General features: G+C 62.2%; 53 protein-coding genes and 1 tRNA gene (2 of these 54 cut by a window edge). 28 read left to right on the top strand and 26 right to left on the bottom strand.

The annotated features are described in order from the left end of the window. The 3 genes from LHL23_RS00790 to LHL23_RS00780 form a co-directional block, all read right to left on the bottom strand. A protein-coding gene (locus LHL23_RS00790; RefSeq protein WP_222475701.1) for an ABC transporter ATP-binding protein crosses the window boundary here: on the bottom strand, window positions 1-310 show its beginning. 521 nt of this gene lie to the left of the window's left edge; the window shows 310 of its 831 coding nt (coding positions 1-310); it begins with the start codon at window positions 308-310; its stop codon lies beyond the left edge, outside the window. Continuing rightward, on the bottom strand, window positions 307-1095 hold the full coding sequence (locus LHL23_RS00785) for an ABC transporter ATP-binding protein (protein WP_027237606.1): 789 nt from the start codon (window positions 1093-1095) through the stop codon (window positions 307-309). The genes LHL23_RS00790 and LHL23_RS00785 overlap by 4 nt, the downstream gene beginning before the upstream one ends. Window positions 1096-1193: 98 nt before the next feature. Beyond that, window positions 1194-2387, bottom strand: coding sequence for an ABC transporter substrate-binding protein (locus tag LHL23_RS00780; RefSeq protein ID WP_174146976.1), 1194 nt, complete (start codon window positions 2385-2387; stop codon window positions 1194-1196). Between the two features lie 186 nt (window positions 2388-2573). Between LHL23_RS00780 and LHL23_RS00775 the strand changes: the two genes are divergently transcribed. After that, on the top strand, window positions 2574-3677 hold the full coding sequence (locus LHL23_RS00775) for a PQQ-dependent sugar dehydrogenase (RefSeq protein ID WP_413229460.1): 1104 nt from the start codon (window positions 2574-2576) through the stop codon (window positions 3675-3677). A 21-nt stretch (window positions 3678-3698) separates the two neighbouring features. On the opposite strand, the gene LHL23_RS00770 is transcribed toward LHL23_RS00775, so the two are convergent. After that, complete coding sequence (locus tag LHL23_RS00770) at window positions 3699-4703, bottom strand: GlxA family transcriptional regulator (protein ID WP_222475703.1); 1005 nt, start codon at window positions 4701-4703, stop codon at window positions 3699-3701. 183 nt (window positions 4704-4886) lie between these two features. Between LHL23_RS00770 and LHL23_RS00765 the strand changes: the two genes are divergently transcribed. After that, window positions 4887-6257 (top strand): class II 3-deoxy-7-phosphoheptulonate synthase, encoded by a 1371-nt coding sequence (locus LHL23_RS00765; RefSeq protein WP_226428443.1) that lies wholly within the window; start codon window positions 4887-4889, stop codon window positions 6255-6257. Between the two features lie 166 nt (window positions 6258-6423). Here the strand turns inward: LHL23_RS00765 and LHL23_RS00760 are convergent, their stop codons facing one another. After that, a complete protein-coding gene (locus LHL23_RS00760) occupies window positions 6424-7248 on the bottom strand; it encodes a PAS domain-containing protein (protein ID WP_226428442.1) in 825 nt (274 codons plus the stop codon). A 240-nt stretch (window positions 7249-7488) separates the two neighbouring features. Here LHL23_RS00760 and LHL23_RS00755 point away from each other — a divergent pair, with 240 nt between their 5' ends. The 10 genes from LHL23_RS00755 (at window position 7489) to phoB (ending at window position 17123) form a co-directional block, all read left to right on the top strand. Further along, window positions 7489-8385 carry a YicC/YloC family endoribonuclease gene (locus LHL23_RS00755; protein ID WP_222476284.1) on the top strand — a complete coding sequence of 299 codons (897 nt, stop codon included), beginning with the start codon at window positions 7489-7491 and terminating at the stop codon, window positions 8383-8385. Between the two features lie 16 nt (window positions 8386-8401). After that, on the top strand, window positions 8402-9043 hold the full coding sequence (gmk, locus tag LHL23_RS00750; RefSeq protein ID WP_226428441.1) for a guanylate kinase: 642 nt from the start codon (window positions 8402-8404) through the stop codon (window positions 9041-9043). Next, window positions 9040-9561 carry a gamma carbonic anhydrase family protein gene (locus LHL23_RS00745; RefSeq protein WP_226428440.1) on the top strand — a complete coding sequence of 174 codons (522 nt, stop codon included), beginning with the start codon at window positions 9040-9042 and terminating at the stop codon, window positions 9559-9561. Before gmk ends, LHL23_RS00745 begins: the two co-directional genes overlap by 4 nt. Before the next feature lie 95 nt (window positions 9562-9656). After that, window positions 9657-10697, top strand: a complete 1041-nt coding sequence (locus LHL23_RS00740; protein ID WP_226428439.1) for a sensor histidine kinase — start codon at window positions 9657-9659, stop codon at window positions 10695-10697. 205 nt (window positions 10698-10902) lie between these two features. Then, on the top strand, window positions 10903-11943 hold the full coding sequence (locus tag LHL23_RS00735; protein ID WP_226428438.1) for a substrate-binding domain-containing protein: 1041 nt from the start codon (window positions 10903-10905) through the stop codon (window positions 11941-11943). A gap of 112 nt (window positions 11944-12055) precedes the next feature. Further along, window positions 12056-13528 (top strand): phosphate ABC transporter permease subunit PstC, encoded by a 1473-nt coding sequence (gene pstC, locus LHL23_RS00730; RefSeq protein ID WP_226428437.1) that lies wholly within the window; start codon window positions 12056-12058, stop codon window positions 13526-13528. Beyond that, a complete protein-coding gene (pstA, locus tag LHL23_RS00725; protein WP_226428436.1) occupies window positions 13528-14892 on the top strand; it encodes a phosphate ABC transporter permease PstA in 1365 nt (454 codons plus the stop codon). The genes pstC and pstA overlap by 1 nt, the downstream gene beginning before the upstream one ends. 13 nt (window positions 14893-14905) lie before the next feature. Further along, window positions 14906-15703: a phosphate ABC transporter ATP-binding protein PstB gene (gene pstB, locus LHL23_RS00720; RefSeq protein ID WP_222475717.1), complete on the top strand. Its 798-nt coding sequence runs from the start codon at window positions 14906-14908 to the stop codon at window positions 15701-15703. A 16-nt stretch (window positions 15704-15719) separates the two neighbouring features. Beyond that, complete coding sequence (gene phoU / locus LHL23_RS00715) at window positions 15720-16430, top strand: phosphate signaling complex protein PhoU (RefSeq protein ID WP_226428435.1); 711 nt, start codon at window positions 15720-15722, stop codon at window positions 16428-16430. A gap of 3 nt (window positions 16431-16433) precedes the next feature. Continuing rightward, on the top strand, window positions 16434-17123 hold the full coding sequence (gene phoB / locus LHL23_RS00710; protein ID WP_222475721.1) for a phosphate regulon transcriptional regulator PhoB: 690 nt from the start codon (window positions 16434-16436) through the stop codon (window positions 17121-17123). 61 nt (window positions 17124-17184) lie between these two features. Here phoB and LHL23_RS00705 read toward each other — a convergent pair whose 3' ends face one another. Continuing rightward, window positions 17185-18096 carry a LysR family transcriptional regulator gene (locus LHL23_RS00705; RefSeq protein ID WP_226428434.1) on the bottom strand — a complete coding sequence of 304 codons (912 nt, stop codon included), beginning with the start codon at window positions 18094-18096 and terminating at the stop codon, window positions 17185-17187. Between the two features lie 99 nt (window positions 18097-18195). Here LHL23_RS00705 and LHL23_RS00700 point away from each other — a divergent pair, with 99 nt between their 5' ends. Continuing rightward, on the top strand, window positions 18196-19416 hold the full coding sequence (locus tag LHL23_RS00700; protein WP_226428433.1) for an acyl-CoA dehydrogenase: 1221 nt from the start codon (window positions 18196-18198) through the stop codon (window positions 19414-19416). A 625-nt stretch (window positions 19417-20041) separates the two neighbouring features. On the opposite strand, the gene LHL23_RS00695 is transcribed toward LHL23_RS00700, so the two are convergent. Further along, the gene (locus LHL23_RS00695; protein ID WP_222475729.1) at window positions 20042-21592 is read right to left on the bottom strand and encodes a trimethylamine methyltransferase family protein; all 1551 of its coding nucleotides are present in this window, start codon (window positions 21590-21592) and stop codon (window positions 20042-20044) included. A 628-nt stretch (window positions 21593-22220) separates the two neighbouring features. Here LHL23_RS00695 and LHL23_RS00690 point away from each other — a divergent pair. The 5 genes from LHL23_RS00690 (at window position 22221) to LHL23_RS00670 (ending at window position 27444) form a co-directional block, all read left to right on the top strand. Then, window positions 22221-22538 carry a hypothetical protein gene (locus LHL23_RS00690; RefSeq protein ID WP_226428432.1) on the top strand — a complete coding sequence of 106 codons (318 nt, stop codon included), beginning with the start codon at window positions 22221-22223 and terminating at the stop codon, window positions 22536-22538. A 246-nt stretch (window positions 22539-22784) separates the two neighbouring features. Then, window positions 22785-23360, top strand: a complete 576-nt coding sequence (locus tag LHL23_RS00685) for an outer membrane protein (RefSeq protein WP_226428431.1) — start codon at window positions 22785-22787, stop codon at window positions 23358-23360. A 301-nt stretch (window positions 23361-23661) separates the two neighbouring features. After that, on the top strand, window positions 23662-25044 hold the full coding sequence (cysS, locus tag LHL23_RS00680; protein ID WP_226428430.1) for a cysteine--tRNA ligase: 1383 nt from the start codon (window positions 23662-23664) through the stop codon (window positions 25042-25044). Beyond that, window positions 25044-26678, top strand: a complete 1635-nt coding sequence (gene cimA, locus LHL23_RS00675; protein WP_226428429.1) for a citramalate synthase — start codon at window positions 25044-25046, stop codon at window positions 26676-26678. Before cysS ends, cimA begins: the two co-directional genes overlap by 1 nt. Continuing rightward, window positions 26668-27444 (top strand): squalene/phytoene synthase family protein, encoded by a 777-nt coding sequence (locus tag LHL23_RS00670; protein ID WP_226428428.1) that lies wholly within the window; start codon window positions 26668-26670, stop codon window positions 27442-27444. Before cimA ends, LHL23_RS00670 begins: the two co-directional genes overlap by 11 nt. A gap of 69 nt (window positions 27445-27513) precedes the next feature. On the opposite strand, the gene LHL23_RS00665 is transcribed toward LHL23_RS00670, so the two are convergent. Further along, window positions 27514-28731, bottom strand: a complete 1218-nt coding sequence (locus LHL23_RS00665) for an MFS transporter (protein ID WP_222475738.1) — start codon at window positions 28729-28731, stop codon at window positions 27514-27516. On the opposite strand from LHL23_RS00665, the gene LHL23_RS00660 reads away from it, so the two are divergent. Both LHL23_RS00660 and LHL23_RS00655 read left to right on the top strand, forming a co-directional pair. Beyond that, the gene (locus tag LHL23_RS00660) at window positions 28732-29478 is read left to right on the top strand and encodes a DNA-3-methyladenine glycosylase family protein (RefSeq protein WP_226428427.1); all 747 of its coding nucleotides are present in this window, start codon (window positions 28732-28734) and stop codon (window positions 29476-29478) included. It begins immediately after the preceding gene. Next, window positions 29475-30140, top strand: a complete 666-nt coding sequence (locus LHL23_RS00655; protein WP_222475740.1) for an alpha/beta hydrolase — start codon at window positions 29475-29477, stop codon at window positions 30138-30140. The genes LHL23_RS00660 and LHL23_RS00655 overlap by 4 nt, the downstream gene beginning before the upstream one ends. A 32-nt stretch (window positions 30141-30172) precedes the next feature. On the opposite strand, the gene LHL23_RS00650 is transcribed toward LHL23_RS00655, so the two are convergent. Together LHL23_RS00650 and LHL23_RS00645 are read right to left on the bottom strand one after the other, a co-directional pair. Further along, on the bottom strand, window positions 30173-30595 hold the full coding sequence (locus LHL23_RS00650; protein WP_226428426.1) for a VOC family protein: 423 nt from the start codon (window positions 30593-30595) through the stop codon (window positions 30173-30175). Between the two features lie 12 nt (window positions 30596-30607). Then, complete coding sequence (locus LHL23_RS00645) at window positions 30608-31261, bottom strand: pseudouridine synthase (RefSeq protein WP_226428425.1); 654 nt, start codon at window positions 31259-31261, stop codon at window positions 30608-30610. Window positions 31262-31491: 230 nt separating this feature from the next. Between LHL23_RS00645 and LHL23_RS00640 the strand changes: the two genes are divergently transcribed. Then, window positions 31492-32076 (top strand): HNH endonuclease, encoded by a 585-nt coding sequence (locus LHL23_RS00640; protein ID WP_019297838.1) that lies wholly within the window; start codon window positions 31492-31494, stop codon window positions 32074-32076. A gap of 178 nt (window positions 32077-32254) precedes the next feature. On the opposite strand, the gene LHL23_RS00635 is transcribed toward LHL23_RS00640, so the two are convergent. The 8 genes from LHL23_RS00635 to rocF all read right to left on the bottom strand — a co-directional run bounded on the left by LHL23_RS00635 (window position 32255) and on the right by rocF (window position 38325). Beyond that, window positions 32255-32620, bottom strand: a complete 366-nt coding sequence (locus LHL23_RS00635) for a hypothetical protein (RefSeq protein WP_226428424.1) — start codon at window positions 32618-32620, stop codon at window positions 32255-32257. Between the two features lie 338 nt (window positions 32621-32958). Then, window positions 32959-33990: an AI-2E family transporter gene (locus LHL23_RS00630; protein WP_226428423.1), complete on the bottom strand. Its 1032-nt coding sequence runs from the start codon at window positions 33988-33990 to the stop codon at window positions 32959-32961. After that, on the bottom strand, window positions 33990-34277 hold the full coding sequence (locus LHL23_RS00625; protein ID WP_226428422.1) for a hypothetical protein: 288 nt from the start codon (window positions 34275-34277) through the stop codon (window positions 33990-33992). Before LHL23_RS00625 ends, LHL23_RS00630 begins: the two co-directional genes overlap by 1 nt. Window positions 34278-34638: 361 nt before the next feature. Next, a complete protein-coding gene (locus tag LHL23_RS00620) occupies window positions 34639-34974 on the bottom strand; it encodes a hypothetical protein (RefSeq protein WP_226428421.1) in 336 nt (111 codons plus the stop codon). Then, complete coding sequence (locus LHL23_RS00615) at window positions 34971-35132, bottom strand: DUF1328 domain-containing protein (protein ID WP_226428420.1); 162 nt, start codon at window positions 35130-35132, stop codon at window positions 34971-34973. Before LHL23_RS00615 ends, LHL23_RS00620 begins: the two co-directional genes overlap by 4 nt. 297 nt (window positions 35133-35429) lie before the next feature. Continuing rightward, complete coding sequence (locus LHL23_RS00610; RefSeq protein WP_222475753.1) at window positions 35430-36476, bottom strand: ornithine cyclodeaminase; 1047 nt, start codon at window positions 36474-36476, stop codon at window positions 35430-35432. Further along, window positions 36473-37402, bottom strand: coding sequence for a citrulline utilization hydrolase CtlX (gene ctlX / locus LHL23_RS00605; protein ID WP_226428419.1), 930 nt, complete (start codon window positions 37400-37402; stop codon window positions 36473-36475). Before ctlX ends, LHL23_RS00610 begins: the two co-directional genes overlap by 4 nt. Continuing rightward, a complete protein-coding gene (rocF, locus tag LHL23_RS00600) occupies window positions 37399-38325 on the bottom strand; it encodes an arginase (protein ID WP_222475755.1) in 927 nt (308 codons plus the stop codon). The genes ctlX and rocF overlap by 4 nt, the downstream gene beginning before the upstream one ends. A gap of 111 nt (window positions 38326-38436) precedes the next feature. Here rocF and LHL23_RS00595 point away from each other — a divergent pair, with 111 nt between their 5' ends. Further along, window positions 38437-38862: an Lrp/AsnC family transcriptional regulator gene (locus LHL23_RS00595; RefSeq protein WP_065267363.1), complete on the top strand. Its 426-nt coding sequence runs from the start codon at window positions 38437-38439 to the stop codon at window positions 38860-38862. Window positions 38863-38923: 61 nt separating this feature from the next. Here the strand turns inward: LHL23_RS00595 and LHL23_RS00590 are convergent, their stop codons facing one another. Both LHL23_RS00590 and LHL23_RS00585 read right to left on the bottom strand, forming a co-directional pair. Continuing rightward, entirely contained in the window at window positions 38924-39391 is a 468-nt protein-coding gene (locus LHL23_RS00590; protein ID WP_226428418.1) for a disulfide bond formation protein B, read from the bottom strand. A gap of 2 nt (window positions 39392-39393) precedes the next feature. Further along, window positions 39394-39972 carry a YqaA family protein gene (locus LHL23_RS00585; protein WP_226428795.1) on the bottom strand — a complete coding sequence of 193 codons (579 nt, stop codon included), beginning with the start codon at window positions 39970-39972 and terminating at the stop codon, window positions 39394-39396. A 164-nt stretch (window positions 39973-40136) separates the two neighbouring features. On the opposite strand from LHL23_RS00585, the gene LHL23_RS00580 reads away from it, so the two are divergent. After that, window positions 40137-40222: transfer RNA gene (locus tag LHL23_RS00580), tRNA-Leu, on the top strand. A gap of 55 nt (window positions 40223-40277) precedes the next feature. Here the strand turns inward: LHL23_RS00580 and LHL23_RS00575 are convergent. From LHL23_RS00575 to ypfJ, 4 genes are all read right to left on the bottom strand, one after another. Next, a complete protein-coding gene (locus LHL23_RS00575) occupies window positions 40278-41324 on the bottom strand; it encodes a dipeptidase (protein ID WP_226428417.1) in 1047 nt (348 codons plus the stop codon). Between the two features lie 28 nt (window positions 41325-41352). After that, window positions 41353-42018 (bottom strand): class II aldolase/adducin family protein, encoded by a 666-nt coding sequence (locus LHL23_RS00570; protein ID WP_226428416.1) that lies wholly within the window; start codon window positions 42016-42018, stop codon window positions 41353-41355. 16 nt (window positions 42019-42034) lie between these two features. After that, window positions 42035-43141 carry an S-methyl-5-thioribose-1-phosphate isomerase gene (mtnA, locus tag LHL23_RS00565; protein WP_226428415.1) on the bottom strand — a complete coding sequence of 369 codons (1107 nt, stop codon included), beginning with the start codon at window positions 43139-43141 and terminating at the stop codon, window positions 42035-42037. A gap of 139 nt (window positions 43142-43280) precedes the next feature. Beyond that, on the bottom strand, window positions 43281-44126 hold the full coding sequence (ypfJ, locus tag LHL23_RS00560) for a KPN_02809 family neutral zinc metallopeptidase (protein ID WP_226428414.1): 846 nt from the start codon (window positions 44124-44126) through the stop codon (window positions 43281-43283). Window positions 44127-44434: 308 nt separating this feature from the next. On the opposite strand from ypfJ, the gene LHL23_RS00555 reads away from it, so the two are divergent. The 5 genes from LHL23_RS00555 (at window position 44435) to LHL23_RS00535 (ending at window position 53743) form a co-directional block, all read left to right on the top strand. Further along, the gene (locus LHL23_RS00555) at window positions 44435-45586 is read left to right on the top strand and encodes an efflux RND transporter periplasmic adaptor subunit (protein WP_226428413.1); all 1152 of its coding nucleotides are present in this window, start codon (window positions 44435-44437) and stop codon (window positions 45584-45586) included. A 3-nt stretch (window positions 45587-45589) separates the two neighbouring features. Continuing rightward, window positions 45590-48715, top strand: a complete 3126-nt coding sequence (locus tag LHL23_RS00550) for an efflux RND transporter permease subunit (protein ID WP_226428412.1) — start codon at window positions 45590-45592, stop codon at window positions 48713-48715. A 796-nt stretch (window positions 48716-49511) separates the two neighbouring features. Next, window positions 49512-50477, top strand: a complete 966-nt coding sequence (locus LHL23_RS00545) for a TAXI family TRAP transporter solute-binding subunit (RefSeq protein ID WP_222475765.1) — start codon at window positions 49512-49514, stop codon at window positions 50475-50477. Window positions 50478-50591: 114 nt separating this feature from the next. After that, window positions 50592-53315, top strand: coding sequence for a TRAP transporter permease (locus tag LHL23_RS00540; RefSeq protein ID WP_226428411.1), 2724 nt, complete (start codon window positions 50592-50594; stop codon window positions 53313-53315). Next, window positions 53312-53743: a universal stress protein gene (locus LHL23_RS00535; RefSeq protein WP_226428410.1), complete on the top strand. Its 432-nt coding sequence runs from the start codon at window positions 53312-53314 to the stop codon at window positions 53741-53743. Before LHL23_RS00540 ends, LHL23_RS00535 begins: the two co-directional genes overlap by 4 nt. 27 nt (window positions 53744-53770) lie before the next feature. Here the strand turns inward: LHL23_RS00535 and LHL23_RS00530 are convergent, their stop codons facing one another. Together LHL23_RS00530 and LHL23_RS00525 are read right to left on the bottom strand one after the other, a co-directional pair. Next, the gene (locus LHL23_RS00530; RefSeq protein ID WP_226428409.1) at window positions 53771-54820 is read right to left on the bottom strand and encodes a lipocalin-like domain-containing protein; all 1050 of its coding nucleotides are present in this window, start codon (window positions 54818-54820) and stop codon (window positions 53771-53773) included. Continuing rightward, on the bottom strand, window positions 54810-56558 hold the 3' portion of the coding sequence (locus LHL23_RS00525; RefSeq protein ID WP_226428408.1) for an ABC transporter permease. 669 nt of this gene lie beyond the right edge of the window; only the last 1749 of its 2418 coding nucleotides appear in the window; its start codon lies beyond the right edge, outside the window; it ends in the stop codon at window positions 54810-54812. Before LHL23_RS00525 ends, LHL23_RS00530 begins: the two co-directional genes overlap by 11 nt.

Raw genomic sequence — 56558 nt, 5'->3', positions numbered from 1 at the left:
GGCGGACGGCGCCGGAGCGCACGTTCAGCATCCCGAACACCGCCTTCATCGCGGTCGATTTGCCCGCGCCGTTGGGGCCGACGATGACCGCGATCTCGCCCTTGTCGACGGCGATGGTGCAGTCATGCAGGATGTCCGGACCCTTGCCGTAGCCGCCGGTCATGGTGTCGCCGATCAGGAACGGGCCGCCCTCGACCTTGTGCGTGGGGCCGCTTTTCAGATGGGCCGGCTGCATCGTGCCGATGCCTTTCACATTGGTGATCGAGGCATCCTTGTTGCCGTGATCGTCCTGGTAGGGGTTGTCGCTCATGCGTCCGCCTCCAGCTTGTCTTTGTTTTTCAGACCGGTGCCCAGGTAGGCCTCGATCACATGCTCGTTTGCCTTGATCTCGTCCAGGGTGCCTTCGGCCAGCTTCTTGCCTTCGGCCATGCAGATCACCGGGTCGCACAGGCGGCCGATGAATTCCATGTCGTGCTCGATCACGACGAAGGTGTAACCGCGCTCCTCATTGAGGCGCTTGATCGCGTCGGCGATGGTATAGAGCAGGGTACGGTTCACGCCGGCGCCAACCTCGTCAAGGAAGACGATCTTGGCGTCCACCATCATGGTGCGGCCCAGCTCCAGCAGTTTCTTCTGGCCGCCGGAGACCTGGCCTGCCTTCAGGTCCGCGATGTGGCTGATGGTCAGGAACTCCAGCACTTCATCAGCCTTGGCCCGCAGCGCGCGTTCCTCGTCGGCGATCCGCTTGCGGCCGAACCAGGTGTTCCACAGCGTCTCGCCCGATTGCGCGCCCGGCACCATCATCAGGTTTTCCCGGCACGTCATCGAGGAGAACTCATGCGCGATCTGGAAGGTGCGCAGCAGCCCCTTGTGGAACAGCTCATGCGGCGGCAGGCCGGTGATGTCCTCACCGTCCATGGTGACCCGGCCTGAGGTCGGTTCAAGCACGCCTGCGATAACGTTGAAAAGAGTGGTTTTCCCGGCACCGTTCGGGCCGATCAAACCGGTTATGGACCCCTTGGCGATTTCCAGCGAGGCGCCGTCAACCGCGTGGAACCCGCCGAAGTGCTTGTGCAAGTCCTCGACGACGATCATGTCATTTCATCCCCTGCCGCGTTTTCGCGGCGTTTTTAATTTAGAACAGCCCGGGCGGAACCCGGGCTGACCTATCTTGGTTGCTTTTCAGATGCTTATCAGCGGAAGCGAAGGGTTTCGTTCTTGCCGTCCTTCACTTCGATCTCGCGGTAGGAGCCTGCGCTCTCACCCGGGCCGATCAGCTCAACGCCGGTTGCGCCCTGATAGTCGATGTCACCGCCAGCGGCGAGGATTTCCAGCGCCTTGCCCAGCTCACCGGGGTTGATCGGCTCGCCCGGGGCGTTTGCCACCTCCAGGATCTTGCCGACATAATCCGCCGGGTTGGTGGAGTTGGCGGCCTGCATGGCCAGCAGGAACAGCGCCGCTGCGTCATAGGATTCGGACGCGTAGGCCGAGGTGCCGTCAAAGCCGCGCTCTTTTGCCATTTCAGCAAAGATTTCCGCGCCCTTGCTGTCGGAGCCCGCGATCTGGCCGAACGAGCCGTCCAGGTCTGCGCCAACGTTTGCGGGCAGGCTGTCGCCGATCATGCCGCCGGGCAGGCCGAAGGTTTCAAACGCACCGGAATCCAGCGCGCCCTGGATGATGCCCAGGCCGCCCTGGTCCAGGTAGCCCGCCACAACCAGCACATCGCCGCCGGCCGATGCCAGCGCGCCGACTTCTGCGGAGTAGTCGCCCTTGCCGTCTTCATGCGCGGTCACGATGGTGACTTCGCCGCCGACTTCCTCGAACGAGGACTGGATCGCGTCCGCCAGGCCCTTGCCATAGTCGTTGTTGGTGTAGGTCAGGGCGATCGAGTTGATGCCGCGCTCTTTCAGGATCTCGGCCATCACCTGGCCTTCGCGTGCGTCCGACGGCGAGGTGCGGAAGAACAGGCCGTTGTCTTCCATGGTCGACAGGCCGGGCGAGGTTGCGGACGGAGAGATCATCACCATGCCGTTCGGGATCGCCACGTTCTGCAGGATGGCGCCGGTCACGCCGGAGCAGTCGCCGCCGATGATGCCGTTCACGCCTTCAGCCACCAGCTTTTCGCCGTTTGCGACAGCCAGGCCGTTATCGATGCAGCCGGTGTCGGCGCGGACCGGGGTCACGGTGGCGCTGTCCAGCAGCTTGCCGGATTTGGTGACTTCTTCCATGGCCAGCTCGGCGCCGTCGCCCATGGCAGGGGCCAGCGATTCAATCGGGCCGGTGAAGCCGAACAGCACGCCCAGTTTCACTTCCTTGGCATGGCCGCCGGCATATGCGGTGCCAGCAGTCAGCGCAGCGGCCGCGGTGGCCATCAGCAGTTTCTTCATTTGAGAACTCCCATTGTTGGAACAAAAATGTTCACATCGGACCCTAGGCAAGCCGTCTGGAAAAGAAAAGTCCTGTTGAGGCGTGAGATAGCAAAGAGTCCGTCCCGTTTTTCTCCGCTATTATCAGGTTATGAGCTGCGGAGCTGAGTTTAATTTAAGCTTAAAGTAACAAAAGGGGAAGCGGAAATGTTGCATCGGTTACTCATTTTGACGGCTGCGCTTCTGCTGCTGCCGTTTTCGAAGACAGTTCAGGCGGATACCATGAACAGCAGCCTTGGCCGGCTGCATGTCACCAAGATGGCCGGCGGGTTTGACGTTCCCTGGGGCTTTGCCTTTCTGCCCGGCGGCGGTTTCCTGGTGACAGAGCGTGACGGCGTGCTTTTTTACGTAAGAGACGGGAAAAAGAATCAGGTCCGCGGCACGCCCGCCGTGGCGGCGGAGGGGCAGGGCGGGCTGCTGGATGTCATGGTGCCGCGGGACTTTCAAACCAGCCGCGAGGTCTTCCTGACTTTCGCCAAGCGCCAGGGGCGCGGCGCAGGCACCGCCTTGGCCGCCGGCCGCCTCAGCCGGGACAATGCCTCGCTGACGGATCTGCGTATGCTGTTCGAGGCCGCGCCCGGATCCAGGGGCGGGCGGCATTTCGGCTCCCGCGTGGTCGAGGCGCGTGACGGAACCCTGTTTGTTTCGCTGGGGGAACGCGGCGACCGGCCCAGCGCCCAGGACCTGCGGCTGCACCAAGGGTCCGTGGTAAGGGTTAACAGAGACGGTACAGTGCCGGCCGGCAATCCCTTTGCCGGCCACAAGGACACGCAGCCGGAGATCTGGTCCTATGGCCACCGCAATCCGCAAGGCATGGCATTGGATCTGCAGGGCAACCTGTGGGTGGCGGAACATGGCGCCAAGGGCGGCGATGAGGTGAACCGGGTCCGCAAGGGGGCCAATTACGGCTGGCCGGTGATCTCCTACGGCCGCCATTACTCCGGTGCCAAAATCGGTGCGGGCACCGCGCTGCCCGGGATGGAACAGCCAGAATGGTACTGGGACCCCTCCATGGCGCCGTCCGGCATGATGATCTATTCCGGCCGGATGTGGCCTGAGTGGCGCGGCGATATCTTTGTCGGCTCGCTCAAGTTCGACTATATCTCCCGGCTTTCCGGGGCGCCGCTGAAGGAGGCCGAGCAACTGCGCGGCAAAGCAACCGGGCGCATCCGCGATGTGCAGGAGGCGCCCGATGGCAGCATCTGGTTCGCCTCGGAGGGCGAAGGGGCGGTTTTCAGGATTTCCCGCTAGCCAGGGCGAGGGCCGCGGCCGTCACGTCTTATACGCCGCCGCCTTGCTGCCGCGCTCGCGGTAGGGGGTGGTGTCGTAATGGGCGCGGTAGCATTTGGAGAAATGCGACGGCGAGGCAAAGCCGCAGGCCAGCGCCACGTTGATCACGCTCATGTCCGTCTGCATCAGCAGGTTGCGCGCCTTCTGGAGCCGCAGCTCCATGTAATAGCGCTTGGGCGAGCGGTTCAGGTAGCGGCGGAACAGGCGCTCCAGCTGGCGGGTGGACATGCCCACATCCTGCGCCAGTATCGACGGGCTGATCGGCTCTTCGATATTGGCTTCCATCATCTGGATCACCATCGACAGTTTGGGATGGCGCACCCCGATGCGGGTCGGGATCGACAGCCGCTGGGTGTCCTGGTCGGTGCGGATCGAGGAATAGATCAGCTGGTCCGCCACTGAATTTGCCAGATCCTCGCCGTGGTCGTTTGCAATCAGCTTGAGCATCAGGTCGATCGAGGAGGTGCCGCCGGCCGTCGACAGCCGGTTGCCGTCGATGACAAACACCGATTTCGCCAGCTCAACCTCGTCGAACTCCTCGCCGAAGCTGTCGGCGTTTTCCCAGTGGATCGTCGCACGCTTGCCATCCAGCAGGCCTGCCTTGGCCAAAGTGTAGGACGCGGTGCACAGACCGCCGACCATCAGCCCCTTGCGGGCCTCGCGGCGCAGCCAGGACAGAACTTTCTTGGTGGAGGCGTCCTGCACATCAATGCCGCCGCAGACCATGATCGAGTCGTCGCGCTGCAGCTCGCCCAGATCGGAGTCCAGCTGGAACACAGTGCCGGCGGAGCAGCTTACGGTTTCGCCGCCTTCACCGACCACGGTCCAGGTGTAAAGCTCGCGCCCCGCCATCCGGTTTGCGATCCGCAGCGATTCCATAGCGGCCGAAAAGCAAAGCAGGGTGAATTTGTCCAAGAGTACAAAAACGTACCTCTTCGGCTGGCCGGTGGCTATTCCAGAAACAGCAGGCTTGCGTGGCGTCTGCATGTGGCACGTCCTTCAAGAAACAGTCGTCAGGCCGCGAAAGCACGCTCCGCAGCAAGTCGGAAAACCGTGCTCACAGCTTGGACCCGGGGTCAAGTGGCCGCAATTCTAAACTGGCCTCCCCCCAGCGGATTTTGTATAGAGCACACAACATATTCTAAAGACCTCTGATGCGGAGATAAAGTCATGAGCGAATGGCAAAAATCGGACTGGCGCAACAAGCCGCGGGTTCAGATGCCGGACTACACGGATGCGGCAGCGCTGAACGCTGTCGAGGCTCAGCTTTCCAAATACCCTCCGCTGGTCTTTGCCGGCGAAGCGCGCAGGCTGAAACAGCACCTGGGGGCAGCCGGGCGCGGCGAGGCGTTCCTGCTGCAGGGCGGCGACTGCGCCGAAAGCTTTGACCAGTTCAGCGCCGATGCGATCCGCGACACCTTCAAGGTGATGCTGCAGATGGCGATGGTGCTGACCTACGGCGCCAAGGTGCCGGTTGTGAAGGTGGGCCGCATGGCCGGCCAGTTCGCCAAGCCGCGCAGCGCGCCGACCGAGACCGTTGATGGGGTGGAACTGCCCAGCTACCGCGGCGACATCATCAATGAACTGGCGTTCACACCCGATGCCCGCATCCCGAACCCGCAGAAAATGCTGCAGGCCTATACCCAGGCCGCCGCAACCCTGAACCTGCTGCGCGCCTTCTCCACCGGCGGCTTTGCCGACATGAGCCGGGTGCACTCCTGGACCCTGGGCTTCACCGACGAGCAGGAAGTCCAGAAATACAGCGAGATCGCGACCCGCATTCAGGACACCATCGACTTCATGGCGGCCGCCGGGATCAACGCCGACACCACCCATGAATTCTCCACCGTGGAATTCTACACCAGCCACGAAAGCCTGCTGCTGGAGTATGAAGAGGCGCTGACACGCCTCGACTCCACTTCCGGCAAATGGCTGGCCGGTTCCGGCCATATGATCTGGATCGGCGACCGCACCCGGCAGCCGGACGGCGCCCATGTGGAATTCTGCAGCGGCGTGCTGAACCCGATCGGCCTCAAATGCGGCCCGACCACCACCGCCGAGGACCTGAAGGTGCTGATGGCGCGCCTGAACCCGGAAAACGAAGAGGGCAAACTGACCCTGATCGCCCGCTTCGGCGCCGGCAAGGCGGGCGAGCATCTGCCGCGCCTGATCAAGGCGGTCAAGGAAGAGGGCGCCAATGTCACCTGGGTCTGCGACCCGATGCACGGCAACACCATCAAATCCTCCACCGGCTACAAGACCCGCCCCTTCGAAAGCGTTCTGCGCGAAGTGCGCGACTTCTTCGGCGTGCACAAGGCCGAGGGCACCATCCCGGGCGGCGTGCACTTCGAGATGACCGGCCAGGACGTGACCGAATGCACCGGCGGCGTGCGCGCGGTTACCGAAGAAGACCTGAGCGACCGCTACCACACCGCCTGCGACCCGCGCCTGAATGCCAGCCAGTCGCTGGAGCTGGCCTTCCTGGTGGCTGAGGAACTGTCCGCCCTGCGTGCAAGCCAGTCCGCCCGTCAGGCCGGCTGATCCGGGGCAGGCCGCGCACCGCCTGGGCGCGCGGCCTCTTGCAGAATGAATCGCTGAAAAAAGAAGCGCCCCGGGGTTCTCCCTCGGGGCGCAGTCAATTCAAGTGCTATGACCTTGTACTTGAATGCAAAATCGTATGCGGCAGCCGGGCTGCCGCCAGCAGCGGTCAGTCGCGGCTGATCACCAGCCGCAGATGCGGTGCGCCGCTTCGTTTGGCGGAGGAAGGTTCGTCTGCCTGCAGCTTCTCATCCGCGCGCTCCGCACGGCTGCGGTCCAGCAATGCCCTGGCTTCCTCCAGCAGCGACCGCTCCGGCTTGAACCGCGCCTGTGTCTCTGCAAAACCCGGGTTCGGCTGGTTGACGCCGGTCTGCTCCGGCTCCGCCTCTTCCCGCGGCTTGGCCTTGAAGGCGGCAGACCCTGCGGAACTGCCCACTGCGCGCATCTCGATCGAGGTGATTGAGAACCGCTGCGAAGTGGCTGCTGTTCCCTCATCCGCCACCAGGATGCCGAGCACCCGGCTGATATCTCCCAGGTCGCTGCGCAGCGGCAGCAGCAGCATGCGTGCTGCGCGCGGCGCCTTCTGGCGCGGTGCTTCGATCTGAAGCCCCAGTTCCACAACCGCCGGGGTTTCGAACATATGCTCCATCGCATTGCTCAGCTGCTTGCGGGCGTCAGCGGTGAAGAAGGCGGTTACCGGCATTCCGCGCACTTCCATTCCGGCCATCTCGTTGACCAGCGAACCGGCCAGGCGGAACCGGGCGATCCCGGGTGCGATGCGCTCCAGAATGAAGGTGTTGCTCAGGATGTTTTCCAGCCCGCGCGGATCGATCTGCGACCGGCTCGGAACATCATCGCCGCGGCGCAGCGCAGTCCAATAGGCCTCAGCCTGGCGGAGCGGCGACAGCGCGCCGCCTTTGCGGAAGCGGCTTATCGATACGACGTTTTCCTGCCCGCCGGGCAGGCCACGGCCACTGCGGCTGCCAAAAATCATCTCATTATCCCCTGCAAAGCCGGCCATCCCGAAGATCCTGTGCAGCTCCTTGCTGCCTTAAGACTTAGGGCCGGTTTGGTTACCCTGAAGTTAAGATGACACAATCTAATTCAAATTTGGACTAAATCTTAAAGCAATGGTTAACGCCCTTGCGCGGGGGTGTTTTTGCAAATGCGCTTGCACCCTGTACTTTCCAGACAGTAGAGCAGACCAATCACCAGCGAAAAGAGGGCCATCCGCATGACCATCCGCAGCATGACCGCCTTTGCCTCGGCGCAGGGCAGTTCCGATCAGCACAGCTGGAGCTGGGAACTCCGCTCGGTCAACGCCAAGGGGCTGGATCTGCGGCTCCGGGTGCCGGACTGGCTGGAAGGGCTTGAAAACAACACACGCGCTGCTCTGGCCAAGGCGCTGGCGCGGGGCAATGTATCGCTGACCCTGCGGATCACCCGCACCGAAGACAGCGCCGGCCAGGTGCAGGTCAACACCGCTGTTCTGCAATCGGTGGTCAAGGCGCTGGGAGAGGCGCAGTCCATGGCCAAGCAGAACCGGGTGGAGGTGCGTGCGGCCTCGGCGGCTGAGCTTCTGTCCTTCAAGGGCGTGCTGGAACAGTCCGCGGGCGACGATGATCCGGCGCCGCTGGTTGCTGCGCTCGGCAAGGAACTGGAAACCCTTGTGGCGGAATTCGTGCAGATGCGCGAGGCCGAGGGGGCTGCGCTTGCCGTAATCCTTAACGGCCAGCTGGAGCAGGTCGCGGCCCTGACCGCCCTGGCGGCAGAGCGCGCGGACGAGCGCAAGGCGAAGATGGCCGAAACGCTGAAGGCCAACCTGGCCCGCGTCATGGACAACGCCGACGGTGCCGATCCGGACCGTGTGGCGCAGGAGCTGGCATTGATTGCGGTCAAGGCGGATGTGACTGAAGAACTTGACCGTCTTGGCGCCCACGTCGCCGCCGCGCGCGATCTGCTGGTCAAGGGCGGCGCGGTGGGCCGCAAGCTCGACTTCCTGATGCAGGAATTCAACCGCGAGGCCAACACGCTCTGCTCAAAAGCCCAGAACAGCGGCTTGACGGCGGTAGGGCTTGAGCTGAAAACCGTGATCGACCAGATGCGCGAGCAGGTGCAGAACATAGAATAAGAAAAGGAGTGCCCAGATGGCGGACCGCCGCGGCCTTTTGATCATCCTCTCATCGCCTTCGGGCGCAGGCAAATCCACCCTGGCCCGCCGCCTGATGGCCTGGGACCCGGGCCTGAAGTTCTCGGTTTCTGCCACCACGCGCGCGCCGCGCCCGGGAGAGGAGCACGGACGCGAATACTACTTCATGTCCGAAGAAGCCTTCAAACAGCAGGTCGCCGAAGGGCAGATGCTGGAGCATGCCCACGTCTTCGGCAATTTCTATGGCTCGCCCGCCGGCCCGGTGAAGGACACTATCGAGGCCGGCCAGGATGTGCTGTTCGATGTGGACTGGCAGGGCGAGATCCAGATCCGCAACTCCGATCTGGGCAAGCACGCGCTGTCGATCTTCATCCTGCCGCCCTCGATCACGGAACTGCGCCGCCGCCTGGAAACCCGGGCTCAGGACAGCGCCGAGGTGATCTCCAAGCGGATGATGAAAAGCTGGGATGAGATCAGCCACTGGGGCTATTATGATTACGTTCTGGTCAACGATGATCTGGACGAGACCGAGGCCAAGCTGAAGACCATCGTCGAGGCCGAGCGCATGCGCCGCATCCAGCAGCCCAAGCTGCAGGAGCATGTGCGCGCCCTGCAAACCCAGTTCGAGGAACAGTCATGACCCTTTACGCTCTTGGCGGGCACCAGCCGCAGATCCACGAAGACACATGGGTGGCCCCCGATGCCAACCTGATCGGCAAGGTGGTGATGGAGGCGGGATCCTCTGTCTGGTTCGGCGTCACCATCCGCGCCGACCACGAGGAAATCCGCATCTGCGAAGGCACCAATGTGCAGGAAAACGTGGTGATGCACATCGATGCGGGCTATCCGCTGACCATCGGCAGGAACTGCACCATCGGCCACAAGGCAATGCTGCACGGCTGCACCATTGGCGAAAACACCCTGGTCGGCATGGGCGCCACCATCCTGAACGGTGCGAAGATCGGCAAGAACTGCCTGATCGGGGCCGGGGCCTTGATCACCGAGAACAAGGAAATCCCCGACAACTCCCTGGTGATGGGCAGCCCCGGCAAGGTGGTGCGCGAGGTGGATGCGGCGCTGGCTGAAAAACTCACCCAAAGCGCGCTGCTCTACCAGGACAACATGCGCCGCTTCCGGGCAGAGCTGAAGCCGCTGTAGCCTGGGCCTTGGGCGGCGGACGGCTGCGCTGGCCTTGCCATATTAGATTTACACGGCGGCGGTACTCAGGCCGGACTCTCAACTGCGGGGACCAGATGACGACGGAGCTGATTGACGGATTCCTGGCAGCCATCCCGCTGCCCGCCGTGCTGGTGGACCAGACAGAGCGTTTCATCGCCGTGAACAGCGGCGCCGCTGCGCTATTGGGGCAGGGGGTCAAGGGCCGTCATTTCGCGACCATCCTGCGCCAGCCCAGCGTTGCCACTGCCATCGAGGGCTGCCTGCGCGACCGCGAGGCCCGCACCGCGCGGCATCTGTCCAATGACGGCGCCCAGGACACCACCTTCACCGTCACCCTGCGCTATGTGCCGGGTATCGGTGCCGTCGGCGGCGGCGCCGTGCTGGCCTGTTTTGATGACATTACGGAACGCGAGCAGGCCAGCCAGATGCGCCGCGACTTTGTCGGCAATGTCAGCCATGAGCTGCGCACGCCGCTGACCGCTCTCATCGGTTTCATCGAAACCCTGCGCGGACCGGCCAGGGACGACGCAAAAGCGCGCGACCGGTTTCTGACCATCATGGAGGGCGAAGCCAGCCGGATGAACCGCCTGGTCGGGGATCTCTTGTCCCTCAACCGCGTGGAAAGCGAGGAGCGGGTGCGCCCCAAGGAGAAGGTGGACCTGTCCGGGCATCTGGCCTCCACGCTCAAGACACTGGCGCCGGTGGCTGAGGCCCGCGGCGCCACGATGACGCTGGAGGCGCCGGACGACCCCGTGTTTGTCACCGGCGACCCCGACCAGCTGCAGCAGGTCTTCACCAATCTGGTGGAAAACGCGGTGAAATACGGCGGCGACCAGGTTCGTGTGGTGCTCAGCTTCACCGGCCGCGACCTGGCGGTGCGCGCGCCCGCTGCCCGCGTCCAGGTGATCGACAACGGCCCGGGAATCGACCCTGTCCACCTGCCGCGGCTGACAGAGCGCTTCTACCGCGCCGACAGCCACCGCTCGCGCGAGATGGGCGGCACCGGGCTGGGGCTGGCGATTGTAAAACACATCGTCAACCGCCACCGCGGACGGCTCCGGGTTGAAAGCGAGCTGGGGCAAGGATCTGTTTTCACAGTGATATTGCCGGAATAACCAGCCCCTGGTTTCTGGACGAGACACTGCCGCCGCCGGATTTTCCCGCGGCGGCAGTGCCGTTTTGTGTCAGTATTTTTTCCGCAGAAACCCGGTTTGTCATGCAGCTGTTACACTCATGTCACAAAAGCCTCATCAGCAGCTTCTAGGAGAGGCGGCAAGATCATCACGGGGTGATCGAACTTTGAAACTCTTGGAGACACAAATGTCCTTTGTGAAACTGACCGCTTCCGCCCTGGCGATTTCCGCCGTTTCCGCCACCGCAGCCGCCGCGCGCGATCAGGTGCAGGTTGCCGGTTCGTCCACCGTTCTGCCCTACGCCTCCATCGTGGCAGAAGCCTTTGGCGAGAACTTCGACTTCCCGACCCCGGTTGTGGAATCCGGCGGCTCCTCCGCCGGTCTCAAGCGTTTCTGCGAGGGCGTCGGTGAAAACACCATCGACATCGCCAACGCCTCGCGCAAGATCAAGGACAAGGAAATCGCCGCTTGCGCCGAAAACGGCGTGACCGACATCATCGAAGTCCGCATCGGTTATGACGGCATCGTCTTTGCCTCCGACATCAATGCCAACGCTTTCGAATTCACCCCGGCCGACTGGTTCCTGGCGCTGTCCGACAAGGTGCTGGTTGACGGCGCGCTGGCCGACAACCCGAACACCACCTGGGCCGACGTGAACGCCGATTTCCCGGCCGTGGACATCCAGGCCTTCATTCCGGGCACCAAGCACGGCACCCGTGAAGTGTTCGAAGACAAGGTGATCCTGGCTGGCTGCGAGGAAACCGGCGCCTTTGAAGCCTTCAAGGAAGCCAACGGCGGCGACGAGAAAGCTGCCGAGAAAGCCTGCATCGCCCTGCGCACCGACGGCAAGTCGGTCGACATCGACGGCGACTACACCGAGACCCTGGCCCGTATCGAAAGCAACAAGGACGGCATCGGCGTCTTTGGCCTGGCTTTCTACGAGAACAACACCGACAAGCTGCAGGTTGCCACCATGTCCGGCGTTGTGCCCTCCACCGAAAGCATCGCAACCGGCGAATACCCGGTGTCCCGCCCGCTGTTCTTCTACATCAAGAAGGCCCACATCGGTGTGATCCCGGGCCTCAAGGAATACGCTGAATTCTTCGTCGCGGATGAGGTTGCCGGTGAAGACGGCCCGCTGGCCGAATACGGCCTGGTGGCTGACCCGGAACTGGCAGACACCCAGGAAGCGGTTGCCAGCGAAGCTGTGATGGGCGGCAACTCCTGATCGCCCCGCGCGTGATCTGAACCTCGCCGGGGCGGAACAATCCGCCCCGGCTCTTATTTTCCGCGGCAGGGCTGCCGCAGCCGAAACACCACCGCCAAAACCGGAGCTTTTCATGCCCACTTTCTGGCTTGTTGCCCTCCTGCTTGCGCTTTCCGCTGCCGGCTATTTCGGCGGCCGCCGCCGCGCGATTGCCTCCGCTGCGGGCAACGTCAAAGACCTTCACTCACTGCCTTCTTATTATGGCTACCACGTTGCCCTGGCCGCCTTTGTTCCGGCCATCGCGGCACTGGCCATCTGGCTGCTGGCCCAGCCGATGTTCATCGAGACCCGCGTCTCCGGCATGATCCCAGCAGAGGCGGTTCCGGAAAATTCCACCATTGGCCTTGTGATGAGCGACGTGCGCCGGGTGGCCGAAGGGCTGGACCTGGCGGTGGAGCAGGGGCTTCTGACGGCCCGCGAGGCCCGCAATGTGGCTGGCGGCGAGCAGGACATCCGCGCCCTGATGGGCGAGGTGGGCGTGGCCCTGGGCGACGATGTGCGCCCGGAAGTGCTGAATGCCGCCCAGGCCTACCGCAACCTGTCGAACACCGGCCGGGCCGCGATGACCGCCGTGGTGGCCCTGCTGTCGCTTGGCGGCTTTGCCTGGGCCTACAGCCGCATCCACAAGGATTTCCGCGCCCGCAACGTGGTGGAGCGCGCGGTGCTGGCGCTCTTGATCATGGCGGCCTCGCTGGCGATCCTGACCACCATCGGCATCGTCCTGTCGATGCTGTTTGAAACCGAGAACTTCTTCGGCCTGCACTCCTGGACCGATTTCTTCTTCGGCTCCACCTGGGCGCCAAATTTCCGCGGCGGCAGCGAACTGTCGATCCTGCCGCTCTTGTGGGGCACGCTCTACATCTCCTTCATTGCTCTGCTGGTTGCGGTTCCCGTCGGCCTGTTTGCCGCCGTTTACCTGTCGGAATACGCCAGCGGCGCGGTGCGCTCCTTTGCCAAGCCGCTGCTGGAGATCCTCGCGGGCATTCCCACCATCGTCTACGGCCTGTTTGCGCTGCTGACCGTTGGCCCGGCGCTGGCCAGCCTCTTTGCCAAAGGCGGGTTCCTGGGGGTCGAGTGGATGGCAGGCGCAACCTCGGTGCTGACCGCAGGGCTGGTGATGGGCATCATGCTGATCCCCTTCGTCTCCTCCCTGTCCGATGACATCATCAACGCGGTGCCGCAGGCGTTGCGCGACGGCTCTCTGGGGCTCGGCGCGACCAAATCCGAAACCGTGCGCCAGGTGGTGATGCCGGCCGCGCTTCCGGGCATCGTCGGCGCGGTTCTGCTGGCCGCCTCGCGCGCCATCGGCGAGACCATGATCGTGGTGATGGGGGCAGGGGCGATTGCCAAGTTCTCTGCCAATCCGCTGGAGTCGATGACCACCATCACCACCCGCATCGTCAGCCAGCTGACCGGCGACACCGACTTTGCCAGCCCGGAAACGCTGGTTGCCTTTGCCCTGGGCCTGACGCTGTTTGTCCTGACCCTCGGCCTGAACGTCCTGGCGCTCTACATTGTGCGCAAATACCGGGAGCAGTACGAATAATGACTGACCTCAGCCAATCCCCCGCAGGCGCCGCACCGGAGCCCCGCAAACACGGCGGCTCGCTGCTGGAACAGACCCCGCGCACCAAGCGCCGCAATGCTGCCGAGAAGCGCTTCCGCGCCTACGGCATCGCTGCCATCGCTGCAGGCCTTGTGATGCTGCTGATCCTGGTGACCACGATCGTCGGCAAGGGCACCGGTGCCTTTCAGCAGACTTTCGTCACCCTCGAAGTCGAACTGCTGGAAAGCAAGCTCGACAAGAAGGGCGAGCGCAACATCGAGGACATCAAGAAGGTCACCACCTTCGGCTATGCCCCGATCATCAAGGGCGCGATGGAGGCTGCGGTCGCCGAGTATGGCATCGAAACCAGCCTCAAGGCCAAGGAACTGGCCGGCATCCTGTCCAAGGATGTCGCCGCCCAGCTGCGCGACTACGTGATCGCCAACCCGGACCAGATCGGCCAGACGGTGGAGTTCCGCTTCCTCGCCTCCAGCCGCGTGGACGGCTACCTGAAGGGCCGCGTGACCCGCGACAGCATCGTCAACGACAAGAACATCTCAGCCGAACAGCTTGGTCTTGTTGATGCATTGGCCGCAGCCGGGGTGCTGGAAAAGACCTTCAACCTTGATTTCATCACCGGTGCGGATGCATCCGACGCCCGCCCCGAAGCAGCCGGTATCGGCGTCTCCATGCTGGGTTCGCTGTTCATGATGCTGGTGGTGCTGGCGCTGGCGCTGCCGATCGGCGTGGCCGCCTCGATCTACCTCGAGGAGTTTGCGCCGCAGAACTGGCTCACCGACATGATCGAGGTGAACATCTCCAACCTCGCCGCGGTTCCGTCGATCGTGTTCGGCATCCTCGGCCTTGCGGTGTTCATCAACTACATGCACCTGCCGACCTCGGCGCCGCTGGTGGGCGGCCTGGTGCTGACGCTGATGACCCTGCCCACCATCATCATCTCCACCCGCGCCTCGCTGAAGGCGGTGCCGCCGTCGATCCGCGACGCCGCGCTGGGAGTCGGGGCATCGAAAATGCAGGCGGTGTTCCATCATGTGCTGCCGCTGGCCGCGCCGGGCATCCTGACCGGCACCATCATCGGGCTGGCGCAGGCGCTGGGGGAAACCGCTCCGCTGCTGCTGATCGGCATGGTCGGCTTCATCGCCTCCAACGCGCCGGAAACAATTGCCGACGGCCTGCTGGCGCCGAACTCCGCCATGCCTGCCCAGATCTACGAATGGGCCAAACGCGCCGACCCCGCGTTCTATGAGCGCGCCTGGGGCGGCATCATCATCCTACTCCTGTTCCTGGTGACCATGAACACCCTCGCGGTGATCCTGCGCCGCCGCTTTGAACGCCGCTGGTAAAAGGGGCATAGTAATGAACGACATGACCTTGATGGATAAGACCGTGGACACTCAGAAAATCAAAATCGCCGCCAAGGATGTGAACGTCTACTACGGCGACACCCACGCGATCAAAGACGTGAATGTCGAGATTGAGGACAATACCGTCACCGCCTTCATCGGCCCCTCCGGCTGCGGCAAGTCGACTTTCCTGCGCTGCCTGAACCGGATGAACGACACCATCAGCACCTGCAAGGTGAAGGGCGACATCCTGCTGGACGGCGAGGACATCTATGACAAGCGCGTTGACCCTGTGCAGCTGCGCGCCAAGGTCGGCATGGTATTTCAGAAACCGAACCCGTTCCCCAAGTCGATCTACGACAATGTGGCCTATGGCCCGCGCATCCACGGCCTGGCGAAGAACAAGGCGGAACTGGATGAAATCGTGGAGAAATCCCTGCGCCGCGGTGCCATCTGGGATGAGGTGAAGGACCGCCTGGACGCCCCCGGCACCGGCCTGTCCGGCGGCCAGCAGCAGCGTCTGTGCATTGCCCGTGCGGTGGCCACCGAACCCGAGGTGCTGCTGATGGACGAACCCTGCTCGGCACTCGACCCCATCGCCACCGCCCAGGTGGAGGAGCTGATCGACGAGCTGCGCAGCCAGTATTCGGTGGTGATCGTCACCCACTCGATGCAGCAGGCCGCCCGGGTCAGCCAGAAAACCGCGTTCTTCCATCTCGGCAGCCTGGTTGAGTTCGGCCACACCGGCACGATCTTCACCAACCCCGAAGATCCGCGCACCGAAAGCTACATCACCGGCCGGATCGGCTGATTTTAAGGAAAATCAAATGTCTGCACAGCATATTGCATCTGCATTCGACCGCGATCTGGAGGCCATTCAAGCGCAGATCATGAAGATGGGCGGTCTGGTCGAGGACGCCATCCGCGAGGCCGCCCGCGCGCTGGAAACCCGGGACGAGGAACTGGCGCTGACCGTGCGCCAGGGCGACAAGGCCATCGACGCGCTGGAAGAGCTGATCAACGAGGAAACCGCCCGCCTGATCGCGCTGCGCTCGCCCGCTGCCTCCGATCTGCGGCTGGTGCTGTCGGTGATGAAGATTGCCGGCAACCTGGAACGTATTGGCGACTATGCGAAAAACATGGCCAAGCGCACCGGTGTTCTGGCCCAGGGCCCCAATATCAGCGAAGGCGCCGCCGCGCTGCGCCGGATGGCGCGCGAGGTGGAGCGGATGCTGAAGGACGCGCTGGATTCCTATATTCAGCGGGATGTCGAACTGGCAGCCGACGTGATCGCCCGCGACCGGGATGTGGACCAGATGTACAATGCCCTGTTCCGCGAGTTCCTCACCCACATGATGGAGGACCCGCGCAACATTTCGGCCTGTATGCACCTGCATTTCATTGCAAAAAACACCGAGCGCATGGGCGACCACGTGACCGCGATTGCCGAACAGGTGATCTATCTGGTGACCGGCGAAAAGCCGGAGGAAGACCGCAAGAAAGCGGACACGACCTCGACCACACCGCAGGAGATCTGACCAATGGCTGCCGATCAGCCCACTGTCCTGGTTGTAGAAGACGAAATGGCGCAGCGGGAAGTGCTGGCCTACAACCTCGAAGCCGACGGGTTCCGCGTGCTCCGTGCCGAACACGGCGAGGAAGCGCTGCTTGTAGTGGAAGAGGATATGCCCGATATCATTATCCTCGACTGGATGATGCCCAACCTCAGCGGGATCGAGGTTTGCCGCCGCCTCAAGACCCGTTCCGAGACCCGCAACATCCCTGTGATCATGCTGTCGGCCCGGTCCGAGGAAGTGGACAAGGTGCGCGGGCTGGAAACCGGCGCCGATGACTATGTGGTGAAACCCTATTCGGTGGTTGAACTGATGGCCCGCGTGCGCAGCCAGCTGCGGCGTGTGAGGCCCTCCACCGTCGGGGTGCGGCTGGAATACGATGACATCGTTCTGGATGCGGAAACCCACAAGGTCAGCCGCGCCGACAACCCGCTGAAGCTGGGGCCGACCGAATTCCGCCTGCTCTCAACCTTCATGGAAAAGCCGGGCCGGGTGTGGAGCCGCGAACAACTGCTCGACCGTGTCTGGGGCCGCGACATCTATGTCGACACCCGGACCGTCGATGTTCACATCGGCCGCCTGCGCAAGGCGCTGACCCAGTTCGGCGGCGATGATCCGGTCCGCACCGTGCGCGGCGCAGGCTACGCCCTCGGCTGAGCCGGCATCAGAGGGTGCACAAGTGGTGCACAGGGGGTGCACGCATGCCACCCCCTGATTTTCACCGCGGCAGCGGATCCTCCGGCTGCGCCTTTCCAGCCAGCCAGGTGCGGAATTTCGTCAGCGCCGGCGCGTTTGATTTCCGCTCCGGCCAGACGAGGTAGTAGGCGCCTTCGGTCTCCACCGGCTCCGGGTGCAGCGCCACCAGCCGGCCGGTCGCCAGATCCTGCTCCACCAGGTAATCCGGCATCAGCGCAACCCCCAGACCATGCAGCGCGGCTTGGGTAATGGTTGCGAATTGATCATAGATTGTGCCGCTCAGCTCTTTGTCCGCTGCGATGCCGTGCTGTTCGAACCAATCCCGCCAGGCGGTGCTCCGGGTCTGGATATGCAGCAGCGGCAGCTTCAGGATATCTTTAGGTCCATCAATTGTGCGGCCTTCGACCAACTGCGGGGCACAGACCGGCAGAAGCTGTTCGTGCTTCAGCAGCAGCGACTGCGTTCCGGGCCAGGATGCATTCCCGAAATGTATTGCCGCATCAAACGGTTCAGTGGAGAAGTTGAACGGTTCAAGCCGGGTGGCCATATTGATCGTCACATCCGGATGCAGGCGGGCAAACTCCGGCAGCCGCGGCATTAGCCACCGCATGCCGAAGGCGGGAAGAATGGCTAGGTTGAGCGTTCCGGCCAGCGGTGCCGCCTGCAGCCGCAGGGTGGACTGCACGATCTGGTTCAGCGCCTGGCGGATCTCGGCGGCATAATCCTGTGCCTCCGTGGTCAGGGCCAGCCGTTTCTGATCCCGCTGCACCAGCTCCATCCCCAATTGCCGCTCCAGCGTTTGCAGCTGGCGGCTGACAGCGCCTTGCGTCAACGCCAATTCGTCCGCGGCAGCTGAGGCGCTGCCAAGCCGGTCCAGCGCCTCCAGGGCGCGCAAAGAGGAAATCGAGGGCAGGAACTTGCGTGGTACTGTCATGTATGAGTGTTTGTCATGGTTTCTTGCGAAAGTCTCGCTGTTTTTTCCGTTCACCTCCCGTTAGGGTTTGTCCAAATCGCGAACCATTGAGGTGACAAGATGACCGACAAACCCGCTCTGCGCGCCAAAGACGCCCCGGATCTGGGCCGTTTTAACTGGGAAGATCCGCTGCAGCTGGAGGACCAGCTGACCGAAGACGAGCGGATGATCTCCGCCTCCGCGCGTGCCTATGCCCAGGAGAAACTTCAGCCGCGTGTGCTAAGTGCTTATGAAAACGAGGAAACTGATCCTGAGATTTTCCGCGAGATGGGCGAAATGGGCCTTCTTGGCACCACCATCCCCGAAGAATACGGCGGTCTTGGCGGCGGCTATGTGTCCTATGGCCTGGTGGCCCGCGAGGTGGAGCGCGTCGACAGCGGCTACCGCTCGATGATGTCGGTGCAAAGCTCGCTGGTGATGTATCCGATCTATGCATACGGCAGCGAGGAGCAGCGCCAAAAGTACCTGCCGAAACTGGCCTCCGGCGAATGGATCGGCTGCTTTGGCCTGACTGAGCCGGATGCTGGTTCCGACCCCGCCAGCATGAAGACGCGCGCGGAAAAAATTGAAGGGGGCTATAGGCTTAAGGGGTCCAAGATGTGGATCTCCAACGCGCCGATCGCCGATGTTTTCGTGGTCTGGGCAAAGTCCGAGGCGCATGGCGGCAAGATCCGCGGCTTTGTGCTCGACAAGGGATTGAAAGGCCTCAGCGCGCCAAAGATCGAAAACAAGGCCTCCCTGCGTGCGTCGATCACCGGCGAGATCGTTCTGGATGGCGTCGAAGTCGGCGAGGACGCGCTGCTGCCGCATGTTGAAGGGCTGAAGGGGCCGTTCGGCTGTCTCAACCGCGCACGCTATGGCATCAGCTGGGGTGCGATGGGCGCGGCCGAAGCCTGCTGGCACGCGGCGCGGCAGTACGGGCTGGACCGCACACAATTCGGCAGGCCGCTGGCCAACACCCAGCTGTTCCAGCTGAAACTGGCAAACATGCAGACCGAAATCACCCTGGGCCTGCAGGCGTCCCTGCGCGTCGGCCGGCTGATGGATGAAGCCAATGCCGCGCCGGAGATGATTTCGATCATCAAGCGCAACAACTGCGGCAAGGCGCTGGAGATTGCGCGGATGGCCCGCGACATGCACGGCGGCAATGGCATCAGCCTGGAGTTCAACGTGATCCGCCATATGGTGAACCTGGAGACCGTGAACACCTACGAGGGTACCCATGACGTCCATGCGCTGATCCTGGGCCGCGCCCAGACCGGCTTGCAGGCGTTTTTCTGATTGCCAAGCAGCAGCGCGGAATCCGCTTCGCGCTGCGTTTCTGCAGGATCGAATTGCATTTCTGCACCGGAAGGCCGGGCTGGGATTTCTGCAAAGAAGAAGGCGCTGCCGCCCGTGCTCGAATGACCTTGGGACGCCGAAAGCCTGGTTAACGCATCAATCGCCCGATGCAGCGAATTCTCAAGCCGGTTGTGCTTCGGTGCCGAGTGAAAAGTTAACGCACAACTCGCATTTTGCAAGGATCGGCGGTTGTGCGCGATTTTAACGCTTCCCAACCGATAAAAACGCAAATCGCCACTTGGATGGCGAGTTGCATCTATCGTCCTGCAATTTTGCAGTACACGTGCCTTATGATTTGCGCAAAGCCGACAGGCCTTGTGAATTTGCATTCCGATTTTGCAGGTGTGCAGGAAAATTTTTGCAGCCTGGATTGCCTGAATGCTCTCGCGGGTTTGCGTTTTTTAACGCCTTTACAATACGTTAACTTGCAAAGTCGAAAGCTTCAAGGCGGAAGTTAAGAAAACTTTTCGAAACGCGGCAGCGCGGGTCTGCCGGATCGGAAGGCCTTCGCCAAATGAAAACGGGCCGGAAGATCCGGCCCGCTGCAGATTCGGTCCGCGCCGTGTCAGGCGGGCAGGTGAATGTTGAAATTCTGGCGGATTGCCATGTCCGTTTCCGCGTCAAACCGGGCGGCGGCGCGTTCGGACAGGATCTTTTCCTTTTTGGCGACCGCCTTTTCGATCAGGTCCGGCTTGTCCCGTTCCGCCCATTCCTTGGGGGAGGTGCGGTCGCCAAGATCCGGATAGACGTAATCTACCTGCATCCGGCCGAGGGTCTGATCGGTGCCGAGGTAGTGGCCCGGCCCGCCAAGGCAGGTGGCGCGCATCTGGTCCAGCGCAAGCGTTTCGTCATTAACCTCGATGCCGCGCACGCAGCGCTGCGCCTGGCCCAGCAGGTCGTTGTCGAGGATCAGCGATTCCAGGCAGAACCCCAGCAGAGAGGCGTGCATCCCGGCCGCTTCATAGACCATGTTGAGTCCCGACAGGCCGGCCATGACGGCGGAGCACATCTGTTCCCAGCCGGCCTGCATGTCCGGCAGTTTGGAGTCCGAGGCGCCCGCTGCTGCACCGCCCGGCAGATCGTAGAACTTGTGCATCTGGGCGCAGCCGGCAGTCAGCAGGGCCTGCTCGCCGGAGCCGACGGACATCGCACCGGTGCGCAGATCGAGGCCAAACGGCCAGGTGCCGAAAATCGCAGGGGCACCAGGCTTTACGGCGTTTACATAAACCAAGCCGGCGAGGCATTCCGCAACCGCCTGGGTGATCGCCCCGGCAATTGTCGACGGCGCAGTGGCGCCAGCCATCCCGGCCGACAGCAGCAGCACCGGCATGCCGCCCTTGATGCATTCCTCCATCACTTCACAGGATTCGGTGGCGAATTTCATCGGCGGAACGACAAAGCAGTTGGAGTTGGAGACAAACGGGCGCTCACGCCATTTATCTTCGCCGCCGGCAATCATGTGCAGCAGTTCCAGGCCAGGTTTCACAAAGTCCGGCTCGGTGAAGGACACGCCGACATGCTTGGTGGTGCCGGCGGTGGTGGCATAGATGGAGTTCAGGTCCATTTCCAGGTTGTCGGGAATGTCGCGGCAGACCATCGGACGCTGAACGAAATGGATGTTGTCGAGCTGATCGCAGATGCGGGCGGCATCATGCAGGTCCTGCACGGTGGAATCGCGGTAGGTCTTGCCTTCCACATCCACCACGCTGACAGCAGCACCCGCTGTGCCGTAGTGGACCCGGCCGCCGGACAGCTGCAGATCATTCTTGCCGTCGCGGCTGTAGAGCGTGACGGAGCGGTTTGCCTTGGCGATGGTGTCCTCGACCAGCGCGCGGGGGAATCGGATGCGGCCGTCGTCGCCCAGGATGCAGCCCGCGGCGGTCAGGTAGTCGATACCGCTTTGCGGCGCATCGGCGAGGCCGATTTCTTCCAGCGCGGTAAGGGCGGCCTCGTGGATTTTCTCCATATCCGCCTGGCTGAGCATTTTCAGCGCAGTGGATTCCATGCCGGGGCGGACCGGACGCAGATGCTCTGGCAGGGCGGCAGCGCGCGCTGCGCGCCGTGCATTCCGGCCGCCGCTGCGGGCGGCGCGGGTGGGGGAGGCTTGGTCGTTCATGGTTTGAGCCTTTTGGGAGATGTCGTTGAAATACTGAAACTTTCAACTCAGTGCGGCCGGCCCCGGGCTGCGCGGCCCCGCGCTGCACCGATGGTGCGGCAGATGAGGCTGACTAGGCTGCGTTCTTCCTGCATGCTGGCTCCCATTTCTTTCGCGTAAGTTTGCCACGCGTTTGCGGCGTTTCTTGTCCGAATGCGACCAGGGTGAAAAAAGCGACACATTTTTCACAGAAACTGGCAGAGGCGCATCACTGGAAAGGTGAGACCGCAAAACCCGCCGTCAACTTTGGCGGGCGCTTGTGTTTTTTTGCTGCTTTTGAAGCATTTGGTTAACGGTCGCGCGCTTTTTGGAACGAAATTTTAATCATTAATTGCTATAGAGGGACGCAGGGGCTGTGCGCTGCAAGGCGCTTTCAAGAAGGCAGAACTATATGCCGATGGTTAAAAAGACCGAGTTTTTCCGAACCTTGGCCACAATTTGTGCCCTTGCTGCCGTATGGGGGCAGCCTGCTTCTGCTAACGATGATGAGAGAAAGCCGTTCCGGGCGGGGGCGGATGTTGCCTCAGCCGGGTCTGGGGGCGAGGCGCGCAGCTTTCAGTTCTCCTTGGGCCATGGCGCGGGCGGCCTGTTGTTCGGCGGAAGCCTCGCAACCGGGCAGACCGGCGCGCTGACCCGGGCCGTTCAGGCGGACGAGACCCATCAGCTGCGTTTGCAAGCCGGGTATGAGTTCGGCCAGACCACCGGATTCGTGACCGTCGGCGGACTGCAGGCCGAAGCATCCAGCGGCCGGCGTCTGGGCCCGTTGTTCGGGCTTGGTATGCGGGTTTCCCTGAACCGGATGCTGCAAGTGACCGGTGAGCTGTTGCATCACGAGGCCGGGCCGCGGGACGGCGGCAACGGCCGCACCGGTGAAACACTGTCAGTCAGCGCCGCATTCCGTTTTTAATGGTGCATTTGCGCTGTGCAGCAGCACGGGGCGGTCGCTAGGAAATAAAGCACCGTATTTCAATGGGCTGGCGGAAACCTGCCGGTCAAAACTGGCAGAAAAGCGCGCGCCTGTGAGGGCTTTCGGCCAGTCCCCGCCAAGAGCGGCAACTCCATCCCTAGCAGTACTGGAAGTTGGCCGGCAAAGACCTTTTGTAGGCGTCAACGGCGCGAATGAAGCGCCGGTACTGCAAAAGGAGAAGTCTGAATGACTCGTTTCGTAGCTATGACAGCCATCGCAACCGTAATGGGCAGTGCGGCATTTGCCGGCAACCTGGTGGAGCCGGTGGTCGAACCCGCCCCGGCACCTGCACCGGTTGTGATCAACGAAGGCGGCGACTGGACCGGTTTCTATCTGGGTGGCCAGGTCGGCCAGCTGGATGCGGACGCCAGCAACGGTGCCTCCGGTGATGACACCTCTTACGGTGTGCATGCCGGCTACAACCATGATTTCGGCCGTTTCGTGCTGGGCGGCGAACTGGATTATGACGCAACCGACCTGGACCTGAGCGGCGAAACCATCGACTCGGTGGCCCGCGCCAAGGTGAAGGCAGGTTACGACTTCGGCAAAGTGCTGGCCTATGTGACCGGCGGTGTGGCAGAAGCCGACACTTCGGTGGGCAGCGAAACCGGCGACTTCTACGGTGTCGGCCTGGCCTATCAGGTGACCGATCAGTGGCAGATCGGCGGCGAAGTGCTGGAGCATGACTTTGATGAGTTCGGCGACTCCGGCGTCGGCGGCGATGCGACCTCGGTGTCGCTGCGCGCATCGTTCAAGTTCTGATCTGACAACAACACCGGCGCAGCAGCCCTGTTCCGCTGCGCCGCTGGCCGCCCGGTCTGTACCCAAGGCAGACCGGGCGGCCTTTGCCGTTTATGGGCCAAAAAGCTTGGCGCCGGCGATACCCCGTGCTAAGCAGCCTGCATGAACCAGATTTGCACCACCATTATCTGCTGCATTACCTGCTGACATATCAGCGGGCTGGTTTCTGTCGTTTTCATTTCCCTGACAAGTTGCTAAGCCCGCGCTGCGCGCATTGGGTAGTGCCGGCTGTCACCGGCTGGGCATGGAAAAGGAACCGGGCATGGGAACCAAGGACATAGTGATCAAGCTGCAGAACACGAAGACCCGCAGGAAAGAGGTCTTTGAGCCGATCGACGCCGAAAATGTGCGGATGTATGTCTGCGGCCCGACTGTCTACGACCGGGCGCATCTAGGCAATGCCCGCCCGGTGGTGGTGTTCGACGTTCTCTTCCGTTTGCTGCGCGAGGTTTATGGCGCGGATAAAGTCACTTACGCCCGGAACTTCACTGACGTGGACGACAAGATCAACGCCCGCGCCGCGGAAAGCGGGCGGCCGATCGGCGACATCACCGCTGAGACGACGCAGTGGTTCCTGGAGGACATGGGCGAGCTCGGCGCGCTGGAGCCGAACCACATGCCGCGCGCAACCCAGTACATCCCGCAGATGGTGGCGATGATCGAAGATCTGATCGCCAAGGGCCACGCCTATGCTGCCGAAGGCCATGTGCTGTTTGCCGTCGACAGCTGGAAAGAGCTTTATGGCAAACTGTCGGGCCGTTCGGTCGACGACATGATTGCCGGGGCCCGGGTTGAGGTGGCGCCCTACAAGAAGAACCCGATGGATTTCGTGCTGTGGAAGCCCTCCAGCGATGATCTGCCGGGCTGGGACAGCCCCTGGGGCCGCGGCCGACCGGGTTGGCACATCGAATGCTCGGCGATGTCTTATGAGCTGCTGGGCGAGACCTTCGACATTCACGGCGGCGGCAACGACCTGATGTTCCCGCACCATGAAAACGAAATTGCGCAAAGCTGCTGCGCCAATGGCGATGATACTTTTGCGCGTTTCTGGCTGCACAATGAGATGCTGCAGGTGGAGGGCAAGAAGATGTCCAAGTCCCTGGGCAACTTCTTTACCGTCCGCGACCTGCTCGATCAGGGCTATCCGGGGGAGGTGATCCGGCTGGTGTTCCTGCAGACCCATTACCGCAAGCCGATGGACTGGACCGACAAGAAGGCCAAGGAGGCCGAGGCGACGCTGCGCAAGTGGCGGGCGCTGACTGCGGGCATCGAACCCGCGTCCAGCGCTGCTGCCGCGGTTCTGGAGGCACTTGCGGATGACCTGAATTCCGCCGGTGCGATTGCCGAACTGCACAAGCTGGCCGCGGCTGGCGATGCCGCCGGTCTTCTGGCCTCGGCCCGGATGCTGGGACTGCTGACGGATGAGATGGGCGCCTGGATCTCTGCGCCCTCTGTCGATCTGTCCGCTTACGAGGAAAAACTGTTCGAAGCGCGGCAGAAGGCCATGGAAAGCAAAGACTTTTCGGAAGTTGATCAGCTGAAAGCAGCCTTTGTGGAGGCGGGCCTAGAGGTGCGCATGAGCAAGGCTGGTGTCGAACTGGTGCCGGGTGCCGGGTTTGACCCGGCCAGGCTGGAGGCGCTTTGATGGCCAAGGAACGCCTCTATCTTTACGACACCACACTGCGCGACGGGCAGCAGACCCAGGGCGTGCAGTTCTCCACCGAAGAGAAAAAGCAAATCGCGCAGGCGCTGGACAAACTGGGCGTCGACTATATCGAGGGCGGCTGGCCGGGTGCCAACCCGACTGACAGCGCGTTTTTCGGGGAGGTGCCGGAAACCCGGTCAACCATGACTGCCTTTGGCATGACCAAGCGGGCCGGGCGGTCGGCGGAGAACGATGATGTTCTGGCCGCGGTGATGAACGCAGGCACCCCGGCGGTCTGTCTGGTCGGCAAGAGCCACGATTACCATGTGACCCATGCGCTGGGGATCACGCTGGAAGACAACCTGCAAAACATCCGCGCCTCGGTCGCCCATATCGCGGCGCAGGGGCGCGAGGCGCTGTTTGACGCCGAGCATTTCTTTGACGGCTACAAGGATAACCCGGACTATGCATTGGCGGCCTGCCGCGCGGCGCTGGAGGCCGGTGCGCGCTGGGTTGTGCTGTGCGACACCAATGGCGGAGCGCTTCCGGCAGAGGTTCATCGGATCGTCAGTGAAGTTGTAGCGACCGGAATCCCGGGTGAGAAACTGGGCATACACACCCATAATGACACGGAAAATGCCGTAGCGTGCTCACTGGCGGCGGTCGACGCCGGGGCGCGGCAGATCCAGGGCACGCTGAATGGTTTGGGGGAGCGCTGCGGCAACGCCAACCTGACAGCACTGGTCCCGACGCTGCTGCTGAAGGAACCCTATGCCAGCAAGTTCGATACCGGGGTGAGCCTGGAGGCACTGGCGGGTCTGACCCGGACCAGCCGGATGCTGGACGACATCCTGAACCGGGTTCCGGTGCGGCAGGCGGCTTATGTGGGCGCTTCGGCCTTTGCCCACAAGGCGGGGCTGCACGCCAGCGCAATCCTGAAGGATCCCACCACATATGAACACATCGAGCCGGGCAAAGTTGGCAATGCCCGGGTGATCCCGATGTCGAACCAGGCCGGGCAGTCGAACCTGCGCAAGCGCCTGACCGATGCGGGGCTGAGCGTTGAAAACGGCAACCCGGCGCTGGCGCGGATCCTGGAGCGGATCAAGGATCGCGAAGCCGAGGGTTATTCCTATGACACCGCGCAGGCCTCGTTTGAGCTGCTTGCGCGCAAGGAACTGGGGCAGCTGCCGGACTTTTTCGAGGTCAAGCGCTACAAGGTCACCGTCGAGCGGCGGAAGAACAAGTACAACCGCATGGTCAGCCTGTCCGAGGCGGTGGTCGTGGTGAAGGTTGATGGCGAGAAACGCCTGTCGGTCAGTGAATCACTGGACGAAACCGGCAGCGACCGCGGCCCGGTCAACGCGCTGGCGCGGGCGCTGAGCAAGGATCTGGGGCGCTATTCCGCGCAGCTGGAGGACATGCGGCTGGTGGACTTCAAGGTGCGGATCACCCAGGGCGGCACTGAGGCCGTCACCCGGGTCATCATCGACAGCGAAGACAGCCAGGGACGCCGCTGGTCGACCGTCGGGGTCAGCCCGAACATAATCGACGCCTCGTTCGAGGCGCTGCTGGACGCAATCCGCTGGAAGCTGATCCATGACAGCAGGGCCGGGCAGGCGGATGCAGTTTGACGCTGACCTGACCGCCTGCGCGGAGCTGGTTCAGAAAAGCGACCCGGACCGGTTTCTGGCAACAATGGCGGCACCGGTTCAGGCGCGGCCGCTGCTGTTTGCGCTTTACGCCTTCAATATCGAGCTGGCGCGGGCGCCGTGGGCCAGCCAGGAAAGCATGATTGCTGAAATGCGGGTGCAATGGTGGCGCGATGCGGGAGCGGAGATCGCGGATGGCAAACCGGTCCGCCGCCACTACGTAGCGACTCCGCTTTCCAAGCTGCTGAAGCCCGAACTGGCGGCCTGCATCGACGGCATGGCAGAGGCGCGGCGCTGGGACATCTACAAGGATCCCTTCGAGGATGAGGCGGAGTTTGACAGCTACATCGACCGCACCAGCGGTTCGCTGATGTGGATGGCGGCAGCGTCTTTGGGGCCGGCGGATGAGGCCGTGGTCAGGGACTTCGGCTATGGCGCAGGTGTTGCCAGCTGGCTGCGCGCAATCCCTGAACTGGAAGCGCAGAAACGGATTCCGCTGCTGGACGGCACCTTAGAGGGCGTGCAAGCTTTGGCGCGTAAGGGGCTGGCAAAGCTGAATAAAGCACGCGGTCAGCGAGGCGAAGTTTCGAAGTCTGCGGGGGCTGCTCTGCTCGCAGGCTGGCAGGCGGAAACGGTCTTGAAACAGGCGATACGAGAACCGGAACGGGTTTCGCAGGGCGCTCTTGGCCAAAGCGAGTTCCGGCGCCGGGCGGGTTTGATGCGGCGGGCGGTCTCTGGGCGCTGGTAAGGGCTTCAGGTAAAAAAGGCGCCTGCTGGGGCGCCTTTTTCCTTTGGCCGGTCTTCCAAACTGACCCTGTCAGGCCTCCTTGGGCCGCATCACCAGCCACATCAGCGCGCCGCCAGCCAGCACCAGGAAGGGGGCCATGGCCATGTTGACCGCATTCCAGCCGTCCGCCGGGTTGCCGCCGGAGCAGTTCATCAGTCCGCCGGAGGCCAGCGACGCCATGGTCACACCGCCAAACACCAGAAGGTCGTTCAAGCCCTGCATCCGGCCGCGCTCGTAACTTGCGTGGGCACCGGCCAGCATGGTGGTTGCGCCGATGAAACCAAAGTTCCAGCCCACGCCGAGCAGAACCAAGGCGATAAAGAAGTTTTCCAGATCGACCCCCTGCAGCGCCACAGCGCCGGCGCCGGCGAGGATCACCAGGCCTGCGGCGACAATCTTTTCCACGCCGAAGCGGGCAATCAGGTGGCCGGTGAAGAAGGACGGCACATACATTGCCAAAACGTGAGAGGTGACCACATCAGCGGCGTTGCCCTCCGTAAAGCCGCAGCCCACCACCGCCAGCGGGGTCGAGGTCATCACCAGGTTCATCAGCGCATAGGAGACCATGGCGCAGATCACCGCAACGGCGATAACCGGTGTTTTCAGCAGCTCCAGGCGGCTGCGGCCCTTGGGGCTGTCCTGGCTGGGAACCGGCGGCCTTGGGATGTCCAGAAACAGGAATAGTGCTGCACCCAGAACGTTGACGGCAATCACCGCCATATAGGTTCCAAGGAACGGAATAACAAAGGCTTGGCTGGTGGCCTTCACAATTTGCGGGCCAATCACCGCTGCCGCCAGTCCGCCGGCCATAACGTAGGAAATCGCCTTGGGGCGGAACGCCTCGGAAGCGGTGTCGGCTGCAGCAAAGCGGTAGAAACCATGCGCGCTCATGTAGACGCCGGTCAGCAGGCTGCCGAGCAGAAAGATCGGGAAGGAACCGAGATACAGCCCGTAAGCGCCGACAAGGCCGCCAACGGCGCCAAAGGCGGCACCGGTAAAGAAACCGGCGCGGCGGCCCCAGCGCTGCATGATGGCGGAGATCGGCGTGGCCGCCAGCATTGAGCCGCCCACGATCAGCGATATCGGCAGCGTCGCGAAACAGGGGTTGGACGCCAGCGACTGGCCCGCAAGCCCGCCAACGATGAAGATCATCGGCATCTGCGCGCCGAGGATCGCCTGGGCCAGCACCAGGATGGCAACGTTTTTCTTGGCGACCGCGTCGCTGGGGGTGGTCATGGTCATGCTCATATGGGATGCGTAGCGGTGAACCGGGGGCGGGGCAAGGCGCTTGCCGCGCTGGAGGGCCGCCGTTTTGCCGCGGCCAAAGGGGGTGACGTGGCGTCAGATCTACCGAGGTTTCTGCCGGGTGCGGGCCGGATCATTCAATGCGGCGACTGCGTCTCCGAGGGCGCGGAATGGCTGGCGGCAAAGGACCGCCGGTTTGCCGAAGCGCTGGAACTGACCGGCCCGCTGCCCTTGCGGCGCAAGCCCGAAGGGTTTGCCGAACTGCTGAGTGCAATTGTCAGCCAGCAGGTGAGCGTGGCCTCTGCGAATGCGATCTGGAAACGGATGAAGGACGCCAGGCTGACAGGGCCGCGCAAGATACTGTGGGCAACGGACGATGATTTGCGCGCAGCCGGCCTTAGCCGCCAGAAGATACGCTATGCCCGGGCGCTGGCTGAGGCGCGCATTGATTTCAAGGCGTTGCGTAATACTCCTGATGCGGAGGTGATCGCTACGCTGGTGCAGGTGCCGGGGATTGGCGTCTGGACTGCGGAGATTTACGCGATGTTTTCGCTGGGCCGTGCAGACGTGTTTGCCCATGGCGACCTGGCCCTGCAGGAGGCCGCGCGGGTCCTGTTCAGTCTGCCTGCCCGCCCCAAGGAGCGGGAGATGCGGCAAATCGCGGAAGCCTGGTCGCCGTGGCGGTCGGTTGCGGCGCGCATTCTGTGGGCCTATTACCGGGTGGCGAAGGACAGGGAAGGAATCCGATGACTCGTGTACTGAATGCCGGCCGCAAGGAGCCGCTCTCCGGCGAAACCCGCTCCGTTGTGGTGTTCCTGCATGGCTATGGCGCCAATGGCGCGGACCTGCTGGGGCTGGCCGACCCTCTGGGCGAACATCTGCCGGATACGCTGTTTGTCGCACCCGACGCGCCCGAGGCCTGCGCCGGTGCGCCGTTCGGCTTCCAGTGGTTTCCGATTCCCTGGATCGACGGATCGTCGGAAGAGGAAAGCATGCGCGGGATGCAGGCTGCAGTGGAGGATCTGAACGCCTTCCTCGATGCGCTGATGGTGGACGAGGATGTTCTGCCGGAGCAGGTTGTGCTGTTTGGTTTCAGCCAGGGCACCATGATGAGCCTGCATGTGGCGCCGCGGCGCGAGGACGCTGTGTCCGGGATTGTTGCGTTTTCCGGCCGTCTGCTGGCGCCGGAGCTTCTGAAGGATGAGGCGGTTTCCAAGATGCCTGTTCTGCTTGTGCATGGCGATCAGGACGACGTGGTGCCGGTGCAATCGCTGCCCGAGGCCGCCGAAGCACTGCAGGAAGCCGGTTTCCAGGATGTGTTTGCCCATATCCAGAAAGGCACCGCCCACGGTATCGCGCCGGACGGTCTGAGCGTGGCGCTGGCCTTCATGCGCGACAAGCTCGGCCTGTAAGCCGCTGAATTGAAGTTGGATTGTTCTGTGGGTCAATAGGCCCACAGATGCGGCTCGGCAATCTCGAGCGAGTTTCCGGCGGGATCGCGGAAATAGACCGACCGCGCGCCGCTGGGCCAGTCAAATTCGGCCTCGATCTCCACGCCGGCCTCCAGCAGCCGGGCGCGCATCAGGAGCAGCGCTTCTCTCGGCTGGGAGAAACACAGATGCCCCGGTCCGCGGGCGCCATGCGGCGGCACCGGCAATCGCGGATTTCCGGGCGGCTTCACGGTTTCGGCAGCATTGAACAGCAGCACGACGGCACTGCCGCAGCGGAAAAACACATGCCGGTTGCCGACCCGCTGGATGCATTCGAGCCGCAGCAGGCTGCCGTAAAACTCTTCAGCCGCGTCCAGATCGTCGACATAAAGCGACGCTTCCAGAATGGCATCGGGGGCAGGGGCTTGAGGCAGCATGATGGCAGGCTATCAGCGGCGCCGGGGCCTGTCACCTTTTGCCGGGCGCGGTGATGCGGCCTTGGGCCTGTGCGGCGGCTTTTGCGAGGGTTTGGGCGGGCCGGGCACGCGCGGCGGCTCCAGGTCCTCCCAGGCGCCCTGCGCCAGCCCGTCCAGCGTCCAGGCGCCAATGCTGTAGCGGATCAGCCGCAGGGTCGGATGCCCGACAGCCGCAGTCATGCGCCGCACCTGGCGGTTGCGGCCTTCACGGATGGTGAGCGAAATCCAGCTGTCGGGGACCGTCTTGCGCACCCGGACAGGGGGCGTGCGCGCCCAGAGCCCAGGCGGTTCCGGGATCACCTGCACCTTGGCGGGCCGGGTTTTTCCGTCCTTCAGATCAACGCCTTCCGCCAGCAGCCTGAGTGCTTCGGCGCTGGGAATGCCCTCCACCTGCACCCAGTAGGTCTTGTCCATCTTGTGCTTTGGGTCGGTGATCCAAGACTGCAGGCGGCCATTGTCCGTCAGCAGCATCAGCCCCTCGCTGTCGCGGTCCAGACGGCCGGCGGCATAGACGCCGGGGCAGTCGATATACTGGCTGAGCGTTGCCCTCGGGCTGTCCTGGCTGCCGCGGTCGGTGAACTGGGGCAACACGTCATAAGGTTTGTTGAAGCGGATCAAACGGGTCATGGCAGGGCAATAGGCGGGGTGGGACGGCAGAGCAAGAGGCCCGAGGCGCAGCTGCTTGTGGATAACTGTCACCGTTGTGTTACCGGAAGCGGCTAAAAAGCTCCCGACATGTTGTGGATCATTGGGGCTTGTCAGGTGCCAACCACGATATATAGTCAAAGTGAGGCTGGGGCGGGTTCCCCGCTCTGGTTCCGGGAAACGGAAGATCAGGGCGAGGAAGACGTTCAAAAATGGATGGCGATTTCAGAGCAGAGTTTGTCAGATCTCCAGGGGCGCTGAAACAGCACCCCGCGCTGGTGCTGAATGCGGATTACCGGCCGCTATCATATTACCCGCTTTCTCTATGGTCCTGGCAGGATGCCGTTAAGGCAGCATGGCTCGACCGTGTGGCCATCGTGGCCGAGTATGACGAGGTCGTGCACAGTCCGAGCACCGAGATCCGAATACCGTCTGTGGTGGTTCTGAAAGATTATGTAAAACCTCAAAAGCGCGTGGCCTTCACGCGCTTTAATTTGTTTTTGCGGGATGAATTCTGCTGCCAGTATTGCGGCAGCAAGGGCGAACTGACATTCGACCATGTGGTGCCGCGCGCCGCCGGCGGTGTGACCAGCTGGGAAAACGTGGTTGCGGCCTGCAGCCCCTGCAACCTCAAGAAGGGGTCAAAGTCGCTGCACCGGGCGGGAATGTCGCTGCGCAAACCGCCGCGGCGCCCGGGCGCAGAGGAGCTGCGCAATACTGGGCGCAAGTTCCCGCCCAACCACCTGCACGAAAGCTGGATGGACTTCCTTTACTGGGATACCGAGCTGGACGCTTGAGATAGACCGCCTGGTTCGGCGCTGCCAAGCCTGAAGCACGAGGACACTGCCGCGAGGGCCGTGCACGGCATCGCTGCGGCACTATAGACAAGATGCAATTCTCAGCCGGACAGGCCTGTTGCGGACTGCAAAAAGGCCAACCGGCCTTTTCACCTTGCTTAGCACTGCTGGCTTTGGCCTATTCACCGGCCAGAATCATAACCGCGTCCAGATGGCTCGTCGAAAACGGCCGGGTGAGCATCGGCAGGTCTTGCAGCTCCGGCTCCGTGCTTTCCCCGTTCACCAGAATAATGCGCCAGCCCTTGGCACGGGCCGTAAGCAGCCAGTCCCCGGCCGCCGGTTCGCTGAGGGAAAAGGCAAAAAACACCAGCCGCGGCGGCGGCGTTCGGTCATCGAGAAAGGCCGTGCAAAGCTCGATCTTGGTTGCGCTGATAACGTTGTCCAGACCGCGGCGCATTAGATAGTCGGTGATATCGACAGCTTCCAACGCGTTTCCGGTCAGGATCAGAATGGGTGCTTCCGCACCGGTAGTCTCAGTACCCATAAGGTCTCCTCAAATTGTGGAGGAGAATTGCCACCGGCACTCGGGGTTCTCATTAAACTGTGACATATCAGGGAGAAAAAAATTCCGCAGCTGACTGCAGCCTCAGAACCGGGTCTGGGAAGCGCGGAGGATGATTAAACACAAGGAGTGAGCTGTAAGATATTGATAAAATAAATATAAGTTACAGTCCTGGAGCGTGGCTGTAGTAAGTTTTTGCAGTGCCTGGGCGGCAGGCCGCGCTTCTTCGAATTGTCATGGTTTAAGTCCCGGCGCCGCGATGCGGGGCCGGGTAGCGGGCAGGCCTCGGTGGCAAACTGCCAGGCGCGCAGCAGCAGCTTTCAGACCACCTTTTGCAAAGGGTCGTCCGCGGTGTCGTCCGCAGCGCCGGGGCGCGGCTCCAGCAGCACACCCAACCACAACAGCAGGGGCAGTGTTACAAAGGCGCCGACCGGCCCCCACAGCCACAGGCCGAAGACAATCGACAGAAAGATCAGCAGCGGGTTGATTGCCATGCGCTGGCCGACCACCAGTGGCGTTACGATATTCGCCTCTGCCATATTGAGCGCGAGGAACGCCAGCGGCGGCAGCACCGCATAGGCGCCATGGAACTGCAAGATACCCGCAAGCGCCAGCCCCGATGCCACCAGCAGCGGGCCAAGATACAGCACATAGTTCAACAGCCCTGCGGCAAGCCCCCACAGGAGCGCATATTCAACTCCCAGCGCCATCATCGCCGCCGCCGTGGCCGCGCCGAGCCCGGCGTTGACCAGAGTAATTGCTGCAAAGTAGCGCGCCACAACCGTGTCAGCGTGCTTGAGCCGGTCTTTCAGCGGCCCGGTCAGCCGGTAGAGATCGTTGCGGGTCAGGGTGAAGAAGAACAGTGTGCCGACAAAGATGAACACCTGGGAGACAAAGCTGGGCGCCAGCCACAGCGCATCGCCCACCGAAGGGATCGCCGTCTGCGGCTCCACCGCTTCGGCGCCGACGCTTTCCTCGATTTCCTGGCTGATCGTCTCAATGCCGCGCAGCAGATGCGATGCCTCGCCGATCAGGCGAGCCATCACCGCCTTGATGCGGGGAAGTTCCTCGATAAGCACGTTGATCAGCGGCTCGATCAGCAACAGGATCACCGCCACAAACATGGTAGACAGCAGGAGCAGCGACAGGGCGATCACCAGCCGCGGCACCCCGTGGCGTGCCAGCTTGTCCGCCAGCGGCGACACCACGACGCCAAGCACCAGGGCAAAGCTCATTGGCGCCAGGATTTGCTGTGCCAACTGCAGGGCTGTGGTGACAGCTATGACCGTCAGGATCAGCAGCATCACTCGCACGCCGCGGCCGCTGAGCGCTGTTGTCAGGACACCAGGCATCAGTGCGCGGCGTTTTGCGGCGCGGTGGCCTTGAGTGTGCGGGGCGCGGCGCTGTCGCCCAGGGCGGCGGCGCCAAGGAACAGCAGCGGGTTGCGGCAGTCAAAGGCGCTCACCTCTTGCACGGTTTTCTTCAGATGGAGGCGGCGCAGTCGCTGGCCGGGATCAAAGACCTGCGCCGCGACCCCGGCTCCTTTGCGGAGTTTCTCCTCCACGGCGCCTTTGGCCATGCGGCCCAAATCTGTCGCCTGTTTGCGGGCCTGCTGTTCCAGATCGGACGTATCGGTCATGTCATCTGCCTTTCTGCTGCCGGGATGTCACAGGGAAACGTGCCGGGGAAAAGTGCGCCGGATACGGACCCATCGAAACGTCAAGCGCGAACTGGCAAGGAAACTGCCCCGGCAGCTGCTGCAAAGCGGCAAAAGCCGAGGATCAACGACAACAGAAACAGCTGTCCGGCAAGTTCGTAGATCATGACTTGGCCCCCCTTGGAAATAACGGTTCCGCAAGCTCAACGCGGGCAGCAGGAGATGGTTCCTTGTTTTTTGTATCGACTGGGACCCCGCTGTTCGCAGAGCGCCACAGCGTGACAAACGACCAAGCCGCGCGTTTGGCGCGGCTAGGTCGGAATACGGCTGTCCGCAGTGCGGATCAGTAGCGCCTGCGCATGGCAAGCCCCAGCAGAATGCCCGCGCCAAGTGCGCCTGCAAGTGCAAGCCCCGGGTTCTTCTTGACGAAGTCCTGGGTCTGGTCGGCAAAGCGCTGCAGCTCGCCCGAGCTGTACTTCATCCCGGCATCCAAGTGTTCCTGCGCCGTTTGTACAGCCTGGGCGGCCTGCTCTTTGGCGCGGTCCGCAAGGCTGTCAGAGGAAGAGACTTTGGCGCTGGCTTTGGTTTCGGGACGCTGCGTGGTTTCGGTCGTGCTTGTCATATCAACTTCCTTTTGGGTTTTGATGACTTTAGGTCGGATGGGGGTGAGCTGGATCACTTGCGGATCAGGCGCAGGGCAATCGAAAGGACGAAGAGCACCAGAAAGATCACAAACAGGATCTTTGCGATCTCGGCTGACGCGCCCGCAATGCCGCTGAAGCCGAAAAGGGCTGCGATGAGTGCCACGATCAAGAATGTGAATGCCCAGCCAAGCATGTCTCTCGTTCCTGTTTCAGTTGTGCGCCGCTCTTAGCGCCGTGTGACAGAACAACGGCTGGGCGGGCGAATGGTTCCGCGCTGGCAGCTGGAAACGCGGGAGGCTGGCGCTGAAACGGAAAACGGCCCCCGCTGGGACAGTAGCGGGGGCCGTTGAAAGACCGGACTGGTATTGGTCCTGAAGCAGGCTCAGGCTGCCTGCATGTGCTCTACGCCTGCAGGCGGGCGTTGGTTCCCGCGCGGCTGCAGATTTTTTCAAAGGGCTGCCGGGAGGGAGATGCCCTATGCCGGCCTAAGTCAGCTCTTGGCCCGCTGCAGCATGCCGAACAGGTCGCGCGGATCGTCGGGGTCGGCCAGCATATCCAGGTCGATAAAGTAATCCGTGCCCTTGATGCGATCGCGGATATACCGCAGCGCCGAGAAATCCTCGATCGCGAAACCAACACTGTCGAACAGGGTGATCTGGCGGTCGCCGGTACGTCCCTGTTTTTTGCCGGAAATCACTTCCCACAATTCGGTGACCGGGAAATCCTCCGGCATCTGCTGGATCTCGCCTTCGATCCGCGTTTGCGGCGGGTATTCGACAAACACGTCGGAGCGGCTGAGGATGCCGGCTGCCAGTTCGGTCTTGCCGGGACAGTCGCCGCCGATGGCGTTGATATGGACGCCGCTGCCGACCATGTTGTCGGTCAGGATGGTGGCATACTGCTTGTCGGCGGTGCAGGTGGTGAGAATCTGCGCGCCTTCGATGGCTTCTTCCGGTGTCTTGCAGCTAACGACCTCGATCCCAAGGCCTTGCAGGTTGCGGGCGCATTTTTCGGTGGCAGCTGAATCCTTGTCATACAGGCGCACGGATTTCAGGCCGATGATCGCCTTCATTGCGAGGGTCTGGAATTCAGACTGGGCGCCGTTGCCGATCATCGCCATGGTGGTCGCGCCCTTGGGCGCCAGATACTTGGCGGCCATGGCTGACGTTGCCGCGGTGCGCAGCGCGGTCAGCATGGTCATTTCGGTCAGCAGCACCGGATAACCGGTGTAGACATCCGCCAGAAGCCCAAAGGCGGTGACGGTCTGCAACCCTTCGGAGGTGTTCTTGGGGTGGCCATTCACGTATTTGAAGCCATACGCCTCGCCATCTGAGGTCGGCATCAGTTCAATCACGCCGACGTCCGAGTGGCTGGCAACGCGCGGGGTCTTGTCGAACAGCTCCCAGCGCTTGAAGTCCTCTTCGACATAATCCGCCAGGTCGCGCAGCATCTGCTCGATGCCAACGTGATGAATGAGGCGCATCATGTTGTCGACGCTGACAAAAGGCACCAGTGCCTTGTCCGAAGGCTGTGTCATGCGGATTTCCTTTCACGGGGGCTGAGGTGGATGCCTGCCAGCATGCAGCGCACCGACCCGCCTGCGGTTTCGATGGTTGGAATGGTCAAGGGGAGCAGCTCAGCGCTCTGCTCAATTATGGCGATCTGATCCGGACGCAGCGCCTGCAGTGCCGTTGCGGAAAGCGCCAGGAGGCGTCTGCGGCCTGTCAGCTCCAGCGCGTTGCCGGCGAAACCGGCGATCTGTTCCGGCGTCAGGTCAATGACTTGGCGGCCGGTTTCCTCCAGCCGCGCCACAACTTCCGCACGGCGGGCGGGGTCAACGATCATGTCCAGGCAAATCAGCGCGTATTCGGTGCCGATGCCCATCAGGACATTGGTGTGGTAAACGTCGCGGCCTGCATCATCTTTGGCTTCGAACACCATGGGTTCAAAGTTGAAATGAGTGCAGAACCGTTCCAGCAGCACCGGGTCGGCGCGGTTGGATTTCACCGTGTAGGCAATGCGCCCGATATGGTCGAGCACCATGGCGCCGGTGCCCTCCAGCGACAGGCCGTCCTGTTCCAGGCCGGAATAGTCGATCACGTCCTGCACCCGGTAGTCGCGCTTCAGAAGCTCGATAACATCCCAGCGGCGTTCCTTGCGGCGGTTTTCGGCGTACATCGGATAAACCGCTACGTGGCCGCCGGCATGGGTGGAGAACCAGTTGTTCGGGAACACGCTGTCCGGCGTTTCAGTGGTGGTGTCGTCAAAGACATGCACCGTGACACCGGCGCCGCGCAGGGTCTCGACCGCGCCGTCGAACTCCGCCAGCGCCTGTGCGGCGGTGGTCTCCGCCGAGGTATTCGCAAGCGTTTGGAAGGCGTTATCACTCTGTGTTTCAGGATTTGAGCGGAAGTGGTGCGGGCGCACCATCACTACCGCAGAGGGGGCTTGCAGGCTGCTCACTGGTAGCTCCGTGTCGGGCGGTCAAAGACGCGGCGGCCAAGCGCAGAGGCGCAGAGGTCGACCATCAGATGCGCGGTGCGGCCGCGCTCGTCCAGGAAGGGGTTCAGTTCAACCAAGTCAAGCGAGGTCATCAGGCCGGAATCATGCAGGATCTCGCAGACTAGATGCGCCTCGCGCACGGTGGCGCCGCCCGGTACGGTGGTGCCGACGGCCGGGGCCACGGAGGGATCCAGGAAATCGACGTCCAGCGAGACATGAAGCATGCCATTGGCCTGCGCGACGTGATCCAGGAAGCGGTTCAGAGGTCCGGCAATGCCGTTTTCGTCGATGTGGCGCATGTCGTGGGTGCGGATGGCGCTGCCTTCCAGCGCAAGCCTTTCCTGCGTGTCGACAGACCGAAGGCCGATCATGCAGACATTCTCCTGCGGCACCGGGTTGTTCACTGCAGGAAAGCCTTCGAAGCCGTTACGGCCAGTGAAATATCCAACCGGCGTGCCGTGCAGGTTGCCGCTGTCGGTCGTCTGCGGCGTATGGAAGTCGGTATGCGCGTCAAGCCATAGGACAAACAGCGGACGGCCTGCCTTGGCGGCATGGTTGGCGGCACCGGCAACCGACCCCAGCGACAGCGAATGGTCACCGCCGAGGAAAACCGGCATGCCGCGCCCCAGGGCGTCTTCGGCGGCCTGCGCCAGGCGCGAGGTCCAGCCGATAGTTTCGTTGCGGGCATAGACCAGCCCGTCGTTTGTGTCCTTGGCGTGGGTGTCCGGGGCCAGGTTGCCAAGGTCTTCCACTGTGTGGCCCAGGCTTTGCAGGGCTTCGGTGATGCCGGCGGTGCGGTAGGCGTCGGGGCCCATCAGGCAGCCCGCCCGGCGTTTGCCGCTGTCTACCGGGGCGCCAATCAGGATGCAGTGTTGTGAGGTCACTGTTTGATCTCCCAAAATCTCAGGTTTAATACTAGAAACTTCCGAAACGTGATGGAATCCAGCAATCAATTTGCCCATGATGAGGGGCAATTGATCAAAACGGGGTAAGGTATGGACAAAACGGATGAGCGGCTGGTGTCAGCCCTGCGGCACAATGCACGGGCGTCGCTTTCGGATCTGGCGCTGGAGCTGAACCTGTCGCGGACCACCGTGCGGGCGCGGATCGAGCGGCTGCAGGCGCGCGGCGATATCCTGGGGTTTACCGTTGTCCTGAAGGAGGATGTCCTGCGCGATCCGGTGCGCGGGCTGATGATGATCGGGATCGAAGGCCGCGGCACCAGCCGCATCACCAGGCAGCTGCAGGGGCTGCCGGAAGTGCGGGCGATTCATACCACCAACGGGCGCTGGGATCTGATTGTCGAACTGGGCACCGAGACGCTGGAAACCCTGGATGCCGCCCTGGCTAAGATCCGGACGTTCGAAGGCGTCGTGAGCAGTGAAACCAATCTGCTGCTGGCAACCAAAAAAGACACCTGAGAAGTTCAGGTTCTCCAATGCGGCCAGTGGTTTGGCGGCCGCATTGCAGCTTGCTGGAATGTTAACGCTGTTTGCGGATGTGGTTGGCTGCGGCAATCCACAGCAGCGCAAGGCTGAAGGAGGCGACGGCGTTCCAGGTGGCCATGGAGAGCGACAGCATTTCCCACGGGACCTCGTCGCAGCGCACCAGCGGCGCGGCCATGATCTGCTCCATCAGCTGGTCGGGTGACAGGCCGCCAATGGGGCCGGAGGTGCAGGTGGTGGGCCCTTCCCACCAGCCGCGTTCTACCCCGGTGTGATAGGCGCCGACCCCGGCGGTGGCCAGCGCCGCCAACGCACCCAGATACGGCAGAACTGCGCCTGGGATAATCAGCGCAAGGATGCCGATCCCAGCGGCAGCGGCATGGGGATAGCGCTGCCAGTAGCAGAGTTTGCAGGGCGCCATTTCGCCGATGTACTGAAACCCCAGCGCACCCAGAAGCAGCGCGGCAGAGCCGCCGGCGGCCAATACGATCAAAAGCCTGTGCATGATCAAATGTACCTCACCATCAGGAAGCCGCCGAACAGGAGCACCATGAAGGCTGTGAAAACCAGCCCCAGGCGGCGTTCAATAAAATCCCGGACCGGGGCGCCAAACTGCCACAGCAGGCCGGCGACGATGAAAAAACGCAGTGCGCGGGCTAGGATAGAAGTGGCAATGAATGTGCCAAGCGGCATTCCGGTCCAGCCCGACATGATGGTGATCACCTTGTAGGGGAACGGCGTGATGCCTGCGCCCAGCACTGCCCAGAACCCGAAATCGTTGAACCGGGTGTTGAACTCCGCCATGGCGTCGCCCTTGCCCATGGCTTCCAGAACCGGCTGGCCGATGCCCTCGTAGAAAAAGGCACCGATAGCGTATCCCAGCACACCCCCGGCCACGGAGGCGATCAGTGCCACCAGCGCGATCAGCCAGGCACGCGACGGGCGGGCCAGGATCATCGGGATCATCAGAACGTCCGGCGGGATCGGGAACACCGAGCTTTCGATAAAGGCGACAACAGCCAGGCACCACAGCGCCCTGGGATGATCGGCCAGGGCCATCGTCCGGTCATATAGCGGTTTCAGCATGCTGGGTCCTGCGTCCTCAACGGCTTTTGCCATGGGAGGTGGCATGCGCGCGGCGCTCCGTCAAGCTGCGAGGCCGCGGAATTTGCCGCGCAGAGTAATTTCAGCGGCGCAGCCCCGATTTGCCTCTGGACCTTGGCTGATTGCTTGGCTAGGAACAGACCGTGGCCCAAGTGGCGGAATGGTAGACGCAGGGGATTCAAAATCCCCCGATGGCAACATCGTGAGAGTTCGAGTCTCTCCTTGGGCACCACCGCAATCCTATGAAAACCAAGTGCTTGTGCAGTGATTGTGATGCACGGGCGCTGTTAGGCCAAGGTCTGCTCCAAGAGGCGCAGCCAATTGCCATGGCACAGCTTTGCCATGAGCCTGTCGTCGTACCCACGCGCTTTCATTGCCTTGCGCAGAACCGGCAGCCCTGAAACATCCTTGATTTCAGCGGGCACGGTTGCGCCATCAAAATCCGAACCCAGTCCAACCCTGTCCTCGCCAAGCTCGCAGATGAGGTAATCAAGATGGTCAATCATCCGGCTGACCGGTGTGTCTGCGTCCATGCGCCCATCTTCGCGCAGGAAGGCGACGGCGAAGTTCAGCCCCACCAGGCCGTCGCTGTCGCGGATGGCGTGCAGTTGCCTGTCTGTCAGATTCCGGCTGTGCGGGCAGAGCGCGTGGGCGTTGGAATGGGTCGCCACCAGCGGCTTTCTGGAGTGTCTTTCAACATCCCAGAACCCGGCGTCGTTCAGGTGAGAGAGGTCAATCAGGATGTTCAGTTCATTGCACTTTTTCACCAGGCGAACACCATCGGCTGTCAAGCCGGGGCCGGTGTCCGGGCTGGAGGGGAAGCGGAACGGCACGCCATGGCCATAGATCGTGGGGCGGCTCCAGACCGGGCCAAGCGAGCGCAATTCCGCGGAGTGCAGTACCTCCAGCAAATGGAAATCCGGGTCGATTGCTTCGGCGCCTTCCATATGCACGACGGCTGCCATGATACCGTCTTGCATTGCGCCGCGAATGTCGGCCGCAGTGCGGCATATCTTGAGCGCGCCTTGTGTTTCCAGACGGATCAGAATTGCGGCCTGGGCAAGGGCGATCTGCGCAGACCGCGGCCAGTCCGCTGCGGGTGGCAGCGGCAGGTCGTAGCTGTCTGCCTTCATTTCTTCCATGAAGGAAGCATCGCCGTCGTGCGGGACGAAGATGGCAAAGAACCCGCCTGCAAAACCGCCCTTCGTCGCCTTGAACAGGTCGATGTGATGGCCGCCAGAGCCCAAGAAACCGTCCTTGTCAGAAGCAACACTGCCAGACTGAATCTGCAGCAGCAGGTCGTTGTGCCCGTCGAAGATCAGCGGGTGTTTCATTCCGCCTCCATTTTGCGTCAACGCATGATCAGCGGCTGTCCTTCAGCCCGTAGTCCGCGAAGGCAGTGACCACTTCCGCCATTTCGTCTTCACTCAGGATGTGCGGCTTGCCGATGGTCAGGCTTGCCGTGTAACCCTTTGCCAGTGTTTCCAATTCCACCATGCGCCACAGCGCGCGCGGCAGGCTGTCCCCGGTTGCCACCGCACCATGGTTGGCCATCAGGCAGGCGCTGCGTTCCTGCAAGGCGCGGATGATATTTTCCGACAGATGCCGGCTGCCGAACAGCGCGTAATCCGCTACTGGAACATCGCTGCCACCAAAGGCTGCGACCATGTAGTGGCACGCCGGTATAGTCTGACGGTTCATCGCCAGCGCACTGCAGTAGACGGGATGGGCATGGACCACGGCATTCACGCCGGGTTTGGCCTGAAGGATCGCCATGTGAAAAGGCCACTCGGTCGAGGGCTTCAGCTGCCCCTGCTGTTCAGGGCTGCCGCCCAGCGGTATCAGCACAAGATCTTCAGGTGCCAGTTTCTCATAAGGAACGCCGGACGGGGTGATCAGCATGTGATTTTCCGCGCGAACCGAGATGTTGCCGGAGGTGCCCTGATTGATGCCCGCGGCGTTCATTTCCAGGCAGGCGTCAATCACCGCCTGCCGTAGTTCGGTGCAGTCGTGATACGGCGGCTTCATGGTGCGGCGTCCGGCATCAGGCGGATTTTGCTGCGGCCATTTCCGGAAACAGGCCTGCCAGGCCTTCCTCGGAGGCGTCGCAGATGCCGCGTTCGGTAATCAGCCCGGTGACCAGCCGGTTCGGCGTCACGTCAAACGCGGGGTTGCCGCCGGGGGTGCCGTCCGGTGTCACCTGAACAACGCCGATTGCGCCGTCTTCGGTCTTGCCCTGAACATGGGTGATCTCCCGCTCGCTGCGCTCCTCGATCGGGATCTCGGCAACGCCGTCGGAGACCGTCCAGTCGATGGTCGGCGAGGGCAGGGCGACATAGAACGGCACTCCGTTATCGCGGGCGGCCAGCGCCTTCAGATAGGTGCCGATCTTGTTGCAAACGTCGCCTCGGCGGGTGGTCCGGTCGGTGCCGGTGATGACCAGATCGACCTGGCCGTGCTGCATCAGGTGGCCGCCGGCGTTGTCGCTGATGTAGTTGTGGCTGATGCCGTGGCTGCCCAGCTCCCAGGAGGTCAACGCCCCCTGGTTGCGGGGCCGTGTTTCGTCGACCCAGACGTGGATCGGAATGCCAGCCTCATGCGCCTGGTACATCGGGCTGGTGGCAGTGCCCCAGTCGACAGTTGCCAGCCAGCCGGCGTTGCAGTGGGTCAGCAGCCGGACCGGCTCACCCGCGGGTTTTCCGGCGGCGATCTGCCGGATCAGTTCCAGTCCATGCGCGCCGAGGCTGCGGTTGATTTCGACGTCCTCATCCGCAATCTCATGCGCCAGGGCCAGGGCAGCTGCTGCACGCTTTCCCTCATCCAGCGGCCTCAGGCGGCTGCGGCAGCGGTCCAGCGCCCAGCGCAGGTTGATCGCGGTCGGGCGTGTTGCGTTGAGGAAGCTCCAGGCCTGATCCATGGCCGCATCGGACGGGTCCAGCCGCATTGCAAGCGCCATCCCATAGGCGGCTGTCGCCCCGATCAGGGGTGCGCCGCGGACCCGCATCTCAACAATGGCATCGGCAAACTCCTGCAGCGTGTCCATCTGCTGAATACGGAACTCATGCGGCAGCCAGCGCTGGTCGATGATCTGCAACGCATCCCGTTCGTGGTCCCACCACAGCGACCGGTAGTGCGTCCCGTCAACTTTCATTCGGCTGTCTCCCTTGGGTTGGCGCGGCAGTGCGCAGGCGGCCGGAAACGGCCGGCCAGGCGCGCCCGGTGCGGTGCTGCCTGTGGGGTTACACAAGCATCAGCGCCAAGAGATTTCAATGGCCTGGACATTCAAAGTGTCACAGGGAATTGGCAGAGAAGGTATCACAGGCGTTCACATCACCGGTTTGAAACCCGCGGGCGAACCATTGCTGCCGCTGTGCGCTGGTGCCGTGGGAAAACGTATGCGGCTGCGGCACCCGGCCGGCATTGCGCTGCAGCGCGTCATCGCCGATCTGCTTGGCTGCGTTCATCGCCTCTTCAACGTCGCCGGGTTCCAGCGTGCCCAGCGCGTCCTGTGCGTAGCGCGCCCAGATCCCGGAGAAGCAATCGGCCTGCAGCTCTGTGCGGACAGATATGGCATTGGACTCAACCTCGCTCACGCGGGCCCTTATGCGCTGGGTTTCGCCCAGGATGCCAAGCTCGTTCTGGACATGATGGGCAACTTCGTGGGCAACGACATAGGCTGCTGCAAAATCGCCGCGTGCGCCCAGCCGCTGGCTGAGTGTTGTGAAGAAGGAGGTGTCGAGGTAAACCTTTTCGTCCAGCGGGCAGTAAAACGGTCCGGTTGCACCGGAGGCCCCGCCGCAGGGCGATTGTGTCACCCCTTTGTACAGAACAAGAACCGCCGGGCTGTATCGGCGTCCGAGCTGCTGTTCGAAAATGGTGGCCCAGACATCTTCGGTATCGGCGAGGGCAACGCTGACGAATTCCGCGGCTTCCTGGTCGGCTGCCGTGACCGGCGCCGGGCTGCCGCTTTGCGGTGCGGAGCCTTGCAGCAGCGGAGTCAGATCCACCCCTAAAAAGGCACCTGCAACAACGATCAGAAGAAGGCCGGCCCCGCCGAAACCTGCAGTCCGGCCTGTCATCCGGCGGCCCCGCCGGTCCTCGATATTCCGGCTTCCCCGCCGCCCTCTCCACCGCATGTCATTCTCCTTGCTTGCAGGCCAGGCTTCTTTGCCGGAACAAGGTAACGGCCTGGCACCCGTTATCAAATCCCGTAAGCACGGGTGGCCCGCCCCTGCATACCAAGCACACCTGCCTGCGGGCCGCGGTTCCATTGATATCTGGTCACTGGTGGCCTTCCGGAAACGACGGAAGTTTCTGGGCAACGCGTGTGCAGCTTGCAGATGTGTGCTGGGACGGTATTCAATAGGGCAACGATTTGGATACGGGGCGGCACGCCGGGTTTACGGCTGCGCTGAAATTTTCTGTTTAATTGAAAGGCTCAAGAATGACGTGTTTCTGGAACAGGGGCCTGACCGGCCGGACCGGGCTTGCAATGGTGGCCGCGCTAGGCCTGGCAGCTGCGGATGCGGCGCTGGCGCAGCAGCAGGGTGGCGCCCCCAAGGTGTCGGTCTCCGAGGCGGTGATCAAACCGATCAAGGACACTGCAACCTTCATCGGCCGCGGCGAGGCGATCGACAAGGCCGATATCATGGCACGGGTGAGCGGCTACCTGGAGGAAGTGCTGGTCCAGGACGGCGCAGAAGTTGAGAAGGGTGACATTCTGTTCCGGATCGAGCGCAGCGCCTATGAAGCGGTGCTGGAAAGCCGCCGGGCGGAACTGGCACAGGCAGAAGCCAACCTGGAGCTTGCGTCGCTGGAACTGGTGCGCAAGCAGGAGTTGTTCGAGCGCGGCTCTGTCCCGGAAACCGACCGCGACACCGCCCGCGCCAATGAACTTGTGGCAGAGGCGCAGGTGCGGGCTGCCCGGGCGGCCATCCAGCAGGCAGAACTGGACCTGAGCTACACTGAAATTCACGCCCCCTTCTCGGGCCGCGTCGGGCGTGTCGAGGTCAGTATCGGCGACGTGGTCAGCCCCAGCGGCTCACCTCTGGTCAACATCGTGCGCGAAGCGCCGGTTTATGTGTCCTTCTCGCTGAATGAAAAGCAGTTCGTCGAGATCCTGCAGGAGCTGGAAGCCAACGGCGTCGACCGCGGCAACACCGAATCCGCGCCGGAGGTGTTCGTGGTGCTGCCCAACGGCGCAGAACTGGAGGAGAAGGGCCGGATTGCCTTTGCCGGCAACCGGGTGGATCCCGCGACCGGTGCGGTCACCGTGCGGGCGAAGTTCGATAACGAGGACCGGTTGATCCTAGACGGTGCTTTCCTGACCGTGGGCCTGCAATCCCAGCAAGCGGTCGACCGGATTGTCATCAGCCAGGCCGCGATCCAGCGCGATCAGCAGGGGCCGTTTGTTCTGGTGGTGGATGACAGCAACCAGGTGCAGCAGCGCTACATTGCGACGGGCGATGTGCAGGGCACGGGGATCATCGTGCTGGACGGGCTGACCAATGGCGAAACCGTGGTGGTCGAGGGGCTGCAGAAGATCCGCCCCGGCGTTGAGGTGGATCCGGTCATGGCCGCCCAGGCTGGAGAGTAAGCGATGTTTTCCTCCACATTCATTTCAAGGCCGAAATTCGCGATCGTCATCTCCCTGGTGCTGACGGTCATGGGTGTCATCGGCTATTTCGCGCTGCCGGTGGCGCAGTTCCCGGAAATCACGCCGCCGGTGGTGAATGTCACCGCCACATACACCGGCGCCAATGCGGAAACCGTTGAAAAGAGCGTCGCCGCACCGATCGAAGCGCAAGTCAACGGCGTGGACGGAATGCTCTACATGTCCTCCACGTCCGCCGACAACGGCAGCTATTCACTGGCGGTGACCTTTGAGGTCGGAACTGATCCGGATATCGCCTCGGTCAACGTGCAGAACCGGGTGGCACAGGCAACCGCAGCCCTTCCTGCCGAGGTCAATGCCAATGGCGTTGTCACCCAGAAAAGCTCTTCCAACATGCTGCTGGTGACGGCGCTGACTTCGCCCAACGGGTCCTATGACAGCGTGTTCCTTTCAAACTATGCAGCCATCAACATCAAGGATGCGCTGGCGCGGGTCAGCGGCGTCGGCAAGGCGGATATTCTGACCAATTTCGAATACGCCATGCGGGTCTGGCTGGACCCGAACAAGATGGCGGGGCTGGGGATTTCGCCTGGTGACGTCATCAATGCGGTGAAGGAACAGAATATTGAAGTGTCAGCCGGGCAGGTGGGTGCACCCCCGGTGCCGGGTGACCAGGTGTTTCAGTACACGATCAAATCGAAAGGTCGCCTGACCGAAGTCAGCGAGTTCGAAGACATCGTGATCCGCACCGGCGAGGGTGGCAGCACAGTGCGCCTTGCCGATATTGGAAGGGTTGAATTGGGCGCTTCCAACTACAGCGCGTCCGGCTATTTCGACGGCGTGCCGGCGACCATTCTGGCCATCTACCAGGCTCCTGGCGCCAACGCGCTGGCAGTATCGGGGGCCGTTTTGGCAGAGCTTGACCGGCTTTCGGAGGACTTCCCCGAGGATGTCGCCTATTCGGTGCCGTTCAATACCACGGATTTTGTCGAACAGTCGCTGAACGACGTGATCACCACCCTGATGATGACCTTCGTGCTGGTGATCTCGGTCGTGTTCATCTTTCTGGGGTCGTTCCGTGCCACGATCATTCCTGCGGTGGCGATTCCAGTTTCGCTGATTGGGACATTTGCCTTCCTGCTGGCGCTTGGCATGTCGCTCAACACCATCTCGCTGTTTGCGCTGGTGCTGGCGATCGGCATCGTGGTGGATGACGCCATCGTGGTGGTCGAAAACGTCGAGCGCATCATTGCCGAGGAGGGGCTGTCTCCGCCTGAGGCAACCCGCAAGGCAATGGGCCAGATCACCGGCCCGGTGATTGCCACCACGCTGGTGCTGCTGGCGGTGTTTGTGCCGGTTACCTTCATGCCGGGAATCACCGGCAGGCTTTACTCGCAGTTTGCGGTGACGATTTCTGTCGCCGTGGTCATTTCTTCGGTAAACGCGCTGACGCTGTCGCCTGCTCTTTGCGGCATTGTTCTCAAACCGCGGTCCGGCCCGCCTAAGGGGCTGTTGGCGATGTTCGAGAACATGATCGGCGGTGTGCGCGGCGGCTACCTGAGCATCGTGACCCGTTTGCTGCGGCTTCCGGTAATCGGGCTTGCGATCATTGCCGCCGTGGCCTTTGGCACCGGATTGGTCTTCAATTCGACATCCAAGGGCTTCCTGCCGCTGGAAGACAACGGCTATCTGTTTGTGGATGTTCAACTGCCCGATGCCGCGGCGCTGGGCCGGACCGAGAAGGTGACCAGCCGGATCGACGAGCAGATCCGCCAGATCCCCGGGGTCAGGGGCACTGTTCTGGTGAACGGCTTCAGCTTGCTGAACGGCTCCAGTGCCAATGGCGCGATGATCATTGCCAACCTGGCGCCTTGGGATGACCGGCAGGATAAAGCGCTGCAACCCGATGCCATCCTTGGTCAGATCTACGGCATCGCCAACGGCGAGGCCGCGGCCAGCATCGTTGCCTTCAACCCGCCGCCGATCTCCGGTCTGGGCATGTCGGCCGGTGTTGAAATGGCGGTGCAGCAGACCGCTGGCGGCACCCCGCAGGATCTGGCGCAGTCTGTCGGCTCGCTGGTCTATTCTGCCAATCAGCGGCCCGAGATCGCCCAGTCCTACACCACCTTCCGGGCCAACGTTCCGCAGGTGTTTGTCGATCTGGACCGCGAGAAGGCCAAGACGCTGAACGTGCCGATTGCCGAGGTGTTCCAGACCATGCAGGCGCATCTGGGATCGTACTATGTCAACGACTTCAACCTATTCGGCCGCGTCTACAAGGTGATGCTGCAGGCGGAGGGGTCCTACCGCGACAAGATCGAGGACATCGGCGGCCTGTACGTGCGGGCGCAATCCGGGGAGATGGTGCCGCTGTCCACACTGATCGACGTCGAGAATGTGCTGGGGCCGGTGCTTCTGAAACGCCACAACATCTTCCGCTCCGCCACGGTGACCGCGGTTCCGGCGCCTGGCCTGTCCACTGGCGACGCGATCCGGGTGATGCAGGAGGAAGCCGCGACCGCGTTGCCGCCGGGCTATGCGTTTGAATGGACCGGCACTGCGCAGCAGCAGCTGGATTCAGCAGGGATGGTCACCGTCATTCTGGCGATGGCGGTTCTGTTCGGCTACCTGTTCCTGGTGGCGCAGTATGAAAGCTGGACGATGCCAGTGGCAATTCTGCTGTCAGTCATTGTCGCGCTGTTCGGGGCCGTGGCAGCGGTGGCAATCGCCGGCAATGACATCAACCTTTACACGCAGATCGGGATGATCATGCTGATCGGCCTGGCGTCAAAGAACGCCATCCTGATCGTGGAGTTCGCGATGGAGCAGCGGGCCGCGGGCCTGACCATCAGGGAAGCCGCGCAGGAAGCTGCCAAACAGCGTTTCCGCGCGGTGATGATGACGGCACTGTCCTTCCTGCTGGGTGTGGTGCCGCTGATGATCGCCTCGGGTGCGGGGGCTGCCAGCCAGCGCGCTATTGGTATCGCGGTCTTCGGCGGCATGCTGGCGGCCACCGTCGTCGGCGTGATTGTCGTGCCGGTGCTTTATGCGATGATGCAAGGCCTGCGGGAGCGGGTGAAAGGGGTGCCTGCGGCAAGCCCGGCAGAATAAAACAGTTTGCCCCGTCAGCCAGTCGGCTGGCGGGGTGTTTCAATCTATGGCTGGAAATGCGGCGCGGTGCGCGATGTTACCCCAGACGCGCGCGAAGACCGCGTTCATGGGCAGTCGCCAGGATCAGCTCCCACTTCCGCGGCGTGCTTCGGAACTCCGGTTCCACATCGCAAGTCAACGGCGCGCTGGCGCCTTTTGGCATTTTGCGGGCCTCGGCGGAGACACACCGCTCCAATGCCCAGAAATCCGTCAGGGACGGGTTGTCAAATATCACTTGGCTAAGCAGCATCGCTGCAAGCTCCCTGTCAATGCTGATGCGGCTTCGGTCCAAAATGACCGTGCCGCGTATTTTTTGTGTGACGCTTGATAGCGGCGTTTTCAGCGTCTGTCACCATTCTGTTTTACAAGCGGGCAAGTTTGCAGAAGACGCTTTGAGAACTGTGCCTCCGGTCCCGGGTGCCCCTAGCCGGCACCGGGCAGGTGGAATCGCGTACAAGGTGATTTTCCTTGCAAGAAAAAACTTTGCGGCCCAGCGGGCGAAGCAGCCGGAGGTCTTACGGGGAAAAATGGCTAACTGTCGTCAGCAGCACGAAAAAGGCGGGCAAAATAGGTGCGGCAATAAATAGCACCCTTGACTTGGGCAGGTGGCAGTGAAACCCTTCTGCGCGTGCAAAAAATTTCGGCACGCACCCTGATTGGCAGGCCAGTTTCCCTCACCGGGACGAAATCCGGACACCAGTTGGACAGCCGTTCAAGCAGGGCTGCAAATCATAAGACAAGTGGGAGAGACTTGATCATGAAACACACCAAGCTGGCTATCGGTGCATTGGTGGCGGCGTCCTTTGGGGCACCCGCAGCATTTGCTCAGGAATACATCACCATCGGCACCGGCGGCGTGACCGGCGTTTATTACCCGACCGGCGGCGCCATTTGCCGTCTGGTGAACAAGGGCCGCAAGGAACACGGCTTCAAATGCGCCGTCGAGTCCACCGGCGGCTCGGTCTACAACATCAACACCATCCGCGAAGGCGAGCTGCAGTTCGGCGTGGCCCAGTCCGACTGGCAGTACCATGCCTACAACGGTTCCTCCAAGTTCGAGGAAGCAGGCCCGTTCGAAGGTCTGCGTGCCGTCTTCTCGGTGCACCCGGAACCCTTCACCGTTGTTGCCCGTGCGGACGCAGGTATCTCCACTTTTGATGACCTCAAAGGCAAGCGCGTCAACATCGGCAACCCTGGTTCCGGCCAGCGCGGCACCATGGAAGTGCTGATGGAAGCCAAAGGCTGGGGCATGGAAGATTTCGCCCTGGCGACTGAGCTGAAGGCGGCGGAACAGTCCGCAGCGCTGTGCGACAACCAGATCGACGCGATGATCTATACCGTTGGCCACCCGTCCGGCTCCATCCAGGAAGCCACCACTGCCTGTGACTCGGTCCTGGTGACCGTGGACGGCGAAGCGGTTGAGAAACTGGTTGCAGACAACTCCTTCTACCGCACCGCGACTATTCCGGGCGGCATGTACCGCGGGTCCGACAACGACACCAACACCTTTGGCGTCGGCGCGACCTTCGTGACCTCTGCTGACGTGTCCGAAGATGCTGTGTACGCGGTGGTCAGCTCGGTCTTTGAAAACTTCGAGGCCTTCCAGAAACTGCACCCGGCCTTTGCCAACCTGAAGCCGGAAGAGATGATCGCGGACGGCCTGTCGGCACCGCTGCATCCGGGCGCAGAAAAGTACTACAAAGAAAAAGGCTGGATCGAATAATCCGCCAGACAATAGGAACGGGGCGCATCAGGCGCCCCGTTTTCGCCTGAGGCCAAAGGCCCGGGCATGACTATTCCGGCCCCGGAGAAACGGCGGCCGCAGGGGAGATTATCCATGACATCCGATGCTCAGGGAAATCGGCCGCTTAGCGAAGAAGAGCTTCAGGAACTGGTCGCGTCCTCCGACGCCGGCGCCCGCAACCCGGTGGGAAGCGTGGGGCTGTTCCTGGCGATCGTCGCCGTCATCTGGTCCGTGTTCCAAGTCATCCTGGCCTCGCCGGTGGCCAACCTGCTGCTGCCTGGCAGCGTGGTGAACAACTCGCGCCAAATCCATTTGGCCTTTGCCATTTTTCTGGCTTACGCGGCCTATCCCGCGCTGAAGTCCAGCCCGCGGAATTACATCCCGGTGCAGGACTGGATTTTCGCGTTGGCCGGCACTGCGATCGCGATGTACGGCTATATTTTCTATCAGAAGATCGTTGATTCCGGCGGTCTTGCCGACGACATGGACAAGTGGTTTGCCCTCGCTGGCCTGATCCTGCTGTTCGAAGCCGCCCGCCGTGCGCTCGGTCCGGCGATGGCGATCATCGCGACGATTTTCCTGCTCTACGTGTTCTTCGGCTCTTCCGAGTACGTCCCGGAAGTCATCCGCTGGAAGGGCGCCAGCCTGAAAAAGGCGATGAGCCATATGTGGATCACCTCCGAAGGCGTGTTCGGCATTGCCTTGGGTGTCTCCACCAAATTCGTCTTCCTCTTCGTGCTGTTCGGCGCGCTGCTGGATAAGGCCGGGGCCGGCAATTACTTCATCAAGATGGCTTTTGGCGCGCTTGGCCACCTGCGCGGCGGCCCGGCCAAGGCAGCTGTTGTCGGGTCTGCCGCAACCGGCCTGATTTCCGGCTCGTCCATCGCCAATGTGGTTACCACCGGCACTTTCACGATCCCGCTGATGAAGCGGGTGGGCTTTACCTCTGAGCAGGCAGGCTCGGTCGAGGTCGCGTCCTCCGTGAACGGCCAGATCATGCCGCCAGTTATGGGCGCTGCAGCCTTCCTGATGGTGGAATATGTCGGCATCTCTTATGTCGAGGTGATCACCCATGCCTTCCTGCCGGCTGCGATTTCCTACATCGCGCTTGTCTATATCGTGCATCTGGAGGCTGTGAAGCGGAACATGCCGACGCTGGGCAACCGCGAAGTCCATCTGGCACGCACGGTATTGGGAATGCTCAGCTTCTTTGCTGTATTTGCTGGCCTTTGTTACGGATCGCAATTCCCAGTGGAACTGGCTTACGCATGGGCACCGAGCGCTGCAGGTTTGATCATGTTTGCAGTGATCATGCTGATCTATGTGGCCATGGTAGCGCTCGCAGCGCAAATTCCTGATCTGGAACCAGATGATCCTAACGCAAAGGACGTTGAATTGCCGGATGTGGCCAAGATTTATAAAGCAGGACTGCATTACCTGCTGCCGATCTTGGTATTGGTCTACTTCTTGATGATCGAGCAGAAATCCCCGGGGCTATCGGCCTTTTGGGCCACTGCGCTATTGTTTGTGATTCTGCTGACCCAGAAACCGCTTAAGTCCATCTTCCGTGGTCAGAGTAACATGGCCAACGCTTTTGTGGATGGGGTGGTAGACCTATGGACCGGCTTGATTGACGGTGCGCGTAACATGATCGGCATTGCACTTGCCACCGCAACGGCCGGGGTGATTGTAGGTACGGTGACGCTCACCGGGATTGGTCAGGTAATGGCGGATCTGGTCGAAAACATGGCTTATGGTCTGACCTATCTTTCCGCTATTGGTGTTCACGCAATCAGCCCGGTGACCGATTTTATCGGGATCACAAGCTTTGAGGGTACGATTGCTGAACGAGCTGCGGACATGACCGGTACAACACTTGTTTTTGTGCTTGCCTGCGTTGGCCTTCTGTCGCTCGTTCTGGGAATGGGGCTGCCGACAACTGCCAACTACATCGTCGTCAGCTCGCTGATGGCCGGCGTGGTGGTGGAACTGGGCGCACAGTCCGGGCTCATCGTGCCGCTGATCGCCGTGCACCTGTTTGTGTTCTACTTCGGGATCATGGCCGATGTGACGCCGCCCGTGGGGCTTGCCAGCTTTGCGGCGGCGGCGGTGTCGGGCGGGGATGCAATCCGTACTGGCTTCACCGCCTTCTTCTACAGCTTGCGGACCGTGGCTCTGCCGTTTGTGTTCATCTTCAACACCGATCTCCTGCTGATCGACGTGAACTGGATACAGGGCATCATCGTTGCCATCTCAGCCACCATTGCCATCCTGGTCTTTACCGCCGGCACCATGGGGTATTTCGTGAGCCGCAGCCGCATCTATGAAAGCGTCCTGCTGGTCTTTGCAGCCTTTGCGTTGTTTAGGCCGGACTTCTTCATGGACCGGGTGATGCCGCCCTTTGCCCAGGTCCCGCCGGCCCAGCTGGCGCAGGCGCTGGACGAGGCGGAACCGGGCTCAGAGCTGCGGATCACCGTGGAAGGCCCGGATTTCGACACTTCTGAGATCAAGAGCACCACGATGATCATAACCGCCGATGGCACGGACGGGCAGGCGGCGGTGGATGCCTACGGCCTGCTGCTGCTGGAGGAAGATGGCGCGGTGAAGCTGGAAGAGCCGATGTTCGGCACCCCGGCAGCCCCCAATCTTGAGAGCTTTGATTTCTACGCCGACGCGCCGGTGCAGATCATTGCTATCCAAGCACCCGCCAGCCAGTTGCCGAAAGAGCTGATGTTCCTGCCGGCGCTTCTGCTGGTGGCGCTGGTTGCCCTGATGCAGCGCGGCCGCGCGCGTGAAGAAGAAGGAGTAACAGCATGAGCAAACCCGTTCTTTGCGCTCTGGAGCTTAACGATCAGAACCTAGACGAAAAGGTCCTGTCCCAGGCTGGCCGGCTGGCCGAACTGGACGGGGCCCAACTGGATGTCGTCAATGTCCTGCCGGATTTCGGTGAAAGCTGGGTGTCCGGGTTCTTCGAGGAGCATCACCACGAAAAGGCGGTCAAGGACGCCACCCAGCGTCTGAGCGAACTGTGTGCCAAGGTTCTGGGCAAGGACCGCAATGCCAAGGTCCGCCACCTGGTTGCAACCGGCACCGCCTATCAGGAGATCCTGAAGGTTGCCGAAACCGCTGGCAGCGGCCTGATCGTGATCGGGGCGCACAAACCGGACCTGAAGGATTACCTGCTGGGACCAAACGCGGCCCGGGTGATCCGCCACTCTGACTGTTCGGTCTTCGTGGTCCGCTGAAGAAAATAGGGGCGCCTTCGGGCGCCCTTATTCATATCCGGTCATCTCAAGGTATCCTGTGCCGCTGTGGCTGCCGGTTACCGTGACCGGCCCCTCCCAATAAGAGAACGAGGTGCCCATCCAGCTTTGCGGGTTAAGCGCCTGAACCTCAACGGAAACCCCCTTTTCGGGCAGACTGGTTTGCCAGCGCGTCGGTATCTTGCGGCCCTCAACATCGCTGTATTCCAGGGGGGCAGCCTGAAAGGCCCCCGGTGCCAATGGCTCCGCCGTGCCGTCAGGGGATATCCAGGTTCCGGAAGTAAAATCACCGGATTCGCCGCGCAGCACGAACCCCATCAGCTTGCCGCCGCTGTCAAAGCTGAGAGAGAACCAGTCCCAGCCGCTTTGATCCTCCGCCAAAGGCTGGCTGGACCATTCCCGGTCCAGCCAGCCGTGGCCGGTGACTTTGACCGGTCCCGCTGGCAGCTCAAGCGTGCCAGAGATCTGATAATGCGGCTGGGAGTAATAGTGGCTCGCCTGGCCGCTGGCGGATTTCACCGAATACCCGGCGTCCCCATGCAGCACCAGCGGGCCATCTGCGGTGAGGTTGAGGTCGTATGAAAAGCCGTTGCCTGCGGCCGAAAGTGATATGTTTTCAAGAGTCTCGCCAGTAGTGCGCATCTGCCAGTCATTGATCCAAGCCTCAAACGGGACCGCCCGGACCCCAGCCTGACCAATCCCGCCGCGGGCTATGCGCTCTGCAAACAGGTGCTGGTCCTGGCTGGTCACAGCCGCATGGGCCATCCAGATTTGCGGGCTTTGCCAGCCGATTGCCTCGCCAGGCGCCAGAGCGGAGCGAAACAGCGTCCACTGGATGCCGTAATCTGCACCGTCGGGTCCTTCAAGGTTGGCGGTCAAGTACCACCACTCAATGCGGAAATCTGAATGCGGGCCATGGTCCGCAGGAAAGGACAGCTGGGTGCCTGGCTGCGGAATGGCGAACCCCTCCGCTTCGGTTCCCAGCCCGGCGTAGCTCTGTGGCTGCGCGGCGGTAGCCCAGCCAGCGGCGGCGGCCCAAAGGAAAAACTTAGCGTTCATTGGCAAACACCTTGAGCAGTTCTGCCGGATCGATCCGGCTGAGCCGCCGGGCAGGCAGCGCGGCGGCAAAAACCGCGGCCAGCAACGCCAGCAGGAACAGCTGCAGCCAATCTAGGGGAAACAGATACATGGGCAGCTTCCAGCCAAATGCCTCCACATTGATCACCGACAGCAATGCCCAGGCCAGGACCAGGCCCAGCGGCAGCGCCAGAACCGCGGTAACCGCCGCCAGCAGCAAGCTGCGCAGGATTTCGGTCCGGGCGAGCTGGCGGCGGGTCAGCCCCATCGCCCAGACCGGCGCAAGCTGCGGCAGGCGCTGGTTCCACAGGGTAAGCAGGCTGGTCAGCAGGGCAAACCCTGCAACACCAAGCGTCAACAGGTTCAGCGCCGCGGTGACGACAAAGGTTCTTTCGAACACGGCAAGCGAGCGCGCCTTAGCTGTGGCCTGATCGGTAATGTTTTCACGCGGGAGATCAAATTGTTCCCTGATGTCTCTGATAAGAATTGAAATCTTCTCCGGTGCCACCCGTACTCCGTAGTTACGGTTCGGAATGTCCGGGGCACGGGCCAGAAGCGAATGCAGGGAAACCATCACCTGGCCGTTTGGGTTGCCATAGTCGGAATAGATCCCTGCGACGGTCAAATCCCATCCGGGTTCAAGCTGTAGGAGAGAGCCTGGGGCTGTTCCGTAGCGGCGGGCTAGTTGCTCATTGACCATAGCGGCCCGACCACCCGCAACCTGCTCCCAGGCATCCGGCAGCGCGTCCAGCAGCGGCCAGTTCTGCCGGAAGGCCGGATCATCCGTTACCCCGTAGATCCGCAAGGGTGCGCCCTGATACCGGGTGTCGCTATAGCGGCGCGGAAGGGCTGTGATGCCCTTTGCATCAAGCCATTCTGCCAATGCGGCGCCTTGGTCATCGCTGCTGGCGGTGACATATACCTCCGCGAACAACCGTTGATCCAGCCAGCCGGTGAAAGTCAGGCGGAAACTGGAGACCATGGTGCCAACCCCAACATTCGCTGCCAGCGCCAGCAGCAGGGCCATCAGGGCAAGCGACATGCCTGGTAGCTGTGCGCGTGTATCGGCCCAGAGCCACTCGGCAAATGGCCTTTTGGCCAGCCGCGCCCCGAAGCGTAGCCCGGCTGATATCAGCATCGGCAGCAGCAGCGCGGCCCCCAGCATTAATGCGCCCAGGAATGCGAAACCTGCAATAAGCCCTTGAAAAATATTCAGCACCAGGAAGCCGCCCGCGACTAGAAGGGCGCCGGATACTGCTCCGGTAATATGCGACCGGCTGGCTTGCTGGCCCCGGGCGCGGGTGGCAGGGGCAGCCAGCAGCGGCATCCGCCACAACGCAAAAAGCGCCTGCGACCCTGCCAGGAAAGTACCGCCCAGCGCCATCGCCAGTCCGGATATTGCCCAGCCGGGACGCAGCGACAGGCTGCCATCCACCGGTGCGCCGTACAGCCCGGCCAGGGTGGCGCTGACGTCCGGCAGCAAGGCTGCCGCAACGACATAACCGCCTGCAAGCCCCGCTGCACCGGCGGCCAGCGCGACAACGGCCAGTTCCGCAGCAAAGAGGCCGGTCAGCAGCTGCATTGGCACCCCAAGGCTCCGCAGCGTTCGGATCATTCCGCGGCGCTGTTCAATACTGAGAGCAATGGTGCCTTGGACAATGAACAGGCCGACGGCAAAGGCCAGCAGGCCGAAAGCCGTGAGGTTCAGGTGAAAACTGTC

It is taken from the genome of Leisingera sp. McT4-56 (assembly GCF_020514995.1).
Taxonomy (GTDB): domain Bacteria; phylum Pseudomonadota; class Alphaproteobacteria; order Rhodobacterales; family Rhodobacteraceae; genus Leisingera; species Leisingera aquaemixtae_A.
The sequence above is the reverse complement of the archived record's forward strand: the minus strand, read 5'-3'. Positions and strand labels throughout refer to the sequence as shown.

Coding starts and splice junctions, on each gene's coding strand:
- LHL23_RS00785 (WP_027237606.1), bottom strand. CDS start 1,095: ATGATCGTCGTCGAGGACTTGCACAAGCACTTCGGCGGGTTCCACGCG.
- LHL23_RS00780 (WP_174146976.1), bottom strand. CDS start 2,387: ATGAAGAAACTGCTGATGGCCACCGCGGCCGCTGCGCTGACTGCTGGC.
- LHL23_RS00775 (WP_413229460.1), top strand. CDS start 2,574: ATGTTGCATCGGTTACTCATTTTGACGGCTGCGCTTCTGCTGCTGCCG.
- LHL23_RS00770 (WP_222475703.1), bottom strand. CDS start 4,703: ATGCAGACGCCACGCAAGCCTGCTGTTTCTGGAATAGCCACCGGCCAG.
- LHL23_RS00765 (WP_226428443.1), top strand. CDS start 4,887: ATGAGCGAATGGCAAAAATCGGACTGGCGCAACAAGCCGCGGGTTCAG.
- LHL23_RS00760 (WP_226428442.1), bottom strand. CDS start 7,248: ATGATTTTTGGCAGCCGCAGTGGCCGTGGCCTGCCCGGCGGGCAGGAA.
- LHL23_RS00755 (WP_222476284.1), top strand. CDS start 7,489: ATGACCATCCGCAGCATGACCGCCTTTGCCTCGGCGCAGGGCAGTTCC.
- gmk (WP_226428441.1), top strand. CDS start 8,402: ATGGCGGACCGCCGCGGCCTTTTGATCATCCTCTCATCGCCTTCGGGC.
- LHL23_RS00745 (WP_226428440.1), top strand. CDS start 9,040: ATGACCCTTTACGCTCTTGGCGGGCACCAGCCGCAGATCCACGAAGAC.
- LHL23_RS00740 (WP_226428439.1), top strand. CDS start 9,657: ATGACGACGGAGCTGATTGACGGATTCCTGGCAGCCATCCCGCTGCCC.
- LHL23_RS00735 (WP_226428438.1), top strand. CDS start 10,903: ATGTCCTTTGTGAAACTGACCGCTTCCGCCCTGGCGATTTCCGCCGTT.
- pstC (WP_226428437.1), top strand. CDS start 12,056: ATGCCCACTTTCTGGCTTGTTGCCCTCCTGCTTGCGCTTTCCGCTGCC.
- pstA (WP_226428436.1), top strand. CDS start 13,528: ATGACTGACCTCAGCCAATCCCCCGCAGGCGCCGCACCGGAGCCCCGC.
- pstB (WP_222475717.1), top strand. CDS start 14,906: ATGAACGACATGACCTTGATGGATAAGACCGTGGACACTCAGAAAATC.
- phoU (WP_226428435.1), top strand. CDS start 15,720: ATGTCTGCACAGCATATTGCATCTGCATTCGACCGCGATCTGGAGGCC.
- phoB (WP_222475721.1), top strand. CDS start 16,434: ATGGCTGCCGATCAGCCCACTGTCCTGGTTGTAGAAGACGAAATGGCG.
- LHL23_RS00705 (WP_226428434.1), bottom strand. CDS start 18,096: ATGACAGTACCACGCAAGTTCCTGCCCTCGATTTCCTCTTTGCGCGCC.
- LHL23_RS00700 (WP_226428433.1), top strand. CDS start 18,196: ATGACCGACAAACCCGCTCTGCGCGCCAAAGACGCCCCGGATCTGGGC.
- LHL23_RS00695 (WP_222475729.1), bottom strand. CDS start 21,592: ATGAACGACCAAGCCTCCCCCACCCGCGCCGCCCGCAGCGGCGGCCGG.
- LHL23_RS00685 (WP_226428431.1), top strand. CDS start 22,785: ATGACTCGTTTCGTAGCTATGACAGCCATCGCAACCGTAATGGGCAGT.
- cysS (WP_226428430.1), top strand. CDS start 23,662: ATGGGAACCAAGGACATAGTGATCAAGCTGCAGAACACGAAGACCCGC.
- cimA (WP_226428429.1), top strand. CDS start 25,044: ATGGCCAAGGAACGCCTCTATCTTTACGACACCACACTGCGCGACGGG.
- LHL23_RS00670 (WP_226428428.1), top strand. CDS start 26,668: ATGCAGTTTGACGCTGACCTGACCGCCTGCGCGGAGCTGGTTCAGAAA.
- LHL23_RS00665 (WP_222475738.1), bottom strand. CDS start 28,731: ATGAGCATGACCATGACCACCCCCAGCGACGCGGTCGCCAAGAAAAAC.
- LHL23_RS00660 (WP_226428427.1), top strand. CDS start 28,732: ATGGGATGCGTAGCGGTGAACCGGGGGCGGGGCAAGGCGCTTGCCGCG.
- LHL23_RS00655 (WP_222475740.1), top strand. CDS start 29,475: ATGACTCGTGTACTGAATGCCGGCCGCAAGGAGCCGCTCTCCGGCGAA.
- LHL23_RS00650 (WP_226428426.1), bottom strand. CDS start 30,595: ATGCTGCCTCAAGCCCCTGCCCCCGATGCCATTCTGGAAGCGTCGCTT.
- LHL23_RS00645 (WP_226428425.1), bottom strand. CDS start 31,261: ATGACCCGTTTGATCCGCTTCAACAAACCTTATGACGTGTTGCCCCAG.
- LHL23_RS00640 (WP_019297838.1), top strand. CDS start 31,492: ATGGATGGCGATTTCAGAGCAGAGTTTGTCAGATCTCCAGGGGCGCTG.
- LHL23_RS00635 (WP_226428424.1), bottom strand. CDS start 32,620: ATGGGTACTGAGACTACCGGTGCGGAAGCACCCATTCTGATCCTGACC.
- LHL23_RS00630 (WP_226428423.1), bottom strand. CDS start 33,990: ATGCCTGGTGTCCTGACAACAGCGCTCAGCGGCCGCGGCGTGCGAGTG.
- LHL23_RS00625 (WP_226428422.1), bottom strand. CDS start 34,277: ATGACCGATACGTCCGATCTGGAACAGCAGGCCCGCAAACAGGCGACA.
- LHL23_RS00615 (WP_226428420.1), bottom strand. CDS start 35,132: ATGCTTGGCTGGGCATTCACATTCTTGATCGTGGCACTCATCGCAGCC.
- LHL23_RS00610 (WP_222475753.1), bottom strand. CDS start 36,476: ATGACACAGCCTTCGGACAAGGCACTGGTGCCTTTTGTCAGCGTCGAC.
- LHL23_RS00595 (WP_065267363.1), top strand. CDS start 38,437: ATGGACAAAACGGATGAGCGGCTGGTGTCAGCCCTGCGGCACAATGCA.
- LHL23_RS00590 (WP_226428418.1), bottom strand. CDS start 39,391: ATGCACAGGCTTTTGATCGTATTGGCCGCCGGCGGCTCTGCCGCGCTG.
- LHL23_RS00585 (WP_226428795.1), bottom strand. CDS start 39,972: ATGCTGAAACCGCTATATGACCGGACGATGGCCCTGGCCGATCATCCC.
- LHL23_RS00575 (WP_226428417.1), bottom strand. CDS start 41,324: ATGAAACACCCGCTGATCTTCGACGGGCACAACGACCTGCTGCTGCAG.
- LHL23_RS00570 (WP_226428416.1), bottom strand. CDS start 42,018: ATGAAGCCGCCGTATCACGACTGCACCGAACTACGGCAGGCGGTGATT.
- mtnA (WP_226428415.1), bottom strand. CDS start 43,141: ATGAAAGTTGACGGGACGCACTACCGGTCGCTGTGGTGGGACCACGAA.
- ypfJ (WP_226428414.1), bottom strand. CDS start 44,126: ATGCGGTGGAGAGGGCGGCGGGGAAGCCGGAATATCGAGGACCGGCGG.
- LHL23_RS00555 (WP_226428413.1), top strand. CDS start 44,435: ATGACGTGTTTCTGGAACAGGGGCCTGACCGGCCGGACCGGGCTTGCA.
- LHL23_RS00550 (WP_226428412.1), top strand. CDS start 45,590: ATGTTTTCCTCCACATTCATTTCAAGGCCGAAATTCGCGATCGTCATC.
- LHL23_RS00545 (WP_222475765.1), top strand. CDS start 49,512: ATGAAACACACCAAGCTGGCTATCGGTGCATTGGTGGCGGCGTCCTTT.
- LHL23_RS00540 (WP_226428411.1), top strand. CDS start 50,592: ATGACATCCGATGCTCAGGGAAATCGGCCGCTTAGCGAAGAAGAGCTT.
- LHL23_RS00535 (WP_226428410.1), top strand. CDS start 53,312: ATGAGCAAACCCGTTCTTTGCGCTCTGGAGCTTAACGATCAGAACCTA.
- LHL23_RS00530 (WP_226428409.1), bottom strand. CDS start 54,820: ATGAACGCTAAGTTTTTCCTTTGGGCCGCCGCCGCTGGCTGGGCTACC.